Consider the following 50,127-nt stretch of genomic DNA (forward strand, 5'->3'; position numbering starts at 1 on the left):
AGACTATGCGGGGCGCAGAGCGTGCTATAACGACTATATCTATAGACGACAGGAAAGGTAAGCCAAACAGATTGAAGAAGAAAGTTGAATCCATTGAGCGGAGACTGGGAAGAGAACTGTCAAAATAGTGTTGCGGTGCTGCGGTGATGCGGTGCTGCGGTCAGGAGGAGTTATGAAGATAACACTTAGTGTAATAAAGGCAGATATAGGTGGTTATGTAGGGCATACAAGTGTCCATCCGAGGCTTCTCGAGCATGCAAATGAAAAGTTGTCATCAGCCAAAGAGAAGCACTTGTTGATAGACTATCATGTAACACGATGTGGCGATGACCTTGAACTTATCATGACCCATGAAAAGGGTATAGATAATCAGGATATCCATAAACTTGCATGGAATACATTCACATCGTGCACTGAAGTAGCAAAGGAATTGAAACTCTATGGTGCAGGGCAGGATATGCTTAAAGATGCATTCAGTGGGACTGTAAAGGGTATGGGTCCTGGTGTGGCTGAGATTGAATTTGAAGAAAGAAAAAGTGAACCAGTCATAGTTTTTATGGCTGATAAGACCTCCCCAGGTGCATGGAATCTGCCACTCTTTAAGATATTTGCAGACCCATTCAATACGGTAGGTCTTGTTATAGACCCGAGTATGCACGATGGCTTTATATTTGAGGTTCTCGATGTTAAAGCTGGAAAGAAGATTACCCTTTCATGCCCTGAAGAAATGTATAACCTTCTTATCCTTCTTGGGGCTACAGACCGATACATGGTTAAGGCGATATATAGAAAAACAGATGGTGAGATTGCTGCGGTCGCATCCACACAGAGGCTTGGACTTATAGCAGGAAAATATATAGGTAAGGATGACCCTGTGATGATTATAAGGACGCAGAGTGGTTTTCCCGCTTTAGGTGAGGCGCTTGAGCCATTTGCATTTCCTCACCTTGTAGAAGGATGGATGAGGGGATCACATCATGGGCCCTTCATGCCCGTTGCATTCTATGAGGCTAATCCCTCAAGGTTTGATGGTCCTCCACGGGTAATAGCAGCAGGTTTCCAGATAACAAATGGTAGACTGATAGGACCTCGCGATCTGTTTGATGATCCGAGTTTTGACGAGGCAAGACACACCGCTAATATTATATCTGACTATATGCGCAGACACGGACCATTTGAGCCTCATAGACTGAGTCTCGATGAACTTGAATACACCACATTTCCCCAGGTGCTGAGTAAGATCGAAGGAAGGTTCAAGGACGACGCATAGGTTGATGACCAATAGAGTCAGTGGCCCATATGGAGGGATCTATGGCAGAGAGGCGATATATAGGTCTTGATGCAGGCTCTATCAGTGTAAAACTCATAGTCCAGGATGAAGGTCTCAGGATAATTCACGAATCCTATGAAAGACATTATGGACAGCCTTTAAAGGTTGCCATGAATCTGCTTGAAAAGACGGAGCCAGCCAACTGTCTTGGTATTACAGGTTCTGTCGGAAAACTCCTTGCCTCAATCCTGTCTGTTGAATTTGTTAACGATATAATAGCACAATCAACTGCTGTCTCAAGATTTTATCCTGGAATAAAAACCATCATAGAGATGGGTGGTGAGTGCTCAAGGTTAATTATCTTAGAGAATGGTATACTTAAGGATTTCTCGATGAATTCGATATGTGCTGCAGGGACATGCTCATTTCTCGATCAACAGGCAGAACGACTTAACCTCACTATAGAAGAGTTTGCTGAACTTGCGATGAAATCGAAAAAGCCTCCTCGGATTGCTGGGAGATGTAGTGTATTTGCGAAATCGGACATGATACACCTCCAGCAGATAGCAACCCCTGATTACGATATAATCGCGGGACTCTGCTTTGCTGTGGCAAGAAACTTTAAGAGTACAATATGCAGTGGCAAAAAAATCCATACTCCCGTTATCTTTATTGGAGGTGCAGCTTCAAATAAGGGAGTGGTTCGAGCATTCAGAGAAGTTTTTGAATTAGGGGATAATCTTGTTATTCCTGAACATCATCTGACAATGGGTGCTATTGGTGCGGCGATGATGGCGGCGAAGAAGTTAGTGAATGGTGAGTTGCAAGCTAAAGAAGAATATATCAAAAAACTGGAGGAATATCTGAGATCCGCTGATGGTTACCAGGGTGAGGGGCTTACACCATTAAAAATTCAGGGTTCGGAGTTAAGAGTTGATAGTCTAAATACATGCCAGATTCAAACTTCTAACTCTCAACTCTCAACTCTCAACTCTCAACTCCCAAAGATTCCAGCATACCTTGGTATTGATGTCGGATCAATAAGCACAAATCTTGCAGTGCTCGATGAAGACAAGAACCTTCTTGCAAAGCGCTACCTGATGACCGCTGGAAGACCGATAGAGGCTGTAAGAAAAGGGCTTGATGAGATAGGAGATGAGATAGGTGATTATGTGGTTATCAAAGGGGTTGGCACAACAGGTTCTGGGAGATACATGATAGCAGACTTTGTAGGTGCAGACATTGTAAAGAATGAGATAACCGCACAGGCTACTGCTGCAATAGAAATAGATGCTACAGTAGATACCATATTTGAGATTGGTGGACAGGATTCAAAATATATAAGCATAGACAACGGTGTTATAGTTGATTTTGAAATGAACAAGGTATGTGCTGCAGGCACGGGTTCTTTTCTGGAAGAACAGGCAGAGAAACTCAGCATCAGCATTAAGGATGAGTTTTCTGATATGGCGCTTTCATCCTGTTCTCCATGCAGGCTTGGAGAAAGATGCACTGTATTTATGGAGACCGCACTTGTAAGCAACCTGCAAAGAGGGGCACCCAAGGATAATCTTGTAGCAGGACTCAGTTATTCTATAGTTTACAACTATCTTAACCGTGTTGTCGGAGATAAGCGAATAGGGAATAATATCTTTTTCCAGGGTGGGGTAGCATTTAATAGAGGTGTAGTTGCCGCTTTCGAGAAGGTTCTCGGAAGAAGGATAACAGTGCCACCCGATCATGATGTAACAGGTGCTATAGGAATGGCACTTATAGCTATGAGATATATGAAAGGCAGTTATGAGTTAAGAGTTAAGAGTTATGAGTTAAAGGATAAAGAAAACTCAAGACTAAACTCTGAACTCCGAACTCTTAACTCCAAACTCCAAACTAAGTTCAAGGGATTTGGACTTTCTAAAAGGAACTACACTATAAACCCATTCGAATGCAAGGGATGCTCAAACCTGTGTGAGATAAAACAGGTAAAGATAGAGGGGGAGGGGAGTTCTTTATTTTATGGAAGCAGGTGTGAGAAGTATGATGTTAAAAGAAAATCGAGAGCAGAAGAGATACCTGATTTATTTAAGAGAAGGGAAGAGTTATTAACCGCTGCTTACGAGCGATGTATTAACAATACGCAACACTCAACAGTCTCTTTTCCTGATACTCGTCCAAAAATTGGTCTTCCATGGATGCTTTTCTTTCAGGAATATCTACCATTCTGGGGGACACTTCTACGGGAACTCGGTTTTAATGTGGTGCTTTCCGATAAGACGAACAGGTCTATAATAAACAGTGGTGTGGAGTCAGTGGTTGTAGAGACATGTTTCCCGATAAAGGTTGCACATGGTCATGTGCTCGATCTTATCCAGAAGGGTGTTGATACTATATTTGTTCCAAGTTTCATAAACCTTAACACAGAGAAAGATATATACAGGAGAGGTGTTTCATGTCCATATGTGCAAACCATTCCATATGTTCTCAAAACAATTGTAAAAGATATAGATATTGTAAGACCCGTGGTGGATATGAGCAGGGGACGAGGTTTTCTTGAAAATGAGATAAAGAATGTTTTTGAGAAATACAATCTATCTATACGTTCCATCCGCAGGGCAATAGATACTGCATTTAAAGCACAGGCAGAATTTTATAACGCTATCCAGAAGGAAGGCAGTAAGATATTGAAAGATGTTTCTGAAGGAAAATACCCGAGAGCCATAGTGATAGTTGGAAGGTCTTATAACTCAGTAGATTCAGGTGTAAATCTTGATATTCCGAGAAAACTCAGGGATATGGATGTGATCCCTATACCTATGGATTTCCTGCCATTAAACACAATAGATATCTCTGATGAATTTCCGAATATGTACTGGAGGTCAGGGCAGAGGATACTCGGAGCCGCTGAATTTATAAGAAAGAACAAATATCTCAACGCCATTTACATAACAAATTTCGGATGCGGTCCTGATGCATTTATTATCAGATATTTCAAGGAACGAATGGGTGGCAAGCACTTCCTTCAGATAGAGATAGACGAACACAGTGCAGATGCCGGTGTGATAACGAGATGTGAGGCATTTCTTGATAGTATTGAAAATATTGGCAATGTTGCTATAGATGAGATAAAAAGGCTTAGAACTGTTACTATAAATAGGGGTTCTCGAGAGAGGCGCACTTTATATATCCCGAGAATGGCTGATCACGCATTTGCGCTTGCAGCTGCATTTCAGGGTTCAGGTGTAGATGCGGAGGTACTCCCTGAATCAGATGCTGATACAGTAGAACTTGGTAGAAAATATACCTCAGGAAAGGAATGTTACCCCTGCACATTAACGACAGGGGATATGGTAAAAATGGTCAAAAGCAGCGGATTCAGACCTGAAAAGAGCGCCTTCTTTATGCCATCAGGAACAGGTCCTTGTAGATTTGGACAGTATAACTTTTTCCAGAGGCTTGTTCTTGATGAACTCGGCTATAATGGTGTTCCGATATACTCGCCAAATCAGGATTCTACCTTCTATAAAGAATTAGGCATTGTTGGGAGTGACTTTATTAAAAAGGCATGGATGGGCATCGTTGCATCTGAACTTTTGATAAAATCCATCCATGAAACACGCCCATATGAAAAGAATAAAGGTGAAACAGAAGCCCTTTACAGAACATATCTGCCGAAGGTGGCTGATGCAATCAGGAGTAAGGATGGTGTTATTGAAGTCCTTAGAGATGCAAGGAGAGATTTTGAGGCTATCCCTGTATGCAGGGATATAAAGAAACCACTCATAGGTATACTTGGTGAGATATTCGTAAGGTTTAATGCCTTCAGCAATGAAAATATCATAAAAAAGATAGAAGCACTTGGTGGTGAGGTATGGCTTTCACCATTTGAGGAGTGGCTTTACTATGTTAACTACATGGCCATTAAAAAGGCATGGTTGAAGAGGGAGTATTTAGCTCTAACAGATATACTGATTAAATACATTTATCAGAAAAAGGTTGAACATAGATTTGCTAAGGAGTTTGATGGCTATCTCAAATCCCTTCATGAGCCGACGACCCTTAAGATACTCTCGAATGCCTCTCCATATGTCCACAGGTCATTCGAAGGTGAAACGATACTGAGTATAGGGAAGGGTGTAGATTTTGTAATGCGAGGTACTGCAGGCATTGTAAATACTATGCCATTTAACTGTATGCCCGGGACTATAGTCACAGCCCTGCTTAAGAAGGTTTCTGAAGACCACGACAATATCTCTGTTCTGAATATGGCATATGATGGACAGGAACATGCAGGCTCAGAGACAAAGATAGAGGCATTTATGCATCAAGCAAAGCAGAGATGGGAGAAAAAGTTGTAAAGTCCCTCCTTTTCAGTCTATACCCCTAAAACTTCTTATTGACCGCATATCACCGATAGATTAAAATTAGCCATGTGGTTAAATATTTTTATAAAGTAAAAATAAATGGATATAAGTGATAAGTAAATCAAACATCAATATATTTGAAAACTGGAAAAAGACTTACAGCATTTATTAAGATAGGGAATGCAAAATTCAAAAGAACAATTACGCTTAATGTTTGATAGTAAAAACAAAAAGATTAAACCTGATAAATATGGTTTAATAACCAGAACACTTACAAAAGAAAAACTTGAAGACTTATATTATGTTCAAAATAAATCCCTCCAAGATATCGCCAACGAATTTAACTGCACAAGACCAATGGTCATGTTGCTTATGAATAAATATGGCTTGCAGCGAAGGAAACGTTCTGAAGCAAGAGTATTAGCAATTAAAGAGAGGAAAATTGAGAAGTTTGAATACGATAATATTAATGAGAATTTTTTCAGTGAGTGGACGCCGGGAATGGCATGGGTATTGGGAATACTTTTTACAGATGGAAATGTTCAATATACAACAAAAACAGGGACTGGACTTAGGGTAAGTATTTCTTCTGTAGATTTAGAGCTATTAGAAAAAGTAAGAACTCTTCTTAATTCAACAAAACCAATAAAAAAGAATGTTCAGTCATACGACAAATCAAAATACATTTACCGGTTTGAATTTTTTCGTGAAAAAATGAGAGAAGATTTACATAAGTTGGGACTTATTCAAAGAAAAAGTCTCATTATGAAGTTCCCCGATATTCCAGAAAAATATATGAGGCACTTTATAAGGGGATGTTGGGATGGTGATGGAACTGTTTATATTAGTGCCGGCAAATTGAATGCTAGTTATGTTTCAAGTTCTCGATATTTTATTGAAAGACTTGTGCAAGAATTCTATAAGATAGGAATCTACAGGCAGAGATTACATCAGTTAAGTTTTAATAAAATTAAAAAAACGAGATCTAAATTTGGCTTTAGTAATTATCCTTTAGCAATTCACGCAGAAAAGCGTTCAAAGGCATACTATATAAAACTCAACTCAAGAGAAAATTTGGAGAAATTGTTCCACTATTTATATGATGGAGTTGATGAATCTATATATTTAGCTCGTAAATATAAAAAGTGTGTAGAAGGTTTAGGATTAGAAGTTAAAGATAGCAAAGAAGAAAATAGAACTTATAAAAGATATAAGCAGGTAGGGATGAATTCGTACTGAAACTTGAAGTCAAGATATTTTTATGAGACTTTGGAACAGAATATACCTACTCTATTATAGACTGTAAATACAGAACAAGATTTTGCAAAAATTGCAGGGGGAGTTGTTTGGATGAGGTAAATTAGAAAAAATAAATAGATGACTAATAGAGAAGGCAAAATTAAAATATTAAGGAAAAGATGTGTAAATGTTAATAACAAACTCCGGGCATTATAGGAAGGTAAGGTTATGCTAAATTTGATTAGTATAATAATAGGAGTTATTGGATTATTTTTGGCTTATATCTTTTATAAATTCGGCAAGAAAGAGAAACGACTTGCTTATGCTTATAGAAGTATCTCAATAGTCGGCCAACCTCAGACGCCACATAAGGATAAAATTAAAATATTATTTAAAGAACAAGAGGTTAAAAAGATAACTTCTACTATTATTTCAATATGGAACGAAGGGAAAGATACAATAAGGAAATTTGATATAGCCGAAAAAGATCCGCTTTAATTATTTTAAATAGTAATATTCAGATTCTAAGATCTTCAGTTAAAACTTTAACAAGAAAAGTCATAGATTTTAATGTTAACACTACGTACGATGAAAAAGGTATTATATTATCTTTTGAGTTCCTTGATTTTAAGGATGGAGCAACTATTGAGATTTTACATACGGGGGACGAAAGTATAAAACCACCCGTTAAAGGAACAATTCTTGGAATGCCTAAGGGGATTAGGATGGAGAGTACTGTTCTATTCAGCAAACCAAATTTTAAACTACTTTTTCTTACAATCATAGTTTTAATTATGTTTATTATTTTTGATTTGTTTATAGTTCCTAAACCTTATAGTAGTCTTGATTTAATCATAGTGTTACTTTTAGGTATTTCCTTATCGATGATGCTTTTTCTTCAAATAATTGGTTTGAAGAAAACATATAGTCTGCCTACTAAATTAAAATTCTGGGAAGAATAAGATGATTGAATGATTTAACTTAGGTATTTAAATTGCTCAGGGGAAAAGGAAACAGGCACATTTTTAATAATCCATTTTTAGTAATCCACCATGACTCATTCCGAGCATTCTGGATAAGGCGTTTAAGGAGATTTTTCTTTGGTAGACTAGAAAGAGTATAAATGGTAAAATAACTAAAAAGGAGGTATTTGGATGTTAGAAGTGAATGTGCCAATATCAGTAGATGAGATTATAGAGGCCGTAAAAAAGATGAAGAAACACGACAGGGAAGCCTTTATAGAAGACCTAATTGCAATGACCTCTCCTGAATATCTGGAAAGCATTAAGGAGGCAAGGGCTGAGTATAAAGCTGGTAAGACGAAGTCACATAAAGAGATCTTTGGTAGATGAGTTATAATCTTGTCTATACCCGCAGGGCAGAAAAGGATATAAAGAAACTTGATCCCTCCACAAAAAACCATATAGGAAAAGCCCTCCTGAAACTTCAAGAAGATCCAATTAGACAGTCTGAGAAACTCGCTGATCCTAAAATTGGAACATATCGCTTCAGGATTGGTGATTACAGAGTTATTTTTGATTTGGAAGATAAAGATATTGTTATTCTTAGAGTTGGACATCGGAAAGAGATTTACAGAAGGCTTTAAAGCATATATAGTTTTAGTCAGGTCATTAACCCATGCAGCATGAAAGCTGATTGATAATTGAAACATGGATAAAAAAGATATTTTAAGACTGGCTAATGATCCAAGATATATTTCCGGGATATATAACTATTGTGACAGATGGTGTGAACGATGTCTTTTTATTTCCCGGTGCTTGAACTATGCGATAGAAAAAGAGGATTCAGTGTCATCAAAAGAGTGCCGGGTCTTTGCCTCTCGTTCGGAAATAGTAAATCTTTAGGGGAGAGGACATTTCTAAATTGGCTTGACAAGATAAAAAAATTTCCTTTGACATATGGTGTATAATAGATTAAAAAATATAAGTCAAGGAAGTGTCGATATGAATACAAAGTTGACATTGAGCATGGACGAAAAATTAATAAAGAAAGAGGTTATTGAACCAACGGTTTTATCGGAAATATCAAGCATTCTACCACCAAAGGCTGACAATAAGAGATTGATAAAAGGTTATAAGAGATATATCGAGAGGAAATATATTTGAGAACTGTTCTCTTAAGACCTTAATATCTCTCTGAATATCCCGATATATCTTAACAAACTTACTGTGCTGAGGTTTTTGCTCAGCCATAGATCCATGGATGCCTTCTGGACAGATGGTTTTTTATGGAGTTCAACAAGTTTTTCTGTATATTTGTCACCTCTGTAAAAATAATCCCTGAGTTTACCCATTAGCTTAAAGCGGCTTGCAAAGTTTCTATTCCAGTTTCTCTGGTATGAATGAAGCCTCCTTTCTGTGAGGTTTTCCTTGTAATCAATAATCGTTTTTGCAGCGATCTCTCCACTTTTCATTGCATAATAAATACCTTCTGAAGAGACAGGCATTACGAGCCCAGCAGCATCACCGACGAATAGTACCCTGCCTGCTACAAGGTTATCACGCCACAATGCAGGTATAGGAAACGCCTCCTTTTTTATGATGATACCTCCATCAATCCTGTTACCAAGTCTTTCTTTAAATCGATTTAAGAACAATGGTAGTTTACTTGCTTCTACAATAGAGCTACCTGTTCCAACAGAGATGTGGTCTCCTTTCGGGAATACCCATGAATAGAGCTTAGGCGCATGATAATCACCATACCAGAATTCGCATCTTTCCTTATATGTCTCCAATGCAGATGGATTTACCTTTATCCTTTCTACCATAGTCATGTAAACAGGTGGTCTCTTCAATTCCATTATCTTCGCAACCGTTGAATTTACACCATCGGCTGCGATTACAACATCAACCGTATCTGTCTTTTCAATACCATCTTTAGTGTATCTTATGGTTATACTGTCTGCAGTCTGCCTTAAATCTGTTAATGTCCCCTTAATTATCTCAGCACCTTCATCTTCAGCCTGTTTTATCAGGGCAGAGTCAAATATCTCTCTTCTTACCATTGCTAAAAAGGCTCCTTCAAGTGATACATCTACCCTAACATTAGAGGAAGAGATGATAGATACGTTTGTAATCTTACGCTCTATAGTCTCTTTAGGTAGATTAAGTGCGTCAAAGGCAGGTGAGGGTATACCACCTCCACATGGTTTATCCCTCCCTGGATTCTTTTCTATGAGAATTACATCTATACCTTCTGAGGCTAATGTCCTTGCAGCTATAGAGCCTGCGGGTCCTCCACCTATAACAGCTACCCTGATTGTCATGGTCTATTTTTATCAGGTATAGACCAAAAAGTCAAATTGTGTTATATTTTTAAACATGGATACAGGGTTATATAGAAAGTTTATGATATTTGTTATGGTATTTTTCTGTTATTCGATAGGTTTTACTGGACTGTCATCAGCGGAGAGACTACTTGGCAGCAGGGATGATATCGCTTTGATACAGTTCAGGCTAAAAGACAGACCCATTGGTGAGCGCATAGCATTTTGGGCATCAAGATTTATCGGAAGCCCATACGATACAGACCCTCTCGGAGAGTATGTTCGCAGGGAAGTAATCATTGCAGATGATAGGGTAGATTGCATGTATATGACATTCAGGTCTGTTGAACTTGCATTGACCTCGACTCCTGATGAGGCAGTAAATGAAGCCCTTAAAAGGCGCTTCTTTGGTAAAGGCCTGCTAAGAGACGGCAGGGTTCTTAACTATGATGACCGCTATCAGTATGGAGAGGATATGATAGATAGTGGTAAGTGGGGTATCGAAATTACAGAGAGGCTTGGAAAAACCACAGATATACAGGGATCACGAGGAAGAGGAAAAGTGGCAATAATTAGTAAGAGCCATCTTCTTAAAGATGAAACACTCTCAAAGATTAAAAATGGTGATATTGTGTTCTTTATAAAATCACCTCTGAAAAGGATTGTTGATGAGATAGTTGGACATATAGGTATTATAGAGGTAAAAAAAGGCAGGATATACCTTATACATGCAAGTGGAACAAAAGGTGCAAACGCACCTCCTGGAATGGTTAAACGTATTTCCTTCATTGATTATATAAAGAAAATGGATTTTGTTGGTATAAAGGTTACAAGGTTTGAGTGAAATTCACTTCAGTTTCTTTATAATCTCAGGATACTGTTTCTTGAATTCAGGTGAGAGTCTTCCCAAAAATAATTTCAGTGCCTTTATCTCTATCTGTATCTCCTGAAGACTACGCTTCATATCCTTAATGTCTGGTTCGAGTCCATCACTCAAGAGACGTATTCCTCTTTCCATGATGTCCATTCTTTCTTTAAGATTTGTCTCTTTCATTTATTCCTTTACTTCCTCTGCCTTCTCTGTATCTTGGTTTTTTTGAGGAGTTTCTTATGCTTATGCTTGCTCATTTTCTTCTTTCTCTTCTTAACTACACTCCCCACGAATAAATCACCTCCCTCTTTATTTCCTTAAATGAATAACCTAAATGAAACCCAAAAAGCAAGCAGTTTTTCTTATACGGCTATATCGAACTGTTCCTGATGAATGTTGTTGTCCGCTTTTACGATAATTTTCACCCCAGATTCTTTCTCGATGTCTTCTATTTCCTGTCGTTCTTCATCGTAAAGTAGATCTGCAACACTTGGATTAACTGTGACGAATATATTCTTTCCACGCATCTTTGTTGACCTCCTTATCTCTCTGAATATCTCGTAACAGACTGTGGTCAGTGATTTTATATGTCCCCTCCCATCGCAGTACGGGCATGGTTCGCAGAGTATCCTTCCAAGGCTGTCTCTTACCCGCTTTCTTGTCATTTCGATGAGTCCGAGTTCGGATATCTGAAATATGCTGGATTTAGCCTTATCGTTTGATAGCGCTTCTTGGAGTGCTACATAAACCTTTTTCCTGTCTTCTTCCCTTTCCATATCTATAAAATCTATTATAATTATTCCTCCAATGTTTCTTAACCTGAGTTGGTATGCGATTTCTTTTACAGCCTCGAGGTTCGTTTTAAGTATTGTCTCATCGAAGTCTCTCTTGCCCACATACCTGCCTGTATTTACATCAATTGCAGTTAGCGCCTCTGTTTGTTCAATTACAATATAGCCTCCAGACTTCAGCCATACCTTTCTTCCCAATGCCCTTGATATCTCTATCTCGATACCATATGCATCGAATATTGGTTCTTCTCTTTCATATAATTCAATCTTTGTTGCCAGTGAAGGGAGATAAGTATTTGCAAAATCTATAGCCCTTCTGTATTCCTCCTTATTATCTATAATCAGTCTTTTCACATCTTGGGAAAAGAGGTCTCTTATTGTCTTAAAAAGGAGGTCTAAGTCGCTGTGAAGCAGGGCAGGTGCAGATATTCGTTCTCTTTTCTTCTGAATATTTCCCCAGAGCAATTCCAGAAATTCCATATCAACCTTAAAATCTTCTTCGTTTCTTCCTTCACTCACTGTTCTGACTATATACCCTGCATTAGGCCTTTTTATCTTAGAAATGATGTTTCTCAACCGCTCCCTTTCCTTATCGTCGGCAATCTTCCTTGATACACCAATATGTTCTACCCCAGGCATGTAGACAAGATACCTGCCAGGGAGTGTGATATATGAGGTGACACGTGCACCTTTTGTTCCGATGGGCTCTTTTGATACCTGTACAACTACATCCTGTCCTTCCTGTAGAAGATCCTCGATAGAGAAAGGAGGGAAAGAGTCGGTAAGGGTACCCTCAAGTTTTTGCTGAGATTCCTCTTCCATTAGATGTACATATTCATCGAGATTGTTTGTCACATCTGATACAAACAGAAATGCGGCCTTCTCAAGCCCTATATCCACGAAGGCAGACTGCATTCCTGGAAGCACCTTTACCACCTTTCCTTTATACACATTCCCTACAATACTGGTATCCTTTTTTCTGTCGATATACAGTTCTGTAACCTGTCCGTTTTCAAGAAGTGCTACCCTCGTTTCCTCCCTTGTAGCGTTAACGATTATCTCAGTAGACATATCAAATCTTCTCTCCTTTTACTTCTAATGCTTCTAATGGGTCTAACCACTCCCAAGCTTTTATTCCATAAATTCCTATTCTCTTAATATCCACAGGTATTGTTGAAGTGTAGTCATCAAATATTACTTTCAGTATCTCTGGTAGTTTATGTCCAGATTCTGAGACATCCGTAACCCACAATTTAAGGCTATGCTTATTTTCATCCATTGCAATCTCTATACGTTCTAACATCTCCCTTATATTTAAACCCTTTACCCCCTTTTTGGTCTTTCTTGCTATGATAATGCTATTCTTTTGCATCAGTGATTCGATACGATTTTTTAGATATCCTCTATCACACCCATTACATTTTACAGAATAGATGTATCCCTTGACAAAAGACGAAAGCGTTTTACTGTCCTTCGGAATTACCTTTGCACTGCTGACAGAGATTCCTTCAGGAAGGGTTGCGTTAAGCCTCTGGATGAGCATATGCACATCTATTGGTGGAATTACCTCGATGTCAAGATATTCCTTCAGGCCCTCTATACCTACAGGTAAGGGTGGGGCAAAGGAGATTTTCGGATGAGGATTGAAACCTCGAGAATATACCACAGGGATATCAGCCCTGCTTAAAGCCCTTGTTAAGAGAGTCGCCAGTTCTAAATGAGAGAGAAAACGCATCAACCCCGTTTTGGAATATTGAACTCTTATCTTTATAGCCGAAGGTGGAATACTGATTGTGCCTCGGTGCTGCGGCGCCGCAATGATGTGGTGCTGTTGTGTTGCGGTATTGCGTTTAATTGTATCTATTACGGTTAACTCACATCTATCCTGCAGTCCACACCCAGCACATGTGGAGTAAAGGCAGTCTTCTGTTGTATTACCCCTTTTTGCTCTGGCATATTCGCTTTTAAGGAATGCTGTTGTTACACCTATATCTATATGTTTCCATGGGAGTTCTTCACTCGTAGGTCTCTCTCTGCATGCATAATGATATAAATCTATGCCTGTGACCTCAGATGCATTAAGCCATTTTTTAAAATCGAACGACTCTGTCCATCCATCGAATCGGCATCCGAGACGCCATGCCTCTTTTATGAGGCGTGAGATATTCCTGTCACCCCTTGAGATACAAGCCTCAAGAAGGCTCATCTCAGGGATATGAAATTTAAGATTTAATTGCCTTTTCACCTGGCTCTTCAGATATTCCATTGTCCGCATGATTTCATTTTGTGGTATCTGTCCTGACCATTGAAATGGGGTATGTGGTTTTGGCACAAATGTAGAGACACTTACATTTATATTAACGAATCTCTTACTGTATCTTTTCGCTACATCAAAAACCCTGTGGCACATTGTGACTATACCGTCTAAATCTTCATGGTTTTCGAATGGTAGCCCTATCATAAAATACATCTTCAAGATGTTCCATCCATGTGTAAATATATTGGCTACAGTTTTTGATAATTCTTCCTCGTCAAGTGGCTTATTTATAATGTTTCTCAGTCGCACAGAGCCTGCCTCCGGTGCTATAGTAAATCCTGTCTTTCTCACCCTTTTAATCTCCTGGATTATCTCGCTGTTAAGTGTTCCTATCCGAATGGAAGGGAGTGATACGGATACATGCTGGCTGGAATATCTATCTGTAAGTTCTCTGAGAAGGGGGAAAAGAGAGAAATAATCCCCTATGCTGAGCGATACCAGTGAGAGTTCCTTATACCCTGTGCTCTTCAATGATCTATCAGTTATCTCAATTATTCGTAAGGGTGTCCTTTCTCTCAGTGGACGGTATATAATTCCTGCCTGACAGAACCTACATCCACGCGTACAACCCCTTGATACCTCTACCGCAATTCTGTCATGTATTGTCTTAATATATGGCATGACTGGTGTATCAGGAAAATATGCATCATCAAGGTTATGAACTATTCTCTTGATTACCGATTGATTGGATACCGCTGGAACATACACCCCATTTACCGATGAGAGGGCATTCATCAGGGATGTCTTTGAGGCTCTATTCTCCTTCCATTCTCTGTATAGATCGATGATCTCGTTAATTACATCCTCACCATCTCCGATGACAAAGGCATCGATGAATTCTGATAGAGGTTCAGGATTGGAGGCACATGGCCCTCCTGCAATTATAAGAGGGAAACCCTTTTCTCGTTCTTCTGTTTTCAATGGTATACCTGAAAGGTTGAGTATATTGAGTATATTTGTAAATGTCAGCTCATACTGGAGTGTAAACCCGATTATATCAAACCGATTTAATGGTGTAGATGACTCAGTGCTCATAAGTGGTATGCCATTGTTTCTCAACATCTTTTCATAATCTATCCATGGGGCATAGGCTCGTTCGCATAGGACATCGTTTCTTGTATTTAAAAGACCATAAAGAATCTTTAACCCTATATGGGACATTCCAACTTCATATGTGTCTGGAAATACTAATGCAACCTTTACCTTTGTATCATCCCATGATTTATGAACAGCATTTATCTCATGGTCGATATATCTGCTTGGTCTTTGTACCTTATATAGAAATTGGTTCAATAGAAAAGTTGAAACCTCCTCATTTTGATATTGAGCAACAGACCAATGGAAATAAAATTCGTAAGCATAGAGCTACCGCCATAGCTCATAAAAGGTAAAGGAATTCCAACAATAGGGGCAATACCAAGTGTCATTCCGATATTTATGAAGGTATAAAGAGAGAACGTAGATATTATTCCTACTGCCATTATGCATCCAAGATGATCTTTTGACTTTAAGGCGACCTCTATACCCATAAATATCAAAAACAGGTATATAGCAAATAAGATGATACACCCGATAAATCCCCATTCTTCGGCAAAGACAGAGAATATGAAATCTGTATGTCGTTCAGGAAGAAACCTAAGATACCCCTGTGTGCCGGAGAGATAGCCTTTCCCAAAGAACTGTCCTGAACCTATAGCTATCTTTGATTGTGTTATATGGTATCCAATACCGAGGGGATCTGTATCGGGTTGAAAGAAGGCGATGATACGGTTTCTCTGGTATTCTTTAAGCTGTGACCACAATGTTTCACTTAGAAATGGGACTGATAGAATACCTATAGAGATAAGTATTGTTAGCGCCTTTACCTTTAATCCTGCTACAGTAGTCATAACGAAGAATGTAAATAAAAACGCCATCCCAGTTCCCAAATCGGGTTGTTTTATTACGAGAAGGGAGGGTATGATGAGAAAGAAGATAGCGGGTATAATTAGTTCCTTTATACTATAGACTCCACTGTCTTTATTCTCAGAGAGATATTTTGAAAGGGCGAGTATGAAGAAAAGTCTTGCAAATTCAGATGGTTGAAATGAGAATGATCCTGCTGATATCCATCTCTGTGCACCCATGCCTGCCCTCCCAACAAAGAGGACTAATACAAGTAAAAAAATGCCTATACCATATAGCAGATATGCGTGCTTAGCAATAGTTCTGTAATCAATACTCACAACAAACAGCATTCCTGCAATACCTAACAATGTCCATAATATCTGCTTGATATAAAAAGGTATATTTTGAGAGTCTAAACCTCTAGTAGCACTGAAGATGGTTATGATTCCAATGGCTGTTATCAGGAGTGTTAATCCCACGATGCCCCAGTCGAAGTTTGCTATTAATCTTCTATCAAGCACCTTTATTCTCCTTATGGTTCTACAAACTCACCATGCACCCTGAAGCTCGCCATGCACCCTGAGCTTGTCGAAGGGTGAGATTGCTTCGTCGCTTTGCTCTTCGCAATAACACACTAAAACACTCCTATTATTGAACAGCCTTGTTCTTATTGCTCTCGATATATGCCTCAATAACCTTTTTTGCTATCGGTGCTGCTGTGGTTCCTCCCCTCCTACCGTGTTCTACCAGAACAGAAACAACAATAGAAGGGGAATCAACAGGTGCAAAGGCAATAAACCACGCATGGTCAGCAAACTTTCTTAAATGAGACAGTGGTTTGCCACTCTGTATTCCTATAACCTGTGATGTTCCAGTCTTACCACCTATGGTTGTGATCTTCGATTGTGCTGCTCTGCCTGTTCCTTCTGGTGCTTCAACGACATCCTGAAGGGACTGACGAATAAAATCAAGTACTTCGATGTCATTTAAATGCACATCCCGTGACTCTATATTTTCATTACGCACAATCCGTGGCTTATAGATCTTACCGCCATTTACAAAGGCACTTAGAGCCACTGCCATCTGCAATGGTGTTACAGATATGTAGCCCTGTCCGATAGACACAGATAGTGTTTCTCCATAAAACCATCTTTCTCCTTTTATCTTTTTCTTCCACGAAGTTGAAGGTATTACCCCTGCATTTTCAGGATTAGCAGATATTCCGGTAACCATACCAAGCCCGAATTTATTTGCGTATTCTGCAATCCTATCTACGCCGAGCTTCCTTCCTAATTCATAAAAATAGACATCGCAGGATTCCACTATAGCTCTGTGTAGAGAAACAATACCATGTCCTTCTTTTTTCCAGCATCTATAGTCTCTTCCTCCAAATCGTATCGAACCCTGACACCTTACACTCCAAGATGGATCTATAATGCCGGTATCAAGCCCTGCAGCAGCAACTATTATCTTGAATGTAGAACCTGGTGGATAGAGTCCCTGGGTAGCTCTGTTTGTAAGTGGATGATCCTGGTGATTCAATAAACCCTGCCATTGCTGGCGACTTATACCTTTTGAAAATTGATTTGGATCAAATCCAGGGCGACTGACGAGGGCTAATATCTCACCACTCATCGGATCCATGGCAACTATTGCCCCTGAATGTTTACCTAATGCTTCTTCTGCAGCCTTCTGTGTTTTTATATCAATGGTAAGATGGATATCATTCCCCTTCTCTGGTTCTTTCGCAGATAGCATTCTTATCTCCTGACCTATAGCATTCACTTCTATCATCCTGTTTCCAGGGGTTCCTCTGAGGGCTCTGTCGAATGTTCGCTCTATACCCCATTGTCCGATTGCAATAGACGATGGGAGATTCCTGTATTCGTGATCCTTTGACTGCTCGGGTGTTATCCTTCCGAGGTATCCGAGTAAATGTCCACCTATGTCACCATAAAGGTAATCCCGTTTTACCGTTGCTTCTACCGATACACCTAACAGGTCACTCCTGCGTGCCTCAATCATTGCGACCTCTTTCCATGTAATATTTTCTTTTACCCTCACTGGCTCAAAAGGTTTGCTCTGTCTATAGTTAGCAATCTTTTTCTTTATATCTTCTTCTGGAATATTAAGCAGGAATCCAAGTGTTTTGATGGTTTCTTCGATTCTCTCCTCTGTGTATGTATCTTCGATACTGAATGTTACATCGAAACTCGGTATATTGTTTACAATAGGTATACTATTTCTATCATAGAGTATGCCTCGCGGAGGAATGGTCTTGATGACACGTACTCTATTATTTTCTGAGAGGTTTCTATAGTGTTTGCCTTTGAGTATCTGGAGATGCCATATTCTTATGGTAAATATTAAGAAGAATACCGCTACGATAATACTGAGGTATTTAATCCTTTTTATTATATCTTCTCTGTTGTCTCTATTTACATCTATCATTAAATAAGACCCCTCTCTTTTACCCTGAATGTATGATATAAATATTTAAATAACATTAACATTACAGTACCGAGAATACTGTTATAGAGAGGTTGTATAAGAATAATTCTGGTAAATAATTCAACAATAGGATAGGCATACCAGAATATGTTAAGGAAGACATAATTAATGATACCATCAATGATAGAGAGAATGAGGATAAGGATGGCATTAATCCCGGCATCGATCTTAAAAATATTCTGTGAAAATTTACCTGATAGAAAACCGATGGTGGATTTTGATATAAGATTAGGTCCGATAATAACACCAGAGACCATATCTAATAAAAAGCCCATTATGGCACCCGTAACCATACCTGAGACCTGAGGGTCATTAAAGTATAGCGATATATTGCGATTATTGCGTATATCTACACTATACGGAATCATCAACCTGTTATATATACCTACAAAGTAAGTTACTATGAGTGTAAGATCTGGTTTAATTTCAAGGATACCCAATCTATTTAAAAGGGTAGACTGGATAGATATGAGAAAGAAAGAAAATACAATCAGGATTATGAATCTCATCTTCTTTGTTCCTTTCTATTATCAATTATAGCTACTTCTTCGATTCTGTTAAGTCTTACACCAGGAATTATCTCTATCTCTTGAAATAGACCACTACCACCCTTTTTATTTATCTTAGAGATGTAGCCTACAAACAATCCCGCAGGATATATATTATCTAATCCTGATGTTATGACGGCGTCGTTGATCTTCAGATCAACAGAATGTGGAATATATTTAAGGTGACATCTGTCTGTGCCCTTACCTTCTACTATTCCTTCATCCCTTGTGTGCTGTATTCTTACAGATATTGTGCTCTGGATGTCAGTAATGAGTAAAACTTTAGAGTAGTGAGGTCCTGGCTGAAATATTTTTCCTACAACCCCTGAGGGTGTGACGACGACCATATCCTTATGCACTCCATCATCTCTGCCTTTATTTACAGTAACAATCCTGAACCAGTTTGTAGGATCCCTGCCTATCACCCTTGCCGCCGTCACATATCTAGTTTCTGATTCTTTGAGCATTAGCAACTGTCTGAGGCGTTTGTTTTCCTCAAGGATTTCCATATGTTGAGCCATCTCTCCTTTCAATTTTTCAATCTCTTCTTTAAACCGCTGGTTTTCAGAAAATGTCTTGACGGCATAGATATATCTATCCCACAGATGGATTATCCCGCCAGAGATTGAGACTATCCCCCTTTCAATAGGGAGGGCTATGAAATTTGCAATATGATTCAGTATGGGTTGGTTTTTGAGGGTACGACTCTGTAGGCTCATCCATAAGAATGAGAAAAGGATTATCAAGAAAAGTATAGCCACCTTCTTATATCTAAGAAGGAATTGAAGCATTGGTAGTCCCCCATGATTTTAAAGTTTATAAAAAGATCGGCTTAGAATTCACTAATGCACAGCAATCTTTTTGAGTGTATCCAGTTCATCGAGGACTTTTCCCACACCAAGAACTACAGCCGAGAGAGGCTCTTCGGCTACTATAATAGGAAGTCCTGTTTCTTCTCTTAATAGCAAATCAAGCCCCTTAAGTAAGGCACCACCTCCTGCTATGACTATTCCTCTATCAACAATATCCGAAGCGAGTTCTGGTGGGGTGTTTTCAAGAGCTAATTTTATTGTGCTGACGATTGAGCCAAGAATATCCGTGAATGCCTCACGTATCTCAGTATTATTGATAACTAATGTCCTGGGAATTCCTGATACGAGGTCTCTCCCTTTTACTTCTATTTCCTTTCGTTCGTTATTTACAGGATAGGCAGAGCCAATGTCAATCTTTATCTGTTCGGCTGTTCTTTCTCCGATGAGCATCTTATACTTCTTCTTAAGGTAATTTACTATTGCCTCATCCATCTTATCACCGCCAATCCTTATCACTCTGCTGTAAACAACACCATAAAGGGAGATTACTGCAACATCAGTTGTTCCACCGCCAATATCGACAATCATATTGCCAACAGGCTCGGTGATAGGGAGTCCTACACCTATAGCAGCAGCCATGGGTTCTTCGATAAGGTAAACCTCCCTTGCACCAGAAGATTCGGCAGCATCCCTGACAGCCCTCTGTTCTACCTGTGTAATGCCTGATGGAACCCCTATGGCGACTCTCGGTGATACAAATGTCTTTCGTTTATGAACCTTTGCTATAAAATGTTTCAACATTGCTCCCGTGACATCAAAATCAGCAATCACACCATCCTTCATTGGTCTCACTGCAACTATGTTTTCCGGTGTCCTTCCTACCATCTTTTTAGCTTCATGACCTACAGCGAGTACCCTATTTGCTCCCTGCTGTAGTGCAACAATAGATGGTTCATCACATACGATTCCTTTCCCTTTTACATATATCAGTGTGTTTGCTGTGCCGAGGTCAATGGCGAGATCTTCAGAAAACCAGCCAAATATCTTCTTTAACATTCCTTAACTCTCCTTTCTGTCGTCTATCACCTGAGTCTTGGCAATCTCATCACCAATTCTCATGCCCTTTTCGTTACCTATAATTAAAAGCCCTTCAAAGGCGAAGATGATTAAAGGAAATACCCATCCAATCAAGGGGATATTGAAGAGAAGATAGCCTATACCAAAGGGGAAATTCCTTATAATCGATTCCTTGAAGTTACAGTTGCCTTCAAATGTTGTGGTTACCGCATTTGAAGAAGAGTCCTCCATTTCTTCACGGATCAGTATTACCCTCAGACCTATCAATCTTTTGCCTATACTCTTTCCTTCAAACCCGTCTCCTATAAGCATATAGGTTAATCCAGCGAAAAACCCTACCTTGGGTATCAGCTCAAGTAGCGTCCAGACTATAAGTAGATCTATAAATCTTGCAATAAATCTGTTAAGCGTATTTGCCTTTTGGTATATGGTTTCTAATCTTTGCTGTTCTTCCAAGATGCCTCCTGCAAGATACATATTAACAAAGCCTTAAAGTGATTTCAAGGATTTTTATATTGATTTTAACTCTAAATTAGTATAAATTTTATATATGCTTAAATTGATGCGTAGGCATATAAAAATATTCGGAATAGTCCTCTGGCTTGTGATAATCTCTTTTATTGTCTGGGGTGCAGGAACCATTAAGGATCAATCAAAAGAGATTATAGCTATTATAGGGGATTATAAGGTGACGGTTGCAGAATATCAGGAGAGTTACGATCGTATATACAATATGTATAAATTACTGTATCCTGACGGTCTTTCAGAGGAACTTGTAAAAACCCTTGATATCAAGAGAAAGGCCCTGGACGATATTATAGAAAGAAGGCTTCTCCTTGAAGAGGCAAAAAGAAGGGGAATATCTGTCAGTGAGGGCGAGATACTACACTCTATAATGTCATATCCTGCGTTTCAGAAAGATGGGAGGTTCGATAAGTCAATATATTTCAGAACATTAGAGGTTAATAGACTTACACCTGAGCGGTTTGAAAATATGCAGAGGGAGGACCTCACAATAGAGAAGCTAAAGAGAATTATCAGGGAGTCAGTAGACTTTCTTCCAATGGGAGATGCAGATAAGGATAGTAAGATTAAGGGTGTTCTGATACTCGAGAAGAAAGAGAAGGCTGTAATATCTTTTGTCGAAACACTAAAAAAGAGGACAAAGATTAAGATAAACGAGACCTTTTTATCCTGATACTCTTAATCCTCTCCCCTGAGGGGAGAGGAAGGGGTGAGGGGGGAAGATTGAGAGGGCGAAGTGATTAAAAACAGAATGAATGGTGGCATTATTATATTGGGTGTATTACTTCTAATAGTTGCCGCATGTTCAAAAAAAGTAACATATAAGCCGAGCGAAGAGATGATAAAGACAAGGGTGGCTACTGAGAAGCTTATGGAGCTTAAAGGGTTTTATCAAAATAAGGACATACAAGGCATACTTTCAGTTATCTCCCAGCGGTTTAAAGGTCTGGAGGTCTTAAAGGGAAGCATACAAAAAGATTTTTCATACTATGATGATATGGCGCTTGAGTTTACCAATAAATTAGTAAGAATGGAGAAAGACACCATCATGTTAACAGTTTACTGGGAAGGGAGATGGAGAGAAAAGGTTACAGCCAATGTGTTTAACGATAAAGGAACTGCTGTGTTTGTGTTTAAAGATGAAGAAAGACTCCTTATTACAAAGATAGAAGGGGATAACCCTATAGGGATAACCGCCAGTAGATAGATTCGACAAGCTCACTAGGCTATTTACAGGTCGAGCAACTTGTAGCTGTACATCCTCCACATGAGCTTCCTGCCGTATCACCTGCTTTTTCACCCACGCCTGCCATTCCGAATCTTGACATCTTCTTTGTTACTTCGGTTGAACTGCATACAGGGCATTCAACAGGCTGAGATGTGTTGAATATCAGTTTTTCAAAATCTGTTCTGCATTTAGAGCATCTGTATTCATAAATAGGCATATTTTATTATACTATTTCCTGGGTACCTTTTTCCAGTCATCCATAAACTTTTTTATCCCTGTGTCTGTTAATGGATGTTTTATAAGCTGTTCGATAACACTGAAAGGTATCGTTGCTACATCCGCACCCATCAGTGCTGCGTCCACTACATGAAGGGGATTTCTTATGCTTGCGACTATTACCTCTGTATCGAAGTCATAATTATCGAAAATGGTTATTATCTGTTCTACAAGATCCATACCTACATGGCTTATATCATCAAGTCTTCCTACAAAAGGACTTACATAGGTTGCACCTGCCTTTGCTGCAAGTAGTGCCTGACTCGGCGAGAAGACGAGTGTTACATTTGTCTTGACGCCTTCTGATGAGAGCCTTTTCGTTGCCTTCAGTCCATCTTTTGTCATTGGTATCTTTACTACGATATTCTCATGTATCTTGGAGAGTTCCCTTGCCTCAGATACCAGACCATCTACATCCATGCTCACGGCCTCGACACTTATCGGACCATCAACAATTGAACATATCTCATTTATAAGTTCCCTAAAATCTCTGTTCTCTTTTGAGATGAGTGATGGATTTGTTGTTACACCATCTATAACGCTGATATCCCATGCTTCCCTGATTTCTGCTACATTTGCAGTATCAATGAAGAACTTCATAATGACTCCCTCCTCTTCTATATTAATATCTACCGTTTACCCCGTTAGAATGCCCCGCTGCTTGCAGCGGGGATGAAAATAATTTTCCTTTTTGAGCTAACGGGGTTTACTATCCAAAGTATGTATTGCTTTATCCACCATCTGCATTATATGTTTTACTCCTGTCCTTAACCCTGCCTGTCTCAGTGCATCCTCAATGTGCATTCTGCATCCAGGGCATGAGGTCACCACAACCTCTGCTAATGTGTCATTTATGGATTTTAACTTCCGTTCAGCAATCCTCATTGAGAGGTCATAATGATTGAAACTGAAGATTCCACCAAAACCACAGCACCCTTCTGCGTTTCTCATTTCAATAAAATTAACTCCCCATATACCTCTGAGTATCTCCCTCGGCTGTCTCGATATACCAAGCCCCCAGTTCAGATGACACGGGTCATGGTAGGTGATACGGGTATTGAGTGATGGATGCCCGGTGACGAGTGAAGGAAAAATATCCTTTTCCACGATGAATTCATTAATATCCTTTATCTTACAGACAAATGCCTCCATTCCTTCGGCATCAGGAAGAAGTTCGGGATATTTCTTTTTTAAAGTCAAGCCACATGTAGGGCATGCGGTGAGTATAGCTTCTACCTCCAGCTTACGGAGTATTTCAAAATTACTTTCTGCCAGGGTAAGAACTGTTTTATGATCTCCGATAGCCCTTATAGGTGCGCCACAACAGAGATCACCTTTAGGAAGGATTACATTAAAACCGAGCCTCTTTAATACATTTATCACCGACATGCCTATATCCTGATAAACGAAATTTATACTGCATCCTGCAAAAAAGGCGACACTTTTGCGGTGCTGAGGTTCTGTGGTTCTGCAGTGCTGCAGTGCTGCAGTGCTGCGGTTGGATAGTTTGTAATATCTTTCCCTGAGGGATTTGCCCTTTATTGCAGGAAATGTCCTTGTTCTGCCTTCTATTGTGTAAGGTAGAAATCCCTTGAAAACATTTAATGTAGATAATGGTACATAGACAGACCGTTCAATTATCCCGAGAAATCTCATAAAGTGAGGCAGCGCCCAGCCACTCTTTACAATCTTACCCGATATAAAGCGTATAAAGAAATCAATTCCATTCAACTCGGCAATCTCTGCCCTCGCCGCCAAGATTATATCGTCTATTTTTACACTACTTGGGCACGCAGGAATACATGAGCCACAAGTGATGCATGTTGATATACGGTTTTTGAATATCTCAGTGAGATCCAGCCTTCGATCAATGACTGCTTCAATAAGACTCATTCTTCCCCTTGTAACCATGGATTCTTCTAACTCTTCGAGGAATGTCGGACATACTGCCCTGCATGCCCCACATTTAATACATCGGAAGACTTCATCGTGGTATTTATCTAGAAACTTATAGCCCATAACTGAAAACAGACGATTTCCCTCACCCTTTCCCTCTCCCTGATCCGTTTTTGTATTATACCGTTTCCTTCTCGATTAAGCAATTTATTGTAATTTAGGGTATTGACAATTCTTGAATAGGTGATAAACTTACATTGGGATTCTTGCAGAGATTCTGTAAGAAAGGAGGATGAGTCATATGGCATGTGGTATGCCCCATAAAAAAGAAAAAGCGACGAAGACGACAAAGAAGACGACAAAGAAGAAATAGGGAAAGGATGATTGTTAATGCTGGATGCTGGGTGCATTGCAATGCACCCAGCATCAGATCACCTTTTTAACCTTTCCTGATCTGAGGCATCTTGTGCATATATATATTCTTCTTACACTACCATTCTTAGAAACTCTTACTCTCTGGAGATTGGGATGGAAAAGCCTCTTCGTTTTGTTGTTTGCGTGGCTGACATTATTACCTACCATACGTCTCTTTCCGCATATCTCACATACCCTCGCCATTAGAATACCCCCTGATTAATTTTATTTGTTTGCTTTTAAAACATCCGTTATGTTATCATAATTTACAAAAATTGACAATTGGTTTTTAAAGATGGCAAATATAAGGGTTCATGAACTTTCAAAGAAACTTGGTGTTCCTAATAAAAAGATAATTGAGGAATTAGAGAAACTCGATATAAGAGGAAAAACGCATTCAAGCAATATCGATGAGGCAATCTCTAAAAAGATAGAGCAGTTATTAAAGATACCTCGCAAATCCACGCCCCCCGCTAAACCTGTCGCTAAAGAGCAGATTAAAAAGGTTGTAAAAACGGTAAAGGCAGAAAAAGAAAAAGTAAAGGTAAAAGAGAAAAAGCCTACAGTCAAGATACGAAAACCTCGCCCGACTCCTTCACCTCCTGTTGAAGAAGTGGCACCCCCACCCGTAGCTGAGATACCTCCTGTTTCGGTAGAATCTCCTCCTTTACCTGCAGATAAGGCAAAAGAAGAATTAGTAGAAGAAATTAAAATTGTTGAAGAAGAAGAGGTAAAGATACCTGATAGATTTAAAGATAAACTCTTTGAACCGAAAGGTAAGGAGATACCTCCTCGTCAGCATCGTCCCTTTAAAGAGATTAAAAGAAAATGGCTTGAGATAAAAGCCATTCCAAAGAAATTCGAAAAACCAAAGCATATATTCAAGAAATCTGAACTAAAAAAGGCAGATGTAAAAGTAATTCCACTCCCAACTCTTCCAAGGAAGAAGGTCGTCAAGCTAACAGAAGGTATGACTGCTAAAGATTTTGCGGAAGCCATCGGGCAAAAGGTAGGCGAAGTTATAAAGAAGTTTATGGAACTTGGATTCCTTGCTACCATCAATCAACCTATCGACATGGATGCCTCTATACTTGTTGCAGATAGTTTTGGCATAAAGGCAGAAGTTGCACCTATTGAATCCGATGAGTCTATATTAGAAGAGGTAGCGGATGAACCAGTAGCCCTTCAGCCAAGAGCACCTGTGGTAACCATTATGGGTCATGTAGATCATGGCAAGACCTCACTCCTCGATGCGATCCGCGAGACCAAACTTGCTGAAACAGAGGCAGGTGGCATAACACAGCACATCGGTGCTTACAAAGTAACACTTAAGGGAAAGGATATTGTATTTCTGGATACCCCAGGACATGAGGCATTTACATCTATGAGGGCAAGGGGTGCAAAGGTTACCGATGTTGTTGTGCTTGTGGTGGCTGCTGATGACGGTGTTATGCCCCAGACAAAAGAGGCTATAAATCATGCAATGGCTGCCAATGTTCCAATAGTGGTTGCTATAAATAAAATAGATAAAGGGGAGGCTAATCCTCTGAGGGTAAAACAGGAACTTAGCGAACTCGGTCTGATACCGGAAAAGTGGGGAGGACAGACTATAGTTGTCGAAGTTTCTGCAAAAAAAAGGATAGGTATAGAAAATCTCCTCGAAATGATACTTCTTCAGGCAGAGATGCTTGAACTGAAGGCAAATCCTGATAAGCGTGGTCGTGGAACGGTTATAGAGGCAAAACTCGATAGAGGAAGGGGGCCTGTAGCAACAGTTCTTGTTCAGGCTGGAACATTAAAGGTTGGTGAGGCATTTATTACAGGAAGTATATCCGGGAAGGTAAGGGCGCTGATGAATGATAAAGGCATGAAGATTGACGAGGCAGTACCTTCGACCCCTGTAGAGGTTCTCGGATTGCCTGATGTCCCGCAGGCAGGTGATTCATTTATTGTTGTTGAAGATGAGAGAAAAGCAAGAAACATTGCCCTTTTGAGAGAACAAAGACAGAAGAGCGAAGCGATTTCAAAAGTCAGGAAACTTACACTCGATGACCTGTATGCGAAGATAAAAGAAGGGGCGGTGAAAGAACTCCCACTTATTGTGAAGGCAGATGTTCAGGGTTCTGTAGAGGCGGTTAGAGATGCACTTGAGCGTCTTGGCACAGATGCAGTTAAGGTAAAAATGATACATGGTTCTGTAGGGGGTATTACAGAGACTGATGTGATGCTTGCCTCAGCATCAAACGCTATAATCATAGGTTTTAATATAAGACCTGAACCAAAGGCAAGTTCACTCGCGGAGAAAGAGGGTGTTGATATAAGGTTATACAATGTTATATATGATGCTATATCAGATGTAAGGGCTGCCATGGAAGGACTCCTTGAACCTACATTCAAAGAAAAGGTCGTAGGGAGGGCAGAAGTCAGACAGACATTTAACATATCGAAAGTAGGGACAGTCGCTGGATGTTATGCTGTAGATGGTCTTATATCAAGGAGTAATACCTCTGTCAGGGTTATCAGAGATAGCGTAGTAATATATGAGGGTAAGATTGCCTCACTCAGGCGATTCAAGGAAGATGTAAAAGAGGTTCAGTCAGGATACGAATGTGGCATACTGGTTGAGAATTTTAATGATATAAAGATAGGAGATATACTTGAGGTCTTTACGACCGAAAAGGTAGCAGCCAAACTTTAAATAACCTAAATTGAGCGGTTCTTTTAAGACTGTCATTGCGAGGAAGAGATTCCTCGTGGAGTTTATCCTGAGCAGAAAAGCGAGATTCTTCGCTCCGCTCAGAATGACATGCGAAGGACTCGGGATGACAGTTTTGAAGGGTTTATGTTCGTTGGCATCCTCACAATAGATATCCATATTCCTGAAAACGACTCCCTTAAGTGGAAGAGGCATGTCTTACAAAGTATAAAGGACAGAGTAAGAAACAACTTCAATGTATCTATATCTGAGGTTGATAATAGTAACCTCTGGCAGCGAACTACTATAGGGGTTGCTGTAATCAGCAACGATAGGACTCATATCAACCAGACTCTGCAAGGAGTTATCTCAACAATAGACAGAATACCATCAATAGAGATAATAGACTACCGCATAGAGATGATGTAAGTTCTTAAAATTTTTTGGTTTGATTACTATGTTTCATTCATATAAGCGATCTGAGAGGGTTGGTGACCTCATACGCCGTGAGATAGCAGACATCATCATGCATAAGACTAAGGATCCGAGGATAGGTTTTATTACGGTTACTGGGGTTGACCTCAGCAATGACCTGAGACATGCAAAGGTATATATCAGTGTGTACGAGAGAGAGACTGAGGGTACAGAGGAAAATACGCTACAGGCTTTAAAGAACGCTACAGGATTCATAAGAGGTGAACTCTCTAAGAGGATCAGGCTGCGATTTATGCCTGAGATAGTATTTAAACTTGATAAATCAGCGGAATATGGTGAGAAGATTGAGCGTTTATTGAGGGGACAGAATGAATAAAATAATAGAGATTATCAACAGAAATTCTACTTTTCTCATAACTACCCATATAAATCCAGAGGGAGATGCAATTGGTTCAGAGCTTGCACTATTTCTTATTCTTAAGAAATTGGGTAAGAAGGCTATGATATTAAACAGTGACACTGTTCCTCTTATATACCGCTTTCTTCCCCATTCTGAGGCAATTGTTGTATCAAACCCTGAACTTGTTTCAGGGCTATCCGGCGACTACGATGTCCTCTTTATTGTTGATTGCGGAGACCTCGAAAGAACAGGGTTAAGGATTGAAGGGATAAGGGGTAAGATTGCGGTGATTGACCATCATATAACGAGCAAGCCATTTGGAGACCATTCGTGGATCGAACCCTCAGCATCTTCAACAGGCGAGATGATATATGAGCTTGCTGTCTCACTCGGGGTTAATATTGATACCGATATAGCTATAAACCTTTATACATGTATACTTACAGATACAGGGTCATTCAGATATTCAAGCACAACACCAAAGGCACTAAAGATTGCAGGTTTACTTCTGGAGAAGGGCATAGATCCATGGAGAGTTACAGAAGAGGTCTATGAGTCCCAATCTCTTAACAGAATAAGATTACTTGGTATGGTTCTCTCAAAGATAGAAATCAGTGACGATGGGAAGATTGCATGGATTGTTGTTACACAGGATATGTACAGAGATACCGCAACAACAGCTGAGGATACAGAAAATTTTGCGAATTATCCTCGTGCTATCAGAGATGTAGATGTATCAATATTTTTCAGAGAACTTGAGAATGGTAGGTTTAAGATAAGTTTCAGGTCAAAGGGTCATATAGATGTCTCTGCAGTTGCACAGATCTTTGGTGGAGGTGGACACCACAACGCTGCTGGATGTGTTATTGAAGCAGGACTTGATGATGCGAAGAGAATGGTGATAAGTGCAGTAGAGAATATTATTAGGTCTGTTTAATGACGAGATTGCTTCGCCTTCTGCTCGCAATGACAATCCTTCTCAGTCATTGCGAGGCACGGAGTGCCGAAGCAATCTAAAAGTATTGAAATCCAAATGGATGTGGTCATAAACATAAACAAACCTGAAGGGATTACCTCACAGGGTGTGGTAAACAGGGTAAAGAGGATGCTATGTATAAAAAAGGCAGGACATACAGGAACCCTCGACCCTTTTGCTACAGGGGTGCTACCAGTATGCACAGGGAAAGCCACAAAGCTCTTTAGTAGACTGATAAACTCAGACAAGGAATACATCGCAGCCATCAAGATAGGCGAATCTACTGATACCGAAGATTCGTCAGGGACAATTATACAAGCCGTCAATACCAGTCATATAACAGAGGGTATGGTTATGGATGCCCTACAGAGATTTAAAGGTAGCATATCACAGATTCCACCAATGTATTCTGCACTAAAATTAAATGGAACTCCTTTATATAAATTAGCGCGTAGAGGTATAATTGTAGAAAGGAAGGCAAGGATAATCACTATACATCATATAGAAATACTCGGTATCGCTCTTCCTTTTATTACACTGCATATCCACTGCTCTGCAGGGACATATATCCGAACACTTGCTTATGATATAGGTAGCGTTCTCGGTGTGGGAGGGCATCTGGTTTCCTTGAGTCGAATCAGGGCAGGGCAGTTCAGGATAGAAGACTCTATCAGACTGGATGAACTTGCATCATACACAAAAGAAGGAAGGACACCGAAGGGTATGTATTCTCTTGAACAGGTACTTTTAACAATGAGCAATTAATAATTGCGTAATTTGAGATAATATACTTTACAGGTCGCTGTGTCTTATGTTAAGGTATACAATAAAATTTCAGGGAAGGTGGTGAATAAATGCCCCTACAGAAGGAAAAGAAAAGAGACCTTATCGCTAAATACAGACTTCATGATACGGATACCGGGTCTCCAGAGGTGCAGATAGCCTTGCTCAGTGAGAGGATCAATTATCTTATGGAACATTTCAAATTCCACAAAAAGGATTCTCATTCAAGAAGAGGGCTTCTCATGATAGTCGGACAGCGGAGGCGTTTATTAGATTATCTCAAAGATAACGATGCAGAACGCTATAAAAGGTTGATAGCACGCCTTGGTATCAGGAAATAAGGTAAAGGAAATTTTCAATATATTGAAAACTGATGGACAGGATCTTATAATGCTGAAGAAGATGGGTATAAATATAAGGGATACTGAACTTTCGTTGGAGACAGGACGTATCGCAAAGCAAGCAGATGCCTCAGTGAGTGTGCAGTATGGCGATACTATAGTGCTTGCTACCATTGTGTCATCAAAAGAGCCGTGGGATGGATTTGGTTTTTTTCCCCTGACTGTAGATTATCAAGAAAAGGCGTATGCAGCAGGAAAGATCCCGGGAGGCTATTTTAAAAGAGAGGGAAGACCTACCGAGAAAGAGATACTTACCTCAAGGCTGATAGATAGACCCCTTCGTCCATTATTTACTGATGGATTCTGCAATGAGACACAAATTATTGTGTCAGTGCTTTCTTATGGCGATGAAAACATATCTGATATTCTCGGAATAATAGGGACATCTGCCGCACTTACCATCTCTGAGATTCCATTTCTCGGTCCAATTGGAGCGGTCAGGATAGGCAGGATTGGTGATAAATTTATAATCAATCCCGACCTTTCAGAAGTAGAAGAATGCAGTATTAATCTCATAGTTGCTGGAACAGAAGAATCCGTTGTTATGATTGAGGGAGGAGCAAATGAGGTGAGTGAATCTGAAATGATACAGGCTATTCGTATCGCACATCAGAGTATTAGAGAAATAGTTGAACTACAGAAAAAATTTGGAGCAATCTATGCTGTCGAGAAGAAAGTGATTCCACCTCTGATTATAGAGGAAGATATTAAGCGCGCTGTGGAGAGGATTGCCAGTGAAAAGATAAAAGAGGCTATCAGGATTCCATATAAACAGAGACGTCAGAATGCACTGGATAGTATCCTGAATGAGACAATACTGATCCTGAATTCGAGTTCAGGACAAGACCTAGAAAGAGATTATTCGCGAGAGATTAGTGCAGTCTTTTTTAATCTTGAGAGAGATGAGGTAAGGGGAATGATTCTCCGTGATGGTGTGAGGGTGGATGGTAGAGGACCGGGAGATATACGTCCTATCTCCTGTGAGGTTGGAGTGCTTCCGAGAGCTCATGGTTCAGCGATATTTACAAGAGGTGAGACACAGAGCCTTGTTGTCGCTACACTTGGCACATCTGAGGATGAACAGCGTATAGATGCGCTCGAGGGTGAATCCACAAAGGCATTCATGCTACATTATAATTTTCCACCATTCAGTGTTGGTGAGGTTAAGCCCTTAAGGTCCCCTGGCAGGAGAGAAATAGGACATGGTGCACTGGCAGAGAGAGCACTGAGACCTGTTATTCCAGATAAGACAGAATTTCCTTACACAATAAGGGTTGTATCCGATATTCTTGAATCTAATGGGTCTTCTTCGATGGCTACAGTCTGTGGAGGGACACTTGCTCTCATGGATGCAGGTGTTCCAATAAGGTCTCCGGTAGCAGGGATAGCCATGGGGCTTATTAAGGAAGGTGACAAAACAATAGTTCTCTCAGACATATTAGGACTTGAGGACTACCTTGGAGATATGGACTTTAAGGTAGGAGGCACAGAAAATGGTATAACAGCCTTTCAGCTTGATGTAAAGATTACAGGTATAAGTCTTGACATTATGGAAATGGCACTTGAGCAGGCGAGAGAAGGTAGATTACATATCCTCAAAAAGATGACGGAGGTGATTTCTTCTCCAAGGCCAAAACTTGCTGCACATGCACCAAGGATATACACCATACAGATTAAGCCTGAGAAGATAAGAGATGTTATAGGAACAGGTGGTAAGGTTGTAAGGAGTATAATTGAACAAACAGGCGTTAAGATAGATATAAATGATAATGGCATAATAAATATAGCCTCACTGGATGAGAGTGCAGCTCAGAAAGCAATAGAAATCATTAATGGTATAGTAGCAGAGGCAGAGGTAGGGAAGATATATCTCGGTAAGGTAAAAAGGTTAGTTGATTTTGGTGCATTTGTTGAAATTCTCCCAGGCACAGAAGGACTTGTTCATATCTCGCAGATTTCAGACCACAGGGTAATGCGGGTATCTGATGAACTTCGTGAGGGTGATGAGATACTCGTAAAAGTCATAGAGATAGATAAGCAGGGAAAGATAAGATTGAGTCGGAAAGAAGCCCTCAGAGAGTCAGATGATGTTAAAAGAGCAAGGGATCGCACCACTGTGCGTAAATAATCCTTAAATTAGCATATAAAGGGTCTATGACCCGTAGGGATTTTCAAATCCCTTTTTTTATGTCTGTAAAACCATGTATAGACAATACACCCTTGACAATGGTATCCCCGTAGTCTTTGATTTGATGTATGATGTCCACTCAGCGGCTGTTGGGGTCTGGGTAAAGATTGGTTCAAGAGATGAGATCGAGGATAAAAATGGTATATCACATTTTATAGAACACATGTTCTTTAAAGGGACAAAGACGAGGACTGCACAAGATATAGCCATCGAGATTGATTCCATAGGAGGGGAACTGAATGCATTTACATCAAAAGAAGAAACTACATTCTATACAAGGGTGCTTGACGAACACCTCACGACAGCTATCGACTTACTTGCCGATATTTTTCTTAATTCTGTGATTGATGTGCAGGAACTTAAAAAGGAAAAAAGAATAATAATCGAAGAGATCAAGATGGTCGAGGATACACCAGATGAGTATGTTCATGATCTCTTATATGAAGTTGCATGGGGTCGTAGTGCCCTTGGCAGACCTGTTCTTGGAAGAAAGGAAACCGTGACATCGTTTACCAGAGATGATTTAGTTGATCACATTAAAAACTTTTATACATCTCGTGATATTGTTATTGCTGCTGCAGGAAACATAAACCCTGATAGCCTATTCTTGGCGCTCAACAGATCGTTCGGTAAGATACCGTATATTAATAATAAAAGAGAATATCAATCGCCACAATTCTCTAAAGGCATCCTTATGAAAAAAAAGAAGTTAAAAGAGGTTCACATATGTATTGGTGTTGAGGGTATAAGGTATGATAATGATGACAGATATGCAGTGATGTTGTTAAATGCGATGTTTGGTGGAAGTGTGAGCTCGAGACTATTTCAAGAGATAAGGGAGAATCGAGGACTTGTGTATACGATATCCTCTTATCCTGTATTTTATCGTGATACAGGTCTTCTTATAACATATGCAGGAACAGGGAAATCAAAGGCAGGAGAAGTAATAAGGCTTATTATTCAGGAGATGCGAAAATTAAAAGAAGAGAGAGTAAAAGATGCAGAACTCAGGAGGGCAAAGGAACACATAAAAGGGGGATTGCTTTTCGCTCTCGAGAGTACAAGCCACAGGATGGTCCAGATAGCACGCAATGAGATATGTTTTGGCAGGCAAATTACAACAGAAGAGATAGTGCAAAATATAGAGGATGTCACAACCGAGAAGATACAGGAGATCGCAGAGAGTATTTTTAAAAATGAATCAATTGCGATAACGGTGTGTGGTGCAATAAACCACCTTGATTTAAAAGAAGAAGATATAAAGTTATGAGACTCCAGAGAGGCCTTGTACACATATATACAGGAAAAGGAAAAGGAAAGACAACCGCCGCATTCGGGCTCGCAATGAGGGCTGTTGGAGAAGGGCTTAAGGTCTTAATCATCCAGTTCTTGAAAGGAAGGGTTCCTTTAACGGGGGAGGCAGCGATTGCAAAGGTTATGTTCCAGAGCATTGAGATCTTGAGATTCAATGACCAGGTGCATCCCCTATTTGCTGGCAGGAATTCTGATGAGAATAAACTTAAAGAATCTATAGCCTCAGCCTTTGCCATTACAAGAAAGAAAATAGAGAGCGGCGAGTATGATCTTGTAGTGCTGGATGAGATAAATAATGTTATTAAGGGAGGATGGCTTTCGGTGGCTGAGGTGGCGGAATTGATAAAGAACAAGCCTGTTCACACGGAACTTGTGCTTACTGGAAGGAATGCACCAAAAGAATTAATAGATATCTCTGACTATGTAACTGAAATGAAGATGATAAAACATCCCTCTAAGACTGGGATAAAGGCAAGGAGGGGAATTGAATACTAAAAGTCAGAAGTCAGATAAAAAGACTTCGCAACTCACAACTCATAACTCAAGACTTATCTTTATCACTGGTGGGGTAAGGTCAGGGAAAAGTGAATACGCAATGAGCATGGCTGAAGTTATTGATGGCAGAAAGGCGTTCATTGCAACCGCAGAGTCTCTTGATGATGAGATGGCTGAGAGAATAAAGAGACACAGAGAACGACGTAATCAATCATGGGATACCTATGAGGCACCACTTGATATGTATTCAACACTGAGAGATATAAGTGAAAATTATTCTGTAATACTGATTGACTGTATTACGCTCTGGCTTTCAAATCTTATACTTTCAGGTAAGAATGCAGACAATATCTTTATAATAGTTGACGAGTTTTTGAGGATTATAGCAACCTGTAATTCAACAGTGATAGTAGTATCGAATGAAGTTGGGTGGGGGATAGTCCCTGATAATCGAATTGCGAGAGAGTTTCGGGACACTGCAGGAAGGGTAAATCAGATGATTGCATCAGCTGCTGACAGTGTTTATATGGTTATATCAGGAATACCGCTGAGACTTAAATAAAAGGAATCAAGAAGTCCAGAAAATAGCCGAGGCATCTTGCTGAAGAAATTCAGAAATCAAAAATTTTGCATTTTGATTTTTGAATTTTTATACATTTTCGTCATGAGCCTAACAATATTTAACAGCATTATAACCGCATTTAAGTTTCTGACTATTCTGCCTCTTGGAGGCTATCTACCAGATGAACGGGCAATCGGTAAGTCTATTGTCTTTTTCCCATTTGTTGGTATAACGATAGGTGGTATTCTATACATCTCTGACTATCTTTTATCGACGATATTTACTCGTTCTGTTGTTGATGCACTCTTGATTACAGTCCTTGTAATCATCACGGGTGGATTGCATATAGATGGTTTTGCTGATACTGTAGATGGGATTGCAGGAGGAAAGAACCCACAGGACAGGTTGAGAATTATGAAGGAAAGCAATATCGGTGCTGTTGGAGTGAGTTGTGTTGTGCTTTTACTGTTGATTAAGTATTCAGCCCTTTTATCAATTATAGAGGTACAAAAGGGTGGTGCACTACTTATGGCACCTATGATTAGTCGGTGGTCACAGGTTCAAGCCATCTGTATGGGCAAGTCTGCGAGGGAGGATGGACTTGGCAGGATTTTTATTGAAAATGGTAGTGCCGTCAAATTCCTGTTTGCGACAGCCTTTGTGACATCCATGACTATATTTGTTCTACCATTAATAAAGGTGTTATTACTGCTTGCAATAATTTTTATTATATCTCTCATTTTCCTTGTCTTCTTTAACAGGATGTTCAACGGTGTAACCGGGGATGCTATAGGATCGGTAAGCGAGATAAATGAGGTTATTGTGCTGCTGGTTTTACTGGCGATGCAATAACGTCAAAGGATGTTGTGCTATGACTACATTGTATCTCATCCGTCATGGTGAGGTGGTTAATGCGTGGGAGAAGAGGTATAATGGACAGATAGATGTGCCACTGACCCAGTATGGGATAGAACAGATCAAAGATATTTCAAGAAGGCTTGATGGTGTGGACATAAAGGTGATATATGCCACAGGGTTGATACGGACAGTTAGGGGCGCTGAGATAATAGCAGAAAGACTGAAGAGGATCCCTGTTATCATAAAGGAGGAGCTCAAGGAACGAAAACTCGGGAAGTGGGAAGGTCTTACGCTCAATGAAATCATAGAGCAGTATCCTGAGGGGTGGAGCGCATGGAAGGCTGACATGATGAATTACAGACCACCAGGTGGAGAAAGTCTCAGAGAATTGAGTGATAGGGTAGTGCCTGCTGTAAGAGAATTAATCACTTTGCACAAGGGAGAAGAAATTGTAATAGTCGGGCATGGAGGGGTTAATAGGGTTATCATCTGTGAAGCATTGAACCTTTCCCCTGAAAACTTTTACAGGATAGAACAGAAATATGGGGCGTTGAATATCATTGAATACTTTGATGACGGCAAGACGGTAGTAAAATTGATGAACGGTTGAAATCACTAACTGACTGTTTTTGTTGATTTCCATGCATGGTATATTCTCTGGATGGCAGTGATATGTGTCAGGACAAGCAGTATCCAGAGGGTTTCTTCAAGTAATCCAGTTATTGCCCCAGCACTGAGAAGGATTATTCTCTCAGGCCTTTCCATCAAGCCTATATTACAGTCGATCCCGAGTCCCTCTGCCCTTGCCCTTGTATAGCTTATAAGGAACGATCCGAGCATCACACCAAATGTGACCAGCGTATATAAAATGCTATTGTTAGAGATGTAATAAACCATTAATCCACCAAACAGAGCTGCATCAGAATATCTGTCAAGCACAGAGTCGAGGAATGCACCAAATCTTGTGGTCTTCCCTGAATTTCTTGCAAGTATTCCGTCAAGGAGGTCAAAACTACCTGCTAACAGTATAAGTATACCTGCGAGTTTTGGCAGTTGGAATATAAATGATGCTGATGCGATAAGGTTTATTAAAAATCCTGTTAGTGTAAGACTGTTAGGACTGAGAATTCCATTGAGTGACAGGATGTTCGCTATAGGAGCTAATAGTTTATCAAGGCTATGCCCGAGTTTTTCACCCAGCAACTACCGCTCCCTCTTACCTGCAATAAATTCTTCCACCATTTCTCTTGCTGTTACATCGTGAAATTGTTTTAGGGGGTGTTTCATAAAATATGCCGAAGCAGATGTCAATACTCCTCCAACCTTTCTGTCCCTTGCAAGTTTACAGCATCTAATGGCATCAATTACTATCCCTGCACTATTCGGTGAATCTTCTACAGAAAGTCTTAATTCAAGGTGCATGGGGACGCTACCAAATCCTCTACCCTCAAGCCTCAAAAAGCATATCTTGTTATCATTCTGCCACTGTACATAATCAGAAGGACCTATATGTATGTTCTCCTCATCAAGTGGGAGATCAAGCTCTGATTGAACTGCCTCAGTCTTAGATATCTTTTTTGATCTGAGTCGGCTGCGGTTGAGCATATTGAGAAAGTCTGTGTTTCCCCCTACATTCAACTGGTAAGTCCTATCCAGTTTTACACCTCTGTCTACAAAAAGTTTGGAAAGCATTCTATGTATAATTGTTGCACCTATCTGAGATTTTATGTCATCTCCTATTATCGGGATAGACTTCTTCTCAAATCTCTTTACCCAGTTACTGTTAGATGCTATAAAAACAGGAACACAGTTTATAAAGCTAACTCCTGTACTCAGGGCAGCCTCTGCATAAAAGGCTGTGGCTTTTTCAGAACCAACTGGGAGATAATTGACTATAATATCGGTGCCACTTTTCTTAAGCACCTTTTTTATATCGCATGGTTTTTCCTTTGCAATCACAAATCTTCTGTCTTCAGGATAATCTTTCATATGTTCGGAGACACCATCCAGAACTTCTCCCATATTCACTATAACCCCGTTATCAGGGACATCAGGGAAAAAAGTCAAAGTGCAGTTTGGTTTTGCAAATATTGCCTCATTTAGTGGTCTCCCGACTTTTCTTTTGTCGATGTCAAATGCTGCTACTATCTCTATGTCCTCAGGTATATACCCACCGAGATTATAGTGCATAAGCCCTATTGACTGTTTGTATTCATCTCTGGTAATGGATTTGTAATACTCTATACCCTGAATGAGAGAGGATGCACAGTTGCCTACACCTACTATAGCGACCCTTATCTTTCCCACTATGCCAATTCCTTTACGATTTAATCCTCTTCAAAAAGAAAAGGAGTTCATCAAGCTGAAACTCCTCAAGATTCAAATCATCAAGCAGACGATTTAATACATCTCGATAATGTGTCCTTACTCGTTCAAATATTCTATAGACTGTATCCTTATCTATCCCTGTAAGCTTGGCGGTTGTCCTTATACTATTCCCTTCCGCAAGATACCTTAATGCCTTCAATATTGTGACTTCATCTGTGTGGAGTCTGAAGAATATAGAGTTTCTTCGCTCTGAGAAACGGAAATTGCAGGTTTTACACCTGAGGAGTCTTCTTCCCCTTTTACCATAAATATCGTAAAAGGTGATATTACCTCCACCTTTTTTCCCGTAGTCCCTGCATTCTTTATTGGGACAATAAAAATCTTTTATTCTCACAAGGTTATTTTATATAATATAAATTTATGAGTGTCAAGGGAAAAATACAATGATATGGGGACAGCCACTTGACTTTTACTATCTTATCGGCTATTTTCTTTAAGGACATTAGATAGTTATTATCTAACGTCCTTAAAATCTATTTGGGATAGATATGAACATCACAGAGCAACTTAAACTTATAAAACGTGGTACAGTAGAAATTATATCAGAGGAGGAACTTTTCAACAAGCTCAGAATCTCTCAAGATAAAGGAAAGCCTTTAAGGATTAAGGCGGGATTTGACCCTACTGCTCCCGACATACATCTCGGGCATACGGTGCTACTTCAGAAACTCAGACATTTTCAGGAACTCGGGCATGAGGTCATCTTTCTGATAGGCGATTTCACAGCCATTATTGGTGACCCTACAGGAAAAACAGAAACAAGAAAACCACTCACCCCTGAAGAGATATTAAATAATGCCGAAACATACAAAGAACAGGTATTCAAAATACTTGATTCATCAAAGACGATTGTGAGATTTAATAGTGAATGGCTCTCAAAGATAACCAGTGTAGAGTTTGTCAATCTTGCATCGAAATATACGGTTGCGAGGATGCTTGAAAGGGAAGATTTCAGGAAACGGTTTGAATCGCAGAAACCTATAAACATCCATGAATTCCTTTATCCTCTGGTTCAGGGTTATGATTCAGTTGCGATAGAGTCGGATGTTGAAATTGGCGGGACAGACCAGAAATTTAACCTGCTTTTAGGCAGAGAACTCCAGAAAGAATATAGGCAACAACCACAGGTTGTTATCCTAATGCCCCTACTTGAAGGGCTGGATGGTATAGAGAAAATGAGCAAGAGTCTTGGAAACTACATTGGTATCACTGAGCCACCGAGGGAGATTTATGGAAAACTTATGTCAATCAGCGATGAACTGATGCTCAGATACTATGAACTTTTGAGTAATATATTAGTTTCCGAATTAGAGGCTCTGAAGAGGGGATTAAAAGATGGCTCAGTGCATCCAAAGAAGGCAAAAGAGTCGTTGGCGATCGAGATAGTCGAAAGGTTCTATAACAGGCAGATTGCTGAGGCTACAAGAGAGGAATTTGACCGCATTTTCAGGGAGAAACAGCTACCTGACGAAATACCTGAGGTAATCCTTAGATGGGAAGGTAAAGTGATGTGGCTTCCGAGGGTTTTAGTTCTCGCAGGAGCAACAAAGGGGACCACCGAGGCACTGAGGTTAATCAAACAGGGTGCTGTGAGTGTTGATGGAAAAAGATGGACAGACCCCAATGGAGGGCTTACAGGTGACAGACCTTACCTTATCAAGATAGGGAAGAGGAGATTTTTGAGGGTAGTTCCAGAAATACTTAAATAACCTCAGAATCAAACTTACTACCCTTACACCTTCATATGCCTTATGAACTTACCTTTTACCATATAGACCACCATCTCTGCAATATTTGTTGCGTGGTCGGCTATGCGTTCGAGATATTTTGAAACATAGGTAATCCTCACTGCCCTCGATATAGTATGGGGGTCTTCCATCATAAAGGTGAGTAATTCCCTGAATATCTGGCAGTTGAGGTCATCAATAAAGTCGTCATCCCTGCATACCTTCAGGGCAAGTTCTGGATCCTTATTTACAAAGGCATCAATTGCCTCTTTCAACATCCTCTGTGCAGCCTCTGACATTCTTGGTATATCTATGTAAGGTTTTAATATCGGTTCCTGATTGAGCTCTAACGCACGCTCAGATATATCTACAGCAAGATCACCAATACGCTCTATGTCGGTTATTATCTTCATTGCTGTAGTGATAAATCTCAAATCTCCTGCCCGGGGTTGTCTTAAGGCTATAAGCCTTATGCAGTCTTCGTCAATCACGACCTCAAGGACATTGACGGTTTTATCTTCCTCGATTACCTTCATGGCGAGGTCTGAATCTCTCTCAACGAGTGACCTTATTGAGTTGTGCACCTGATCTTCAACATAGGCAGCAAGCCTTAATACCTTTTCTTTAATGATTTTTAATTCTTCATCGAATACAGTCATCATCCGAACCTCCCCGTTACATATTCCTCTGTCAACCTATTAGATGGATTCGTAAAGATATTATCTGTTATGTCGAACTCGATAAGCTCCCCTAAGAGGAAAAATCCTGTATAACCCGATACCCTTGCTGCCTGTTGCATATTATGAGTAACTATAACAATAGTATAGTTCTTTTTCAACTCCTGAATCAGTTCCTCGATCTTTGCTGTGGAGATTGGATCAAGGGCGGATGTTGGTTCATCAAACAGGATAACCTCAGGTTCGATTGCCAATGCCCGTGCTATACAGAGCCTCTGCTGCTGTCCACCTGATAGTCTTGCTCCTGATTGATTGAGGTTATCTTTTACTTCATCCCATAGGGCAGCAAGCCTCAAAAACCTCTCAACTGTCTGATCAATCTCTGACTTCTTTCTTCTTGACTCAAGAATAATGCCTGCTACTACATTTTCGTATACAGTCATTGCAGGAAAGGGGTTTGGTTTCTGAAAGACCATTCCTATCCTTCTTCTGATAAGCACAGGGTCAACATCAGTGTCATAGATATTCATACCGTCAAAGATTACCTTTCCTTCACATCTTGCACCGATTATTTCTTCGTGTAGCCTGTTAAGACATCTCACAAAAGTGGACTTCCCGCAGCCAGATGGCCCTATGATAGCCGTCACTTCATTCTGCTTGATAGACATGTTAATATTCTTAAGCGCCTGGTTTTTACCAAACCACGCATTAAGATTTTCAATAATAAATTTTGCCTTATCTCCGAACTCCGAACTTCGAACCTCTGCCCTGATTTTGTCGAAGGGTCCAAATTCTTTATCTTTTTCCTGCATATATCCTCGCTATTATATTGGTTATAAGGACAATCCCCATGAGGCATAGTGCTGCTGCCCATGCCTTTTGATGCCAGTCTTCATAAGGTGAGACCGCATAGACATAGAGCTGAACAGGAAGATTTGCTATTGGCTGGTCAGGCCTCAAGTTCATATAAGAGTTGCCAAAGGCAGTAAAGAGAAGTGGTGCAGCCTCCCCACCAACCCTTGCAATAGCAAGCATAATCCCCGTGATTATCCCTGATTTTGCGGTACTCAAGACAATCCTTATGATGGTTTTCCATCTCGGTATCCCGAGGGCAAGAGATGCCTCTCTAAGAGTTTCTGGTACCATCTTAAGAAGCTCTTCTGTAGACTTCACTATTATAGGAAGCATGAGAAGGGAGAGAGCAAATGCCCCTGCAATGGCAGAAAACCTTCCCAGTGGTAATACTACTATAGTGTATGCAAATATTCCCATAACAATGGCTGGTATACCTGTAAGCGTATCGGATACAAATCTCACAGCAGATGCAAAAGAGCCCCTGCCATATTCTGAGAGATAGACCCCTATGAGGATTCCAGCAGGTATGGAGAGAAGACCTGCGAGACCAACAAGATAGAAACTCCCTATAAGGGCATTAGCCATTCCTCCTCCCGGGACCCCAACAGGGGTTGGCAATTTTGTAAAGAAATCAAGATTTATACCGGCTGCCCCTTTGTAGATGATATAGCCAAGGATGAGAAAAAGCACTGCTATACCAATAAAGGCTGATGCCACTGAGAAAAAGAACATTGCCTTTTGAGTCAATTTGCGTCTTGTATATCTTAAATTATTCATCTAAACCTTGACCTCTTCAAATCTCTTCATCCTCCATAACAAAAACCTTGCAAAGGCATTAAGAATAAAAGTTATAACAAAAAGGATGAGTCCAAGCTCTATCAGAGAAGATATATAAAGCTCATATGTGGCTTCTGTAAATTCATTAGCAATTACACTTGCAATTGTATAGGCAGGGTCAAGCAGGGAAAGAGATATGTTTGGAGTATTACCAATAACCATTGTAACAGCCATAGTCTCGCCAAGTGCCCGTCCATATCCAAGAATAACGGCGCTAACTATACCACTTCTTCCATATGGGAGCATAACCCTCCATATAGCCTCCCATCTTGTCATACCGAGAGCAAGGGCAGCCTCCTTTTGATGTTGAGGAACCGCAGACAACACCTCCTTTGAGATGGATGAGATTGTAGGGATTATCATTATTGCTATTATAATTCCTCCTGTAAGCATACCAACGCCGAGGGGGTAGCCTTTGAAAAAGGGTAGAAAACCAAGGTATTTTCCGAGAACTGGCTCTACATGAATTTGCATCACAGGGGCGAGGACGAAGAGGCCCCAGAGACCATAGATAACGCTCGGTATGGCTGCTAAAAGCTCTATGATAAAAGAGACCGGCTGTCTCATCCATCTCGGTGCAAGCTCAGAGAGAAAGATGGCTATGCCAATGCTTATAGGAAAGGCAATGAAAAGAGCCAAAGTTGCAGAGACAAATGTTCCCCATATGAATGGTAATGCGCCAAAGAGCCTCTGGACAGGATCCCATTCCCTTGAAAGTATAAACTTAAGACCAAAGGCATCAAAGGACAACCTGGATGAAATAATCAACTCAAAGAGGATGCCAATACTTAATAGAAGAAGAATAAATGATAGAAAGGCTGTAAACCATTTGAATGCCTTGTCTTTGTTGAGTAGGGGCAAACCAATGAGTCTGCCCCTCTCTGCCATCCTCTTTTGCAACATACTCCCTACAGTTTTTTCAGTGCTGTTAACACCTTTATTTTTAAGCTCTCAGGCATCGGGACATAGTGGAGTTCCTTTGCATGCCCATCACCATTTTTATATGCCCATTCCACGAACTTCAAGATTGTAGATAATTTGCTTCTGTCCATATTTTTTCTCAGGATGAGGTATGTGAAGCCTGCTATTGGATAGGAATCCTTGCCCTTTGAATATGTAAACTTTACATAAAATTCAGGTGGAACATCAGCGTTGGCTGCTGCTGCCTTTGTTGTTTCTATGGTTGGATAGACAAAGTTCCCATCTCTGTTACGGAGCATTGCATAGGACATCTTTGTCTGAAGGGCATAAGCAAGTTCTACATAACCGATAGCACCCCTTGTCTGCCTCACAAGACCAGCGACCCCTTCATTGCCCTTGCCTCCAAGGCCAACAGGCCATTTAACAGAAGTGCCTGAGCCCACCCTTGTCTTCCATTCTTGGTTAATATCGCTCAAGAACCATGTGAATATATTGGTTGTCCCACTCCCATCTGAACGGTGAACAACTATGAGGGGTAAATCTGGAATCCTAAGATTTGGGTTAATCTCCCTTATCCTTTGGTCGGTCCATTTTGTGACCTTTCCGAGATAGATATCAGCAACAATCTCAGAGGTCAATTTTAATCCTGATGGTATCCCTGGCAGGTTATAGGCGACTGCTACTGCCCCTGCAACGGTTGGAAACTGGATAAGACCATGTTTATCGATCTCTTCCTTTGGTAGCGGGGCATCACTTGCACCAAAATCAACAGTGCCAGCCTTTACCTGCTGAATGCCTCCACCGCTGCCGATGGACTGATAGTTTATCTTTATACCTGTATTCTTCTCATACTGATAGAACCACTTTGAATAAAGTGGATAGGGGAAGGTTGCCCCTGCACCATTAATAATCTCTGCTTCGGCAGTCATACCAAAAGCCATGACCAGAGCAAGTGCTAAAGCAAGTGCTAATGTTAATCTCAAAATGTTCTTCATTTTCTTCCCTCCGAATATTTAAAATATTAGGTTTAGTTTGTTACAATTTCATTACGATACTATTACAATTTTGTTAAGGTTATGGCATTTATAATCACCTCCTTTTTTGAGGCGAAAGATAGCAGTTAATTATTACAGAATTATTAAGGTGTGATGAAGATGTGGTTAAAAATGAAGGACCCTCAGGTAACAGGGAGAACGATACTTACCTTTGTTCCCTTTCCGATAGCACTCTCGATCTTCAGCGATCCGTTGTGTAGATTAACGAGGTGCTTCACTATTGCAAGTCCGAGTCCTGTTCCTCCGAGTTCTCTTGACCTTGATGGGTCTATACGGTAAAACCTCTCACCGAGTCGTGGTATATGGTGTGGTGATATGCCGATGCCAGTGTCTTCAACACTGACTTCTACGAAGTCAGTGAGTTCGGAGTGCTGAGTTATTAGTTCAGGAATTTCCTTACTCCTTGCTCCTAACTCCGAACTCTTAACCCTCCGGGCTCGCACGGAGACGTTTCCCCCTTCAGGTGTAAACTTTATCGCATTATCAAGTAGATTAAGTAGCATCTGGGATAAATAGTCCCTATCTGCAAGGACTTCTGGAAGGTCTACTGGTATATCGCTAACCATCATGATTCCCTTATCTTCTGCCATAGGTCTGAGTAAGAAAAATATTGGGTCAATAACTTCTCTCAGAGTAATGGGCTTAATATCAAGATGCACATTTCCTGATTCGATCTCTGATAGAGTGAGCAGATCGTTTATAAGCCTGCTTAGCCTCTCGACATGGCTGGCGATGATTTTTAAAAATTTCAGAGCATCATCTCTATTCTCTATTGCTCCACCAAGCAGGGTTTCGGTAAATCCTTTTATGGCAGATACAGGGGTTTTAAGCTCGTGAGAGACATTGGCAACAAAGTCCCTTCTTATCTTTTCAAGTGTTTTTATCTTTGTTATGTCGTGAATAATCAATGCCGTGCCAGTGGATTTATTATCTGACCCGTAGATTGGGACTGCATCAACTGTGACGATCTTCTCAACAGGACGTTGTAAGGTTACATCGCTGGTTACGAATTCATTAGTATTATATGCTTTTTCCAGGATTTCAAGCAGGTCGTTGTTCCTTAATACCTCTATAAAAAGCTTTCCTTCAATACTATCAGAAATATTAAATAGCCTGTAAAATGATTCGTTTGCAAGGACAACGATCCCCTTCCTGTCGATGAGAAGGAGTCCATCAATCATCCCTTTCAGAACTGCTTCAAATCGCAGCCGCTCCCGGTTGATTGTAGATATCTTCTCCGTGAGGTCGGATGCCATAAGGTTTAGATTTTCTTTTAGCATGCCTAACTCGTCTTCTGTATCTTTAATGAGTCTGTGTTTAAGATCTCCGCTCGCAATTTTTCTCGAAAATGAGACGATATCTCTTATCCCGGAGGTTATTGAGCGAGAAAAAAGGACGCTAACTGTAAAGAGTGCAAGAAGTCCTGCGGCAGATGCGAGGGCTACCCTTACCCCGATCGTGTTTATAGTATCTTTAACCACCGTTAGTGTCATGGATAGCCTCAGTATCCCCCCTTGACTTTCTTTACTGCTGCCAAATGTGACAGCGACATAGAGCATATCTTTTCTCACCGTACTGCTGTGTCGTATAGAACGACCTACACCGGTCTGGATAGCATCCTGAATCTCAGGCCGCATTAGATGGTTTTCCATTCCTTCTGGCGATTCATCTGTATCAGCAATTACTCTGCCATCAGGGGCAATGACTGTGATTCTCGCATCAGTCATTTTTTTGAACAGGACTACCTGTGATTGATAATCGATAGGAATTTTCAGGGTTGAAAGGTGATGGGAGATAAGTCTGGCATGTTCCCTGAGTTTTTCTGCTGTTATGTCTATAAAGTATCTTTCGATAGCACCGGTTATATATATCTGTGTGAAGATCAAAACGGCTGATGTTATACCGATGTAGAAGATTATCAGTTTCCAGAGGAGACTTTTCTTTGTCATTGCTCTTCCTCTATAAATCTATAACCCAAACCACGGACTGTCTTGATGTATTTCGGCCTTTCCGCATCTTCCTCGATCTTAGTCCTTAGGCGGCGGATGTGGACATCAACAGTTCTCGGTTCGACAAAGCCTTCGTTTTTCCATACATTATCAAGTATCTGGTTTCTACTGAATACCCTTCCCCTGTTTTCTGCGAGGAACTTTAGGATATTAAATTCTATCGGTGAAAGTTCTACTACTTTATCCTTTATAGTTACCCTGTGTCTTGTGGGATCAATCTCCATATCTATCGCTGTTATCTTCTTTTCTTCAGCGACACCTTTCCTTCGTAATACTGCCCTTACCCTTGCGATGAGTTCTCTTATGCTGAACGGCTTTGTTATATAATCATCCGCACCTATCTCAAGACCAATTACCCTATCCATCTCTTGCGACCTTGCTGTAAGCATAATGATCGGGGTATGAGAAATCCGCGGCTCTTTCCTTATGAGCCTGCATACCTCAAGACCTGATAGTTCCGGAAGCATAAGGTCAAGAATCAATAAATCAGGAGGTCTTTCCCTCACTATCTCCATGCAACGATATCCATCTTTTGCTTTCTCAACAGAAAATCCTTCTCTACTCAGATTGTACTCAAGGAGCGTAAGGAGGTCTTCTTCGTCATCTACGATAAGTATTTTCTGTGGCATGGTTCAGTATATCATATCCCCGTTGATAAATCTCCATGTCCTCTCGTCCTTTGGATTCTCAAAGAATTCCTGAGGTGGGGCATCTTCTATTATCATGCCATCTAAGAGAAAGAACACCCTGTCAGCCAGCCTCTGCGCCTGAAACATGTTATGTGTGACCATGATGATGGTAGGGCGATATTTTCTCCCTATTGTTTTTATAAGTTCTTCAATAATAGCAACACTTCTTGGATCAAGCGATACGGTTGGCTCGTCAAGAAACATAATCTCTGGTTTAATCGCTATTGCCCTTGCAAGTACAAGACGCTGAGCCTCACCTGTGGAAAGGGAAAGGGCGTTCTGGTTTCTTTTATCCCAGATGCCGACTTCTTTAAGCGTTTCCTCTACTATTGCTTCTATCTCTTCTTTTCCGAAACCTCTGAGTTTCAATCCATATGCGACATTCTTATATACAGATGTGTTGAATATACCTCCCTTAGGAAAGACCAGCGTTATCCGCCTTCTCAGTTCTATCGAGTTATCAAAGGTCTTAGATTCATCGTCATAGACGACCTTTCCTCTATCAGGGCTTTCAATGAGAGCACATATCCTCAGAAAGGTTGATTTACCACTCCCGTTTGGACCGATGATTGAGAAGACCTTTCCAGCCTCGAAGGTAAATGAGCAGTTATTTAATACAATTTTACTGTTATAACTTTTTGTGATATTAGATACCTTAAGTCTCAATTTGCTCATCTTTGTTTTATTCCTCTTTTCTGGAACCAGTAAAGTAGTGTATTAACAATCAAAGAGATTAAAAGCAGAACAATACCTAATGCCAGTGCAAGTTCAAAATTTCCTTTATCCGTCTCAAGGGCAATTGTGGTAGTCATAACCCGTGTGTATCCTGCGATATTCCCTCCGACGATAAGTATTGCACCTACCTCTGCAATGGCACGACCAAATCCTGCTATAACCGCTGCTGTTATAGAATACCTTGCTTCTGTTATCACCTTTACCGATGCCTGCAGCGGTGTTGCTCCGAGTGCCATCGCTGCGTTTCTTATTGTATCCTCGACATTCACTATTGCAGCATGTGAGAGGGCAGCGATGATAGGGGTTGCAAGTATTGTCTGGGCAATAGCCATCGCAGAAGGTGTATAAAGCAATCCCATGAAACCGAAGGGTCCACTCCTTGAGAGAAGCAGATAAACAAATAATCCAACGACTACTGGTGGAAGTCCCATAAATGTGTTAAGAAGACTTATTATAAAATCCCTTCCAAAAAACCTTCTCATACTAACAACTGCACCTATAGAAATCCCTATGAGTGTTGAGATAATCAATGCCACTCCAGAGACCTTAAGAGATAGAAAGATTATGCTGTAGAGTTCCTTATCAAATGAAAGTATAAAGGAGATTGCACGACTGAAACCGGAAAGGATAATATCCATAATTTTCCTCTATTTTGCATTCGGGTAGAAAAGGGCATTTCCATGTTTATCCTTGAAACTCCCGATAGCCTTCTGTCCCTCAGGTGATATAATCCATTTGATAAATTTCATTGCCTCTTTGAATTTAATATAGGGGTGTTTCTTTGGATTTACAGCCATTACGCCATACTGATTAAAGAGGATAGGGTCTCCTTCAAGCACAATTACCATGTCGAGTCTGTCTTTGTCCTTTGTGGCAAGCCATGTTCCTCTGTCTGTAAGTGTATATGCCCTTTTCTCATTTGCTATTCTCTGCGTTTTCTCCATACCCTGTCCAACCTCCAGATACCATTTTTCTCCCTTTGGGTTTACCCCGTTAGAAAAGCTTCTTCTAACGGGGTTTATTCCAACTTTTTCCCAGATAGATAGCTCTTTAATGTGAGTTCCTGAACGGTCTCCTCTCGATACAAAGAAAGAGTTGGCATTTGCTATTTTACTGAAGGCATCTGATGCGTTTTTCATACCTTTGATTTTTGCAGGGTCATGTGTTGGACCAATAATCACAAAGTCATTGTACATCACATCATGCCTGTTGACAAAATGTCCCTCTTCGACTGCTTTCAATTCCAGTTCTTTTGCATGAACAAGAACAACATCCGCATCACCCCTTTTTCCTATTTCAATGGATGCTCCTGTTCCAACACCTATCACATCCACTTTGATACCTGTCTTCTTTTCAAATATAGGCAGGATATAATCAAACAACCCCGAGTTCTGAGTGCTTGTTGTTGAGGCACAGCGGATGCGGACATCTTTCCCATAAGAGGTATCCCATACAATTGTTATAGCAAACATTATAAAAAATGCTAAGAATTTTAATCTTATTAACATTGCGTTATAATTTGCATGCATACTTTCTTCTTGACATATTATATATCGCCGTGATAAATAATCAAGTCCTTCTGAAAGAGGAAGGTTCTTGACAATATCATCCTAAATAGGGTATAAATATTTTATAGATGTTTGGTCTTTGAAAACTAAATAGCGTGTGTTTCTGACAGATAACCCTTTTCAAATTCTTTGGAGAGTTTGATCCTGGCTCAGAACGAACGCTGGCGGCGCGCCTAACACATGCAAGTCGGACGGGCCTTGTGTGTAGCACAAGGAAATTTGAAGCACGAAGCACCAAATCCGAAACAAA

The 50,127-nt window shown here is 40.2% G+C and carries 52 protein-coding genes and 1 rRNA gene; 25 read left to right on the top strand and 28 right to left on the bottom strand.

From position 1 onward, the window contains the following. Window positions 1–5 precede the first annotated feature (5 nt). From AB1488_07065 to AB1488_07100, 8 genes are all read left to right on the top strand, one after another. Window positions 6–128, top strand: a complete 123-nt coding sequence (locus tag AB1488_07065) for a thiamine-binding protein (protein MEW6409856.1) — start codon at window positions 6–8, stop codon at window positions 126–128. A gap of 44 nt (window positions 129–172) precedes the next feature. Then, entirely contained in the window at window positions 173–1,270 is a 1,098-nt protein-coding gene (gene fbp, locus AB1488_07070) for a fructose-1,6-bisphosphate aldolase/phosphatase (protein MEW6409857.1), read from the top strand. Window positions 1,271–1,311: 41 nt separating this feature from the next. Next, window positions 1,312–5,625: an acyl-CoA dehydratase activase gene (locus AB1488_07075; protein ID MEW6409858.1), complete on the top strand. Its 4,314-nt coding sequence runs from the start codon at window positions 1,312–1,314 to the stop codon at window positions 5,623–5,625. Window positions 5,626–5,811: 186 nt separating this feature from the next. Further along, complete coding sequence (locus AB1488_07080) at window positions 5,812–6,870, top strand: LAGLIDADG family homing endonuclease (GenBank protein ID MEW6409859.1); 1,059 nt, start codon at window positions 5,812–5,814, stop codon at window positions 6,868–6,870. Window positions 6,871–7,098: 228 nt separating this feature from the next. Next, on the top strand, window positions 7,099–7,368 hold the full coding sequence (locus AB1488_07085) for a hypothetical protein (GenBank protein MEW6409860.1): 270 nt from the start codon (window positions 7,099–7,101) through the stop codon (window positions 7,366–7,368). A gap of 656 nt (window positions 7,369–8,024) precedes the next feature. After that, window positions 8,025–8,222 carry a hypothetical protein gene (locus AB1488_07090; GenBank protein MEW6409861.1) on the top strand — a complete coding sequence of 66 codons (198 nt, stop codon included), beginning with the start codon at window positions 8,025–8,027 and terminating at the stop codon, window positions 8,220–8,222. Beyond that, a complete protein-coding gene (locus AB1488_07095; protein MEW6409862.1) occupies window positions 8,219–8,476 on the top strand; it encodes a type II toxin-antitoxin system RelE/ParE family toxin in 258 nt (85 codons plus the stop codon). The genes AB1488_07090 and AB1488_07095 overlap by 4 nt, the downstream gene beginning before the upstream one ends. 358 nt (window positions 8,477–8,834) lie before the next feature. Continuing rightward, a complete protein-coding gene (locus AB1488_07100; protein ID MEW6409863.1) occupies window positions 8,835–8,996 on the top strand; it encodes a hypothetical protein in 162 nt (53 codons plus the stop codon). An 11-nt stretch (window positions 8,997–9,007) separates the two neighbouring features. On the opposite strand, the gene AB1488_07105 is transcribed toward AB1488_07100, so the two are convergent. After that, the gene (locus tag AB1488_07105) at window positions 9,008–10,156 is read right to left on the bottom strand and encodes a geranylgeranyl diphosphate reductase (GenBank protein MEW6409864.1); all 1,149 of its coding nucleotides are present in this window, start codon (window positions 10,154–10,156) and stop codon (window positions 9,008–9,010) included. Between the two features lie 55 nt (window positions 10,157–10,211). Between AB1488_07105 and AB1488_07110 the strand changes: the two genes are divergently transcribed. Next, window positions 10,212–11,000, top strand: coding sequence for a hypothetical protein (locus tag AB1488_07110; GenBank protein MEW6409865.1), 789 nt, complete (start codon window positions 10,212–10,214; stop codon window positions 10,998–11,000). A 3-nt stretch (window positions 11,001–11,003) separates the two neighbouring features. Here the strand turns inward: AB1488_07110 and AB1488_07115 are convergent, their stop codons facing one another. The 10 genes from AB1488_07115 to AB1488_07160 all read right to left on the bottom strand — a co-directional run bounded on the left by AB1488_07115 (window position 11,004) and on the right by AB1488_07160 (window position 21,426). After that, window positions 11,004–11,210, bottom strand: a complete 207-nt coding sequence (locus AB1488_07115; protein MEW6409866.1) for a hypothetical protein — start codon at window positions 11,208–11,210, stop codon at window positions 11,004–11,006. Window positions 11,211–11,218: 8 nt separating this feature from the next. Next, complete coding sequence (locus AB1488_07120; protein ID MEW6409867.1) at window positions 11,219–11,317, bottom strand: AURKAIP1/COX24 domain-containing protein; 99 nt, start codon at window positions 11,315–11,317, stop codon at window positions 11,219–11,221. 72 nt (window positions 11,318–11,389) lie between these two features. Continuing rightward, on the bottom strand, window positions 11,390–12,889 hold the full coding sequence (locus tag AB1488_07125; GenBank protein MEW6409868.1) for an Rne/Rng family ribonuclease: 1,500 nt from the start codon (window positions 12,887–12,889) through the stop codon (window positions 11,390–11,392). Between the two features lies 1 nt (window position 12,890). Then, window positions 12,891–15,428, bottom strand: a complete 2,538-nt coding sequence (locus AB1488_07130) for a TIGR03960 family B12-binding radical SAM protein (GenBank protein ID MEW6409869.1) — start codon at window positions 15,426–15,428, stop codon at window positions 12,891–12,893. Then, window positions 15,425–16,543: a rod shape-determining protein RodA gene (gene rodA / locus AB1488_07135; protein MEW6409870.1), complete on the bottom strand. Its 1,119-nt coding sequence runs from the start codon at window positions 16,541–16,543 to the stop codon at window positions 15,425–15,427. The genes AB1488_07130 and rodA overlap by 4 nt, the downstream gene beginning before the upstream one ends. Before the next feature lie 127 nt (window positions 16,544–16,670). Then, on the bottom strand, window positions 16,671–18,473 hold the full coding sequence (mrdA, locus tag AB1488_07140; GenBank protein ID MEW6409871.1) for a penicillin-binding protein 2: 1,803 nt from the start codon (window positions 18,471–18,473) through the stop codon (window positions 16,671–16,673). After that, window positions 18,473–19,042, bottom strand: a complete 570-nt coding sequence (gene mreD, locus AB1488_07145; protein ID MEW6409872.1) for a rod shape-determining protein MreD — start codon at window positions 19,040–19,042, stop codon at window positions 18,473–18,475. The genes mrdA and mreD overlap by 1 nt, the downstream gene beginning before the upstream one ends. Next, the gene (mreC, locus tag AB1488_07150; protein ID MEW6409873.1) at window positions 19,039–19,872 is read right to left on the bottom strand and encodes a rod shape-determining protein MreC; all 834 of its coding nucleotides are present in this window, start codon (window positions 19,870–19,872) and stop codon (window positions 19,039–19,041) included. Before mreC ends, mreD begins: the two co-directional genes overlap by 4 nt. Window positions 19,873–19,923: 51 nt before the next feature. Beyond that, a complete protein-coding gene (locus tag AB1488_07155; GenBank protein ID MEW6409874.1) occupies window positions 19,924–20,949 on the bottom strand; it encodes a rod shape-determining protein in 1,026 nt (341 codons plus the stop codon). A 3-nt stretch (window positions 20,950–20,952) separates the two neighbouring features. Further along, window positions 20,953–21,426 carry a hypothetical protein gene (locus tag AB1488_07160; protein MEW6409875.1) on the bottom strand — a complete coding sequence of 158 codons (474 nt, stop codon included), beginning with the start codon at window positions 21,424–21,426 and terminating at the stop codon, window positions 20,953–20,955. Between the two features lie 94 nt (window positions 21,427–21,520). Here AB1488_07160 and AB1488_07165 point away from each other — a divergent pair, with 94 nt between their 5' ends. Beyond that, a complete protein-coding gene (locus AB1488_07165; GenBank protein MEW6409876.1) occupies window positions 21,521–22,168 on the top strand; it encodes a SurA N-terminal domain-containing protein in 648 nt (215 codons plus the stop codon). Window positions 22,169–22,231: 63 nt separating this feature from the next. After that, on the top strand, window positions 22,232–22,702 hold the full coding sequence (locus tag AB1488_07170) for a hypothetical protein (GenBank protein ID MEW6409877.1): 471 nt from the start codon (window positions 22,232–22,234) through the stop codon (window positions 22,700–22,702). A gap of 19 nt (window positions 22,703–22,721) precedes the next feature. Here the strand turns inward: AB1488_07170 and AB1488_07175 are convergent, their stop codons facing one another. From AB1488_07175 to rpmB, 4 genes are all read right to left on the bottom strand, one after another. Beyond that, entirely contained in the window at window positions 22,722–22,940 is a 219-nt protein-coding gene (locus AB1488_07175) for a zinc ribbon domain-containing protein (GenBank protein ID MEW6409878.1), read from the bottom strand. Between the two features lie 11 nt (window positions 22,941–22,951). Continuing rightward, window positions 22,952–23,599, bottom strand: coding sequence for a fructose-6-phosphate aldolase (gene fsa, locus AB1488_07180; GenBank protein MEW6409879.1), 648 nt, complete (start codon window positions 23,597–23,599; stop codon window positions 22,952–22,954). Between the two features lie 96 nt (window positions 23,600–23,695). After that, window positions 23,696–25,018 carry a (Fe-S)-binding protein gene (locus AB1488_07185; GenBank protein ID MEW6409880.1) on the bottom strand — a complete coding sequence of 441 codons (1,323 nt, stop codon included), beginning with the start codon at window positions 25,016–25,018 and terminating at the stop codon, window positions 23,696–23,698. A 303-nt stretch (window positions 25,019–25,321) separates the two neighbouring features. After that, on the bottom strand, window positions 25,322–25,513 hold the full coding sequence (gene rpmB, locus AB1488_07190) for a 50S ribosomal protein L28 (GenBank protein MEW6409881.1): 192 nt from the start codon (window positions 25,511–25,513) through the stop codon (window positions 25,322–25,324). 91 nt (window positions 25,514–25,604) lie between these two features. On the opposite strand from rpmB, the gene infB reads away from it, so the two are divergent. The 12 genes from infB (at window position 25,605) to AB1488_07250 (ending at window position 37,026) form a co-directional block, all read left to right on the top strand. Further along, window positions 25,605–28,007, top strand: a complete 2,403-nt coding sequence (gene infB, locus AB1488_07195) for a translation initiation factor IF-2 (protein ID MEW6409882.1) — start codon at window positions 25,605–25,607, stop codon at window positions 28,005–28,007. Window positions 28,008–28,151: 144 nt separating this feature from the next. Further along, complete coding sequence (locus AB1488_07200) at window positions 28,152–28,433, top strand: DUF503 domain-containing protein (protein MEW6409883.1); 282 nt, start codon at window positions 28,152–28,154, stop codon at window positions 28,431–28,433. A gap of 28 nt (window positions 28,434–28,461) precedes the next feature. Beyond that, on the top strand, window positions 28,462–28,815 hold the full coding sequence (gene rbfA, locus AB1488_07205) for a 30S ribosome-binding factor RbfA (GenBank protein ID MEW6409884.1): 354 nt from the start codon (window positions 28,462–28,464) through the stop codon (window positions 28,813–28,815). Continuing rightward, window positions 28,808–29,776 carry a bifunctional oligoribonuclease/PAP phosphatase NrnA gene (locus tag AB1488_07210; protein MEW6409885.1) on the top strand — a complete coding sequence of 323 codons (969 nt, stop codon included), beginning with the start codon at window positions 28,808–28,810 and terminating at the stop codon, window positions 29,774–29,776. The genes rbfA and AB1488_07210 overlap by 8 nt, the downstream gene beginning before the upstream one ends. A gap of 63 nt (window positions 29,777–29,839) precedes the next feature. Then, window positions 29,840–30,580 carry a tRNA pseudouridine(55) synthase TruB gene (truB, locus tag AB1488_07215; GenBank protein MEW6409886.1) on the top strand — a complete coding sequence of 247 codons (741 nt, stop codon included), beginning with the start codon at window positions 29,840–29,842 and terminating at the stop codon, window positions 30,578–30,580. Between the two features lie 89 nt (window positions 30,581–30,669). Continuing rightward, window positions 30,670–30,939 carry a 30S ribosomal protein S15 gene (gene rpsO / locus AB1488_07220; protein MEW6409887.1) on the top strand — a complete coding sequence of 90 codons (270 nt, stop codon included), beginning with the start codon at window positions 30,670–30,672 and terminating at the stop codon, window positions 30,937–30,939. 61 nt (window positions 30,940–31,000) lie between these two features. Next, window positions 31,001–33,127 carry a polyribonucleotide nucleotidyltransferase gene (gene pnp / locus AB1488_07225; GenBank protein MEW6409888.1) on the top strand — a complete coding sequence of 709 codons (2,127 nt, stop codon included), beginning with the start codon at window positions 31,001–31,003 and terminating at the stop codon, window positions 33,125–33,127. Window positions 33,128–33,200: 73 nt separating this feature from the next. Continuing rightward, window positions 33,201–34,457 (top strand): pitrilysin family protein, encoded by a 1,257-nt coding sequence (locus AB1488_07230; protein MEW6409889.1) that lies wholly within the window; start codon window positions 33,201–33,203, stop codon window positions 34,455–34,457. Beyond that, complete coding sequence (gene cobO, locus AB1488_07235) at window positions 34,454–34,996, top strand: cob(I)yrinic acid a,c-diamide adenosyltransferase (GenBank protein ID MEW6409890.1); 543 nt, start codon at window positions 34,454–34,456, stop codon at window positions 34,994–34,996. The genes AB1488_07230 and cobO overlap by 4 nt, the downstream gene beginning before the upstream one ends. Then, window positions 34,986–35,558 (top strand): bifunctional adenosylcobinamide kinase/adenosylcobinamide-phosphate guanylyltransferase, encoded by a 573-nt coding sequence (gene cobU, locus AB1488_07240; GenBank protein ID MEW6409891.1) that lies wholly within the window; start codon window positions 34,986–34,988, stop codon window positions 35,556–35,558. Before cobO ends, cobU begins: the two co-directional genes overlap by 11 nt. A 102-nt stretch (window positions 35,559–35,660) precedes the next feature. Continuing rightward, the gene (cobS, locus tag AB1488_07245; protein MEW6409892.1) at window positions 35,661–36,410 is read left to right on the top strand and encodes an adenosylcobinamide-GDP ribazoletransferase; all 750 of its coding nucleotides are present in this window, start codon (window positions 35,661–35,663) and stop codon (window positions 36,408–36,410) included. A 19-nt stretch (window positions 36,411–36,429) separates the two neighbouring features. Further along, on the top strand, window positions 36,430–37,026 hold the full coding sequence (locus tag AB1488_07250; GenBank protein MEW6409893.1) for a histidine phosphatase family protein: 597 nt from the start codon (window positions 36,430–36,432) through the stop codon (window positions 37,024–37,026). Window positions 37,027–37,031: 5 nt separating this feature from the next. Here AB1488_07250 and AB1488_07255 read toward each other — a convergent pair whose 3' ends face one another. Genes AB1488_07255 through AB1488_07265 form a run of 3 tightly spaced genes read right to left on the bottom strand, consistent with a single transcriptional unit; the run spans window position 37,032 to window position 39,138 of the window. Further along, window positions 37,032–37,619 (bottom strand): CDP-alcohol phosphatidyltransferase family protein, encoded by a 588-nt coding sequence (locus AB1488_07255; GenBank protein ID MEW6409894.1) that lies wholly within the window; start codon window positions 37,617–37,619, stop codon window positions 37,032–37,034. Then, entirely contained in the window at window positions 37,620–38,723 is a 1,104-nt protein-coding gene (locus AB1488_07260; protein ID MEW6409895.1) for an inositol-3-phosphate synthase, read from the bottom strand. It abuts the gene before it with no gap. Window positions 38,724–38,736: 13 nt separating this feature from the next. Further along, complete coding sequence (locus AB1488_07265; protein MEW6409896.1) at window positions 38,737–39,138, bottom strand: helix-turn-helix domain-containing protein; 402 nt, start codon at window positions 39,136–39,138, stop codon at window positions 38,737–38,739. Between the two features lie 154 nt (window positions 39,139–39,292). Between AB1488_07265 and tyrS the strand changes: the two genes are divergently transcribed. Then, a complete protein-coding gene (gene tyrS, locus AB1488_07270; protein ID MEW6409897.1) occupies window positions 39,293–40,513 on the top strand; it encodes a tyrosine--tRNA ligase in 1,221 nt (406 codons plus the stop codon). A 23-nt stretch (window positions 40,514–40,536) separates the two neighbouring features. Here the strand turns inward: tyrS and phoU are convergent, their stop codons facing one another. From phoU to AB1488_07320, 10 genes are all read right to left on the bottom strand, one after another. Further along, a complete protein-coding gene (phoU, locus tag AB1488_07275) occupies window positions 40,537–41,193 on the bottom strand; it encodes a phosphate signaling complex protein PhoU (GenBank protein MEW6409898.1) in 657 nt (218 codons plus the stop codon). Continuing rightward, on the bottom strand, window positions 41,190–42,020 hold the full coding sequence (gene pstB / locus AB1488_07280) for a phosphate ABC transporter ATP-binding protein PstB (GenBank protein ID MEW6409899.1): 831 nt from the start codon (window positions 42,018–42,020) through the stop codon (window positions 41,190–41,192). The genes phoU and pstB overlap by 4 nt, the downstream gene beginning before the upstream one ends. Then, a complete protein-coding gene (gene pstA, locus AB1488_07285; protein MEW6409900.1) occupies window positions 42,004–42,840 on the bottom strand; it encodes a phosphate ABC transporter permease PstA in 837 nt (278 codons plus the stop codon). The genes pstB and pstA overlap by 17 nt, the downstream gene beginning before the upstream one ends. Beyond that, entirely contained in the window at window positions 42,841–43,788 is a 948-nt protein-coding gene (gene pstC, locus AB1488_07290; protein MEW6409901.1) for a phosphate ABC transporter permease subunit PstC, read from the bottom strand. 20 nt (window positions 43,789–43,808) lie between these two features. Then, window positions 43,809–44,816, bottom strand: a complete 1,008-nt coding sequence (gene pstS, locus AB1488_07295) for a phosphate ABC transporter substrate-binding protein PstS (GenBank protein ID MEW6409902.1) — start codon at window positions 44,814–44,816, stop codon at window positions 43,809–43,811. A gap of 182 nt (window positions 44,817–44,998) precedes the next feature. Beyond that, window positions 44,999–46,825 (bottom strand): ATP-binding protein, encoded by a 1,827-nt coding sequence (locus AB1488_07300; GenBank protein ID MEW6409903.1) that lies wholly within the window; start codon window positions 46,823–46,825, stop codon window positions 44,999–45,001. After that, complete coding sequence (locus AB1488_07305) at window positions 46,822–47,514, bottom strand: response regulator (GenBank protein MEW6409904.1); 693 nt, start codon at window positions 47,512–47,514, stop codon at window positions 46,822–46,824. The genes AB1488_07300 and AB1488_07305 overlap by 4 nt, the downstream gene beginning before the upstream one ends. A gap of 3 nt (window positions 47,515–47,517) precedes the next feature. Continuing rightward, window positions 47,518–48,249 carry a phosphate ABC transporter ATP-binding protein gene (locus AB1488_07310; GenBank protein ID MEW6409905.1) on the bottom strand — a complete coding sequence of 244 codons (732 nt, stop codon included), beginning with the start codon at window positions 48,247–48,249 and terminating at the stop codon, window positions 47,518–47,520. Then, the gene (locus AB1488_07315; GenBank protein MEW6409906.1) at window positions 48,246–48,947 is read right to left on the bottom strand and encodes an ABC transporter permease; all 702 of its coding nucleotides are present in this window, start codon (window positions 48,945–48,947) and stop codon (window positions 48,246–48,248) included. Before AB1488_07315 ends, AB1488_07310 begins: the two co-directional genes overlap by 4 nt. 9 nt (window positions 48,948–48,956) lie before the next feature. After that, window positions 48,957–49,781, bottom strand: coding sequence for a substrate-binding domain-containing protein (locus tag AB1488_07320; protein ID MEW6409907.1), 825 nt, complete (start codon window positions 49,779–49,781; stop codon window positions 48,957–48,959). A 222-nt stretch (window positions 49,782–50,003) separates the two neighbouring features. On the opposite strand from AB1488_07320, the gene AB1488_07325 reads away from it, so the two are divergent. Then, a 16S ribosomal RNA gene (locus AB1488_07325) occupies window positions 50,004–50,127 on the top strand; the annotation flags it as partial.

Source organism: Nitrospirota bacterium, from assembly GCA_040756155.1.
GTDB lineage: Bacteria > Nitrospirota > Thermodesulfovibrionia > JACRGW01 > JBFLZU01 > JBFLZU01.

Excerpts from the sequence above, each read along its gene's own strand:
- AB1488_07065 (MEW6409856.1), top strand. The coding sequence starts at position 6 with ATGCGGGGCGCAGAGCGTGCTATAACGACTATATCTATAGACGACAGG.
- fbp (MEW6409857.1), top strand. The coding sequence starts at position 173 with ATGAAGATAACACTTAGTGTAATAAAGGCAGATATAGGTGGTTATGTA.
- AB1488_07075 (MEW6409858.1), top strand. The coding sequence starts at position 1,312 with ATGGCAGAGAGGCGATATATAGGTCTTGATGCAGGCTCTATCAGTGTA.
- AB1488_07080 (MEW6409859.1), top strand. The coding sequence starts at position 5,812 with ATGCAAAATTCAAAAGAACAATTACGCTTAATGTTTGATAGTAAAAAC.
- AB1488_07085 (MEW6409860.1), top strand. The coding sequence starts at position 7,099 with ATGCTAAATTTGATTAGTATAATAATAGGAGTTATTGGATTATTTTTG.
- AB1488_07090 (MEW6409861.1), top strand. The coding sequence starts at position 8,025 with ATGTTAGAAGTGAATGTGCCAATATCAGTAGATGAGATTATAGAGGCC.
- AB1488_07095 (MEW6409862.1), top strand. The coding sequence starts at position 8,219 with ATGAGTTATAATCTTGTCTATACCCGCAGGGCAGAAAAGGATATAAAG.
- AB1488_07100 (MEW6409863.1), top strand. The coding sequence starts at position 8,835 with ATGAATACAAAGTTGACATTGAGCATGGACGAAAAATTAATAAAGAAA.
- AB1488_07105 (MEW6409864.1), bottom strand. The coding sequence starts at position 10,156 with ATGACAATCAGGGTAGCTGTTATAGGTGGAGGACCCGCAGGCTCTATA.
- AB1488_07110 (MEW6409865.1), top strand. The coding sequence starts at position 10,212 with ATGGATACAGGGTTATATAGAAAGTTTATGATATTTGTTATGGTATTT.
- AB1488_07115 (MEW6409866.1), bottom strand. The coding sequence starts at position 11,210 with ATGAAAGAGACAAATCTTAAAGAAAGAATGGACATCATGGAAAGAGGA.
- AB1488_07125 (MEW6409868.1), bottom strand. The coding sequence starts at position 12,889 with ATGTCTACTGAGATAATCGTTAACGCTACAAGGGAGGAAACGAGGGTA.
- mrdA (MEW6409871.1), bottom strand. The coding sequence starts at position 18,473 with ATGATAGATGTAAATAGAGACAACAGAGAAGATATAATAAAAAGGATT.
- mreD (MEW6409872.1), bottom strand. The coding sequence starts at position 19,042 with ATGAGATTCATAATCCTGATTGTATTTTCTTTCTTTCTCATATCTATC.
- mreC (MEW6409873.1), bottom strand. The coding sequence starts at position 19,872 with ATGCTTCAATTCCTTCTTAGATATAAGAAGGTGGCTATACTTTTCTTG.
- AB1488_07155 (MEW6409874.1), bottom strand. The coding sequence starts at position 20,949 with ATGTTAAAGAAGATATTTGGCTGGTTTTCTGAAGATCTCGCCATTGAC.
- AB1488_07165 (MEW6409876.1), top strand. The coding sequence starts at position 21,521 with ATGCTTAAATTGATGCGTAGGCATATAAAAATATTCGGAATAGTCCTC.
- AB1488_07175 (MEW6409878.1), bottom strand. The coding sequence starts at position 22,940 with ATGCCTATTTATGAATACAGATGCTCTAAATGCAGAACAGATTTTGAA.
- fsa (MEW6409879.1), bottom strand. The coding sequence starts at position 23,599 with ATGAAGTTCTTCATTGATACTGCAAATGTAGCAGAAATCAGGGAAGCA.
- AB1488_07185 (MEW6409880.1), bottom strand. The coding sequence starts at position 25,018 with ATGGGCTATAAGTTTCTAGATAAATACCACGATGAAGTCTTCCGATGT.
- rpmB (MEW6409881.1), bottom strand. The coding sequence starts at position 25,513 with ATGGCGAGGGTATGTGAGATATGCGGAAAGAGACGTATGGTAGGTAAT.
- infB (MEW6409882.1), top strand. The coding sequence starts at position 25,605 with ATGGCAAATATAAGGGTTCATGAACTTTCAAAGAAACTTGGTGTTCCT.
- AB1488_07200 (MEW6409883.1), top strand. The coding sequence starts at position 28,152 with ATGTTCGTTGGCATCCTCACAATAGATATCCATATTCCTGAAAACGAC.
- rbfA (MEW6409884.1), top strand. The coding sequence starts at position 28,462 with ATGTTTCATTCATATAAGCGATCTGAGAGGGTTGGTGACCTCATACGC.
- AB1488_07210 (MEW6409885.1), top strand. The coding sequence starts at position 28,808 with ATGAATAAAATAATAGAGATTATCAACAGAAATTCTACTTTTCTCATA.
- rpsO (MEW6409887.1), top strand. The coding sequence starts at position 30,670 with ATGCCCCTACAGAAGGAAAAGAAAAGAGACCTTATCGCTAAATACAGA.
- pnp (MEW6409888.1), top strand. The coding sequence starts at position 31,001 with ATGGGTATAAATATAAGGGATACTGAACTTTCGTTGGAGACAGGACGT.
- AB1488_07230 (MEW6409889.1), top strand. The coding sequence starts at position 33,201 with ATGTATAGACAATACACCCTTGACAATGGTATCCCCGTAGTCTTTGAT.
- cobO (MEW6409890.1), top strand. The coding sequence starts at position 34,454 with ATGAGACTCCAGAGAGGCCTTGTACACATATATACAGGAAAAGGAAAA.
- cobS (MEW6409892.1), top strand. The coding sequence starts at position 35,661 with ATGAGCCTAACAATATTTAACAGCATTATAACCGCATTTAAGTTTCTG.
- AB1488_07250 (MEW6409893.1), top strand. The coding sequence starts at position 36,430 with ATGACTACATTGTATCTCATCCGTCATGGTGAGGTGGTTAATGCGTGG.
- tyrS (MEW6409897.1), top strand. The coding sequence starts at position 39,293 with ATGAACATCACAGAGCAACTTAAACTTATAAAACGTGGTACAGTAGAA.
- phoU (MEW6409898.1), bottom strand. The coding sequence starts at position 41,193 with ATGATGACTGTATTCGATGAAGAATTAAAAATCATTAAAGAAAAGGTA.
- pstB (MEW6409899.1), bottom strand. The coding sequence starts at position 42,020 with ATGCAGGAAAAAGATAAAGAATTTGGACCCTTCGACAAAATCAGGGCA.
- pstA (MEW6409900.1), bottom strand. The coding sequence starts at position 42,840 with ATGAATAATTTAAGATATACAAGACGCAAATTGACTCAAAAGGCAATG.
- pstC (MEW6409901.1), bottom strand. The coding sequence starts at position 43,788 with ATGGCAGAGAGGGGCAGACTCATTGGTTTGCCCCTACTCAACAAAGAC.
- pstS (MEW6409902.1), bottom strand. The coding sequence starts at position 44,816 with ATGAAGAACATTTTGAGATTAACATTAGCACTTGCTTTAGCACTTGCT.
- AB1488_07300 (MEW6409903.1), bottom strand. The coding sequence starts at position 46,825 with ATGACAAAGAAAAGTCTCCTCTGGAAACTGATAATCTTCTACATCGGT.
- AB1488_07305 (MEW6409904.1), bottom strand. The coding sequence starts at position 47,514 with ATGCCACAGAAAATACTTATCGTAGATGACGAAGAAGACCTCCTTACG.
- AB1488_07310 (MEW6409905.1), bottom strand. The coding sequence starts at position 48,249 with ATGAGCAAATTGAGACTTAAGGTATCTAATATCACAAAAAGTTATAAC.
- AB1488_07315 (MEW6409906.1), bottom strand. The coding sequence starts at position 48,947 with ATGGATATTATCCTTTCCGGTTTCAGTCGTGCAATCTCCTTTATACTT.
- AB1488_07320 (MEW6409907.1), bottom strand. The coding sequence starts at position 49,781 with ATGTTTGCTATAACAATTGTATGGGATACCTCTTATGGGAAAGATGTC.